Source organism: Promicromonospora xylanilytica (genome assembly GCF_054782895.1).
This window is the reverse complement of sequence record NZ_BAAGRP010000005.1, coordinates 1-57,671: the sequence shown is the minus strand read 5'-3', so window position 1 is coordinate 57,671 and position 57,671 is coordinate 1. Positions and strand designations below refer to the sequence as shown.

Here is a 57,671-nt window from a genome sequence, read left to right as displayed (position 1 = left end):
AGCGGATCGCGGACCAGCTCGGTGTGCACCCGGAGGCGTTGCGGACCTGGGTGGCGCGTGCGGAGCGGGACGAGGGGCTGCGGCCGGGCCCGACGACTGCTGAGGCTGCCCGGGTCGCGGAGCTGGAGCGGGAGGTGCGGGAGCTGCGGCGCGCGAACCAGATCCTGAAGTCCGCAGCAAGTTTCTTCGCGGCGGAGCTGGACCGTCCGTCGCGATGAAGGTCGAGTTCGTCGACCAGGAGAAGGTCACTCACGGTGTCCAGCCGGTCCTGCGGGCGCTCAAGGAGACGCCGGCCGAGATCGCACCGTCGACCTACTACGCCCACAAGAGCCGACCGGCCTCGGCCCGAGCAGTGCGTGACGCCGGCCTGATCGAGGTGATCGAGCAGGTCCACGAGAAGAACTATGGCGTCTACGGGGCTCGGAAGATCTGGCACGAGCTGAACCGGCAGGACGTGCGGGTGGCGCGGTGCACGGTCGAGCGGCTCATGCGCGAGGCCGGGTTGCGGGGTCTGCTGCGGGACAAGTCCCCACGGACGACCAGACCCGCGGCGGAGACCGGGCGGCCGGCTGACCTGGTCGAACGTGACTTCACCGCCACGAGGCCGAACCAGCTGTGGGTCGCGGACATCACCTATGTCCGCACTTCGGCCGGGTGGGTCTATGCGGCGTTCGTGCTGGACGTGTTCTCCCGGATGGTCGTCGGGTGGCAGGTCGCGACCAGTCTCTATACGGATCTGGCGTTGGACGCGTTGCAGATGGCGATCTGGCGTCGTCAGGGCGCCGGCGCGGACCTGGCCGGGCTGACGCATCACTCCGATCGCGGGGTCCAATATCGTGCGATCCGCTATGCCCAGCGGCTCGCGGAGGCCGACGCGGTCGCGTCGGTCGGCTCGAAGGGCGACTCGTATGACAACGCGATGGCCGAGGCGTTCAACTCGTTGTTCAAGGCCGAGCTCGTGCGTAACAAGGGACCCTGGCGCGGTCTGGACGATCTCGAGATCGCGACGGTGGAGTACATCGACTGGTACAACAACCGGCGTCTGCACGGCGAGCTCGGCCACATCCCACCGACCGAGTACGAGGCACTACACGCCGTGGCCAACTCGGTCACGGCAAGTCTGAAAACCAGCTAACCAACTCTCCACCAAACCCGGGGCTTGACAGGGTGTGTGAGCTCGCCGTCGAGATCAGTGAGGCCCAGCGCCGGGAGATCCTTGAGATGGACTGGCTGATCGACGACATCACTCGCAACGGCGTCGCGGCGACACCTGCAGAGGCGCAGGCCCGGGCGGTCCCGGACTTCTCGGAGCCGGCAGATCGTCAGTGCTCCACAGGCTGAGCCGAGATCTCGTCAGGCTGTCGGCACTCGTGCGCCAGCATCGCCTGGACTCTTGCAGTCAGCCGTTACTCCTCGAACTCGCGGCAGCTTCACACCTGCGGGAAGGNCAGTGTCGGCTTCTGCGCCTTCGCGGTGACCTGCTGCGCGTAGCTGCGGTAGCCATCCGTGAGGCACATCGGTTCGCCGAACTGCTCGGTGTACTCCTGGTTCAGACGAGCCAGGGCGACTGCCGCGTCGGCCCGGATCGGCGGGTAGCCGTTCCACAGATCGCACAGCTCGCTCTCTGGCACCTGACCGTTGAGTTCCGAGCCTGTCGCCTCACCATCACAGCCAGGCAGGACTGGCGGGGCCTCGACCTGCACGGGAGCGGCCTCGTCGGCGGGCATCGACGCGTCACGCGGGACGGTAATACCAGCACGAGGGGTTCCAAGTAGTGCACGCTGTTGGCTGCGCGATGCACCGCTCTGCCGATCAGGCACGGCGGGTGCTGCGCCCGATGACGGACCGGCGAACGCCAGCGCGGCGTCGACACCTCCTGGTTGGGCGCGCTCGTCAATCTCGGAACCGCCGACAGCGGCGACTGTGAACGACGTCGTGGTGGCCAGTGCGATCCCGAGACCAAGCGTCATCGGCCACCGTCCAATTGCGGGGGGCAGTGCACGGTTCGGTGAGGCCGCATGCCGGCCCTTTCTATGGCGTCCTCTGGTTTGTCGTGTCCGCGTCGCCGAGCCGGCGTTGATGTCCGCCGAGTTGATCGCACCCTGAACCGGCGTGCTGGGAAGGGCAGCGCTGAACGTCGGGGACGTCCGCGTCGCCTGAGCGGCAGGGGCAGCGGCCAAAGGCCCTGGGACGCCGGCCCCGGCTGCGGCCTCCGCGGTGGCACGCCCGGCGAAGGTGGTGACTTGCTCTGGACCGGTTCGGGCGACGTCGGACGACACGGGGCTGTCCGCCGCCCGATGACGACCGCGGCCGCTCACCGGCCGGTTCTGGGTGAAGCTTGGCTCCATGAAGTCTGGGACCTTTCGGATCGGAGTAGTACCACTGGCGCTGCCCGTTCTGACGGGCACGCTGACCGGCCGACCTCAGCTGAGATCGGCCGGTGCTGGTCTACGTCCGGTTGATCCCCAGGGCATACAGCGACGGCGCAGCCGCCGCTGCCAAGGCGGAAGCCACTCGATGGTCCTGGTACACGGGAGCGGGCGTCAGACGGATGGCCGTGAATTCTGGCGTTGCGGCCAAGACCGGGGATGGCAGCAGGATCGGGTCGGACTGCGCCGTGACGGTGTCGTGCCCGGAGCAGCCGGGAGTACCGTCGGCCTCGGGCTCGACGACGTCGGCCTGGCCCGTCGCCACGTCGTGTACGGCCAGAGCCCCACCGCCGCTCGAGTGCTCACCGCCGTGACCATGTCCCCCGTGAGCGTGTGCGGCGCCGCCCGGGTGCTGGTTCAGATGCATGCTGCACACCAGCTGCACGCCCGAGACGGCCAGCACAAGGAGCACGACTGCGGCCACGGCCGTCGCTCCATGCCGGGACCCTGCCAGGGGCGAGCGGAGGCGGCGTATCAGGATCATGGTGGGCCCTACTGTAACGGACGGGTAACGGCGTGGAACCACTGCCTCGGCCTGCGCGTAGGAGATCGCACCGTCCCGGACGGTAGCCATGCTGGTCAGACCGGATAGACCGCAGGGACGGCCTCCCTGGACATTGATGGGCAACCGGTGCGGCGCAGACCCTACAGAGCCGCCGCACAGCCGGTAACCCGGTCGAGACGGCCCGGACGTCGCATCATTACATGCTGATTCCGGGTTCAGACCGGGGTCCCGGACCGGTTCGATACCGGTCACAAGGTGCGTGGCCCATGGCCGCCTGTGCCGCCTCGCGTTCCCGGGTCCGGCGCGGTTCATTCGTTATCCTGCCTACCGGCTCAAGCCCCGTCACGCCGTACTTTTCGCGGTAGGCGGCCACGCTGACGATTCCGCGTGATGGTGCTCTCGAACAGGCCTCCGCCGTTGGCAGTCCGACCCGCTGGACCCATGCTGCACGGTCTCGAACCGCCGCCTGTGCGACCGCGACAGCGCGCGCCTCGATGAGACGGGCTCGTTCTTCCAGAGCTAGACGCTCGTCGACGGGCATAGGCCCGAGGGCAGGTGGGACCAGGCCGGCGATCAGTGGCGCCGAGCGACGCATGGGTCGCGTACGACGTTGGTTGTCGCTGGCGAGTCGGTTCAGGACGACAGCACAGGCGTCGTCGGCGTCCAGGAGGTTGCGCTGCCCGACGACTCGCTGGAGTGTGGCGCTCGGGTCGTGGCCCGCGGCTTCGGTGCGGCGGAGTTCGGCGCACAGGGACCAGAACGAATCACTCTCGATCGCGGTACGTGCCTCGTCGGGCATGAGCCTGCCGTCGGTGACGAACGTCCGCATGGCCAGATCGGCCCATCGGCCGCGTTGGGCGAGGCTGGCGATGGTGTCGTATTCGGCGGCCAGCTGTGCGATGCCGGTCCACTTGTCATGCTCGGCGGCACGCGTCTGGTGCGCGGACAGCTCGGCCCCGGAATGCTGGAGCACGCCGAACAGGATGCTGCGAGCCGTGGTCCTGTCGTCGACACGTGGGTTGTGGTCGGTGGTGGGCTCGTCCAGCGCGACGTATGCGATATTGGTGTCCCGTCCGCGGGTCATCGCGACGTAGAGGTTCTCGCGGGTGGTGGTACGCGTGACCAGGACGTGCGAGGAGTCCATGGTCAGGCCCTGGGCACGGTGAGCGGTCACCGCGTACCCGAGGTCGAGGTGCTCGGCGACGTAGCCGGCGGGCAAGCGCACGCTAGCGTCGTGCCCGTGGCCTTCGCGGCGGGCTTCGACTGATCCGTCGTGGTGGACTGCGGTGATCTGCCAGCGGTCGCCATTGCGGACGAAGCCGCCATCGTGCGAGTCGCTGGTGGTGGTCAGTGTGCGTTCATTGCGCCGGGTGATGACCAGGTCGCCCACCGAGGCACGGGTCCCGTCCGTGAGGGCGACGTCGCGGCTGGCGTTCGTGAACCCGGCCAGGATGCGGTCGGCGCGGGCTCGCTGGTTCAGGTCGTGCACCACGGTGGTGGCCTCGGCGACCAGCACGCTCGACTCCCCCGTCGCGGCTGACCGCTGCCAGGCGGCGTAGGCGGCGTCGATCATGTCCGTGGTGGTGCCCTCGGTGAGGCGGTCGTGGTCGTCGTAGGCGTCGATGACCGATGGGGCGCCCTCACGCAGCGCGAGTGAGGCGGCCTTCTCCCAGTCGTTGCGGAAGCGGTGCACTCCGGTCAGTGTCGGCGCGCCTTCGCCCACCCGCGTCGTGTTCTCGCCCGCGGCCGTGTTGCGGGCTTCGACGAGCATGCCGAACGCTCCCCCGGCGTCCACGGACTGCAGCTGAGCTGGGTCCCCCATCAGTAGCACCTTCGCGCCCGCCTGGGCGGCGGCGGTGGTGATGCGGTCCAGGTCCATGGTGCTGGCCAGGGAGGCTTCGTCCACAATCACGAGCTGCCCGTTGGTGAGGTCTGAATACCCGTGGTGGTGGGAGGTGAGCCATCGGGCAGTGGTCTCACACGGGATGCCGAGATCGTCGGCCAGGACCTTCGCGGCCGCGGCTGAGGGAGCCAGCCCGATCACCGACTCTGCCCCTCGGTGGTGGTGCCATGCGGTGAGCAGGGCGGACATCGCGGTCGTCTTCCCAGTCCCGGCGGGGCCCACCAGCACGTCCACCACCCGGCCCGACGTTGCGATCGACACCAACGCCGACGACTGCTCCACGGTGAGGTGGTCGCCGCGGTACCGATTCCGGACGGCGACCCGCAGCCCGCGCCGGCCAGCCACGGGGCCGGTGGTGTCCTGGGCGCGGGTCAGGAGACGGGTCTCGGCAGCCATGATCCGGGTATTGGAGTATGCGACGTGATGCCGAGGTCGCAGTGCGCTGGAGCCATCCGCCCGCAGCAGCATCTTGGGTGTGGGGGCGAGCTCTGGCGGCGTCAACGGCAAGGACCGGGCTTGGGCCGCTTCCACGACTCGTGACACAAGCTGTTCGCGTTCCTCGTGGGATGCGAGGCGAACGCCCATGGTCTGCCGGGTAGCCTCGGCCCACAGGTTCCAGAACGTCCACGTCGCGCGTTTCTGGGAGACGAGGTCGACCACCCGGGCGCCGAGCTTGTTGACGAGGTCCGTCGAGACGTCGTCGGCGCGGAAGGCGTGTCCGAGGCCGGAGGTGATCACGTCGTGCGCCCAAGCGGCGGCCTCTCCTACTTGGGTTGCGGCGCGGTGGTGCCATTCAGTGGTCAGGTCGGACAGGGACCGAATCTGCTTCTCGGGCCTCGTCTCCAACGTCGCCTGCGAGCGCAGCTTGTTGATCGTCTCGGGCGACGGGCGCCGCCCGTGTCGCGCTTCGTACTGAGCGATGAGTTGGTCGCTTCGGACGTCGATGTCCCGCGACCGGGAGGAGAACTCGCTGATCAGGTTCTCGGGGACGCCGGTGATCTCCCATGCCTTGGCGCGCCGCTCCCCTCGGTCGCGCTGGTCCCACCCGATCCCGAACGTGCCCGTCAGACGGTCCATCAGGACGGCGTTGTAGTGCTCCGACAGCGCGACCTGCGCCTTGTACATCGCCCGAGAATCCAGGGCCCGCCACTGTCCGTCGATCAGGGTGCGGACCTTGTTGGAGATCACCAGGTGGGTGTGCAGCTGCGGGTCGTGCGCCCGTGAGTCCCAATGGTCGTACGCGACAGCGGCTACCCCGACGACGTCTACCTGCGCGGTGCCGCCGTGTCCGATGCGGGTGGCGGCGATCTCCCGCTCGAAGAACTCCACCACCTCCGCCAACGCGGCATGGTGCGCTGCCAGGATCAGGGCCTGGTTCTGCCGGTCGGCCAGACCCCATAGCACCGAGACCGACTTCGGCACCGAGAACGTCAGATCGAAACCCGCCACCACCTTGCGATCGCTGGTCCCGGAGGCCTCCGGGAACGTCAATCCCAGCGGCTTCCCCGTCACCGGGTCCAGGCCCACACCGACCAGGCGCTTGAGGTGTTCCTCGGTCACCGTCTCGCCCGCCTTCAGCTTCCCGTCGCCGAACTCAGCGATCACCTTGCCGAGCCACCGGCCCGGAGGTGTACCGGCCTCGGTGTAGTACCGCAGCACCGCCGACGGCTCGGCCAGATCGCAGTCGCCGCGCACGACCGAGCGCAGCAGATACCCAACTCCGTCGCCTGCCGCGACCACGCTGATCGACACCGTCACACCAGTCAGGTGTGCGGCAGGTTCCAGGCCCGGCGCGATTATCGGACCGAACCCCGATAGGAATTCTGTAATCGCTATCAAGCAGCTCAATCTGCCATTGGTGCCAGAGGTGTGTGTGGGGTGCGTAGCGGGGCTGGTGCGGGCGATGGTGGCAGGCGGAATAGCTGATAAGTGTGACTTGAGTGGTTTCGGACGGTACGGGCAGGTCGAGTTGGTCGAGGCCGGAGATGGCGGGATGTTCGGGGTGGCCACGAGACGGCGTGAGACCGTTTGAGATGCCGCGATGGGTCCCCTCGCCCATCGCCCGCCTCCACTGACGTCACCCCGCGAATGTCCCCCCACCTGGCATCTCCGTAGCCAGCCCCGCGGGTCCCGGACTGTGACCCGAAGGCGACCGGACCGATGAACGACTCACGCCCTCACCGGTATGGGGGCAGGCCCGTGTCCTGGTTCACAGCGTGCCCTTGACGATTGCGGACCACAGCTGCACGATGGCGAGGCTGGTTCACCTCATTCGAGCATGGGAGCGAATATGCGTGCGCACTTCATCGGCAAGGACCCCGAGTCGCCTGACGTCAACTCCCCGACGCTGTTCGCGACGGACAGGACCGACCGCAAGACGTTCCTTGTCCAGGGTTGGAAGGTCACCGACCGGGCTGCGCTGACTGACGTCGGTGAGATCCCCGGACACGAGGACATCGTCGAGGTTCCGGTTGACATCCTGGAGATGTATCTGGCGCACAAGGAGCGGGAGGCGCAGTCCTGACTGCCGCGCAGGCCTCGTCCGGGCCGGACCTCGCCAAGCTGTTCGACAGTTTCGAGCACACCGCCTACCGTCTCGAGGTCCTTGACCGGTACAACACGCCCAGTCTCCGCGAACCCATGCGGCGCTACCTCGAGGAGGGGCACACCGACATGGGTTGGCTGGACGGCTGGCTGACCACCATCCGGGCGCGAACCGCCGAGGGCAAGCTCGTTCGACGCGTCCGGGTCGTGTCGCTCCCGCTGTCGGACTACAACCGGTTCGGCCTGTGGACCGCTGCGTTCAACAACGATGCGGGCGAGGACATCCGGTACCTGGCCCGCGACGACGCACAGGGCCTGCCGGAGTTCGACTACTGGCTGTTCGACTCCGCCACGGCGGCGCGGATGCACTTCGACGACGGCGTGGCGACCGGCGCCGAGCTCATCGAGGACCCGGCCCTGCTGGTCGACCTCAACTACCAGCGCGATGCCGCCTGGCACCGCGCCATGACGAGAGACGAATTTGCCGCGGAACACCTCGACCAATCCTGACATCCTCGCCGCGCGCAACGACCTGGGCGCGCGGCTGCGGGATCTACGGCGAGCTGCCGGCCTGACGGGTCAGCAGCTCGCTGGTTCCTTGTCGTGGGCGCAGCCGAAGATCTCCAAGATCGAGACCGGCCGACAGACCCCGAGCGACGACGACGTGCGGTCCTGGTGCCGGGCGACCGGCAGCGAGCGGATGGCCGAAGCGCTACTGGCCGACCTGCACACGCTCCAGACCCGCCACCGGGAGTGGCAGCGCGTCATGCGCGCGGGGCTGGCTGCCGAGCAGAGCGCGATGGGCCGCCAGGAGCAGGACACCCGGATCTTCCGGGCCTTCCAGCCGACCATCGTGCCCGGCCTGCTGCAGACGCCCGACTACGCACGCGGGATCATCGAACGGGTGAGCCGGACCACGGGTCAACGTATGGACGTTGACGAGGTCGTCGCCGCCCGCATGCAGCGCCAGAACATCCTGTACGACACATCGAAGAAGTTCCGCCTGGTCCTGACCGAGGCAGCTCTGCTGAACTACGTGTGCTCGCCCTCTGCGATGCCCGGGCAGATCGACAGACTGATCAACCTGGCCATGCTGCCCAACGTCAGGCTCGGGATCATTCCGTTCGACAAGTCTTACGTCATCGTCCCGACCCATGCGTTCTGGGTCTACGACGACCAGCTGGTCCTCGTCGAGACGGTCTCCGCGCAGCTGAACCTCGCCCAGCCGCAGGAGATCGAGCAGTACACGAAGGTCTTCGAAACCATGGCCCTCACTGCCGTCTACGACGACAAGGCCCGCGTCGCCCTGACCCGAATGGGGCACCAGATCGTGGCTCGCGAGAATACTTGAGAATATTCCTCGCGAGACCCGCAATGTGTGAATAACCTCCTCGGCATGACCTCAGCGACGCCGCGACGGACAGCCCGGCACATGGACCTCACCGAGCCGATGCTCGTCGCGTGCGACATCGATGGCACCCTGCTCCGTACCGGGCGGCCGCCGTCGGCCGCCGTGCAGGCCTCGGTCGCCGCGGTCCGCTCCGCAGGGCACCACGTCGTGCTCGCAACGGGGCGCTCCCTCGTCGGTGCTGTGCCCGTGGCCGCGCAGCTCGGGCTCGACGAAGCGTGGATCGTCGCCTCCAACGGTGCGGTCACCGCCCAACTGGACGGCGGCGAGTACGAGATCACCGACATGCACGTCGTCGAGGCCGAGCCGGTCGTCCGTCTCGCCGTCGATGAGATGCCAGCAATTCGGATCGCCACCGAGGTCGTCGGCGCCGGTTACAACGTCAACCTCCAGTTCCCCGACGGCGAGCTCAATGGCGCACAGCGCGAGGTCCAGGCGCTCGATGAGCTGTGGGCGGAGTCGACGCCGCGCCTGGCACTGCACGGTTATGCGGCGTTCGGTCTCGTGTCCGTGCTTCGCGCCATGGGCCTGACGGCGATTGCCACCCGGAGTGACTGGGTTGATGTCACGCCACCTGGCCTGTCGAAGGCGACCGCGCTCGAGAAGGTCCGCGTCGTCTTGGGGGTGGAGGACTTCGCGACGGTGGCCATCGGCGACGGTGAGAACGACCTGGAGATGTTCCGCTGGGCAGACCAGGCCATCGTCATGGGGCATGCCCCGGGACACGTGAAGGGTGCGGCGACCGCCGCCACGGGCACGATCGACGACGACGGTGCCGCCGTGGCCCTGCTGTCACTGCTGGACTGAGACCAGTGGCTCGACGTCACTCCGCGCCACCCGTGACGCTGACCTGAGCCCAGACGACGCGGCGGCCGTGGTGGCCCAGGACGTTGAGCTGACAGGCTTGGAAGCGCCGCTGCCTAAAATGGCAGGAACAAGAAGCAGCTCCTGCGAGCGGAAGCGAAGCTCTCACAGTCCGGGTGCGTCCACACCTCCGCCTTCTCGCCGTCGTGACGGGCCACCAGGCGAGGGCCAGTGTTCGGCATGCTGCTGCCGCTTGGGCTTGGTCCGACGGGGCGCATCCTTCGGGGTGGTCTCGAACGCGGTCGCGGGCCGAGTGAGGTCGGGCGGGGTCCAGCGGTCTTCGGCGTCGTCCTGGAGGTAGAACGGTGCGGCTCCCGGTTCGGGGACACCGATGGTCAGCACTCCGTGCACGTCGGGCCGGCCGTACGGGTCCTCGATGTATCCGGGCGGGGCCATGGCGGCGGCGCGCTCGGCGTGCGAGCGTTGATCGACGCTGACTGCGGTCCGGGTGTCACCGACCTTGGCCGCGAGCTGCTCGTAGGTACTGATCGCGTCCAAGGCCCATCGCGCGAGGTCGTACACCTCCATCCACAGCACGTTCATGAACTCGGCAGGCGCGGGCGCCCCGACGCTCTCAGCTCTGGCGGTCAACGTCCCGGCTTGCTCCTCCTCGTGGAGCATGGCCAGGAGCTGGAAGCGGGCTTCGAACCTGCCGTGAGCGGTGATGGCCGCCAGCCGGGCTTCGAGGACTCGGCCGTAGCCGCCGGTGAACCAGGCTGCGGCGGCTGGTGTTCGTTCGGTTCTGCCTGGAAGTAGCTGCGTGCTGGTGTTCTTCAGCACGCCCCGTCGGACAACACCGACAGGGGTGGGTGTGGAGGTCGGGACGGTGTTGATCTCCAGCGGGTACAGGATCTCGACCGGTGAGACTCCGAGCGCGGCAGCGAGCACGGTGACGTCTTGCAGGTAGATCTTCTCCCGGGGCCGGGTCTCCAGGTTCGCGATGCTCGCCCGCGCCATCGGGTAGCCCAGCGCGGTGGTCCGGTCGGCGACCTGCTGCGTCGACAACCCCCCGGCCAGGCGCATGGTGCGCAGCCTTTCCCCGATCCCTGCGGTCCAGGCGCTCGACCACGCATCGCCGCGGTCGTCAACACTGGGCTCCTGGCTGGATCGGTCGCCCGGGTCGGGAGGGCCCTCGGGCGCTGTCGGGTGTCGCATACGCACCAGGCTACCCATTGAGTGCACGATCACAACACTGGTTCGCATGTTGTGCAGGCCTTGCACATTTGCGGTTCCAGACCTACTGTGGTGCACATACCGTGGCCCGTCGATGCGTGCCATGGCTGGGACTGATGATGAGCGATGAAGCCACGGGCGCGGACCGGACGGCAGGGCCGGACCGCCACCCCGACTACCAGCCCGCCAAGGTTCTCTTGCGCCCCGACGACACCGCGGTACCTGGTCTCTCCGGTCGGAAGGTCGCGGGCCGCGGTGATGCTGCGTCGGAGTTCGCTACCCCGGAAGGACTCCGCGCTCTCCTCGACCATCTCGCCAAGGGCGGTGACCGGGCGTGGGCCACCAGCCCGGAGGCCGCCGAACTGCTGTTGTTCTGCGGCGACCGGTACGGGCACCTGGCGCGCAAGCTCCACCTCTCCGAGCACGACGCGGCCGTCGCGGCGTTCGAAGCCCTTCGCAACCGGGCCGTACGCCGGGCGGAGAATCCGTGGGCGGTGGTCACTACTGCGGTTGCCAGGACTCTGCGGGCCGAGGCTCGTGCCGATCAGCTCCTGTGCTCCCGGGACCGCGCCCGCCGCCTGATGGCCCGCACCAACCTGCCGCCTGCGATGCGTATCGGTGACCCGTCTGCGCCGACTGCGACGCCAGCGGGTGAGACTGCACCCTGGCTCGAACTCGCCCTGGCCACATCACGCTCGGACGTGGCCGCGGCCAATGATCTCGATCCGGCCGCGGCCTTGGTCGTGAGTCGGGTCCGTGCCGCGACCCGGACGACGGTCACGGTTCTCGTCGCGGTCGGGTGGCCGGATGACGTGGCCCGGCTCGGGCTGGAGCACATCACCACGGCCCTGACCACAGCGGGCGGTGTGACCGCTGCGCGGGAGCGGCTGCGCAAGGACCGCCAACCCATAGCAGCCCTGGACATCGACCGCCGCACCTGGACCCGTCTCGTCTCCGCTGTGCTTGGCACCCCGGCTCGCGACGGGCTTCTCCGCCGCCTCCTTGCTGGCGACACCGCACAACAGGTGATCGTGCAGGACGCGCACGACCTCACCCCACCACGAGACCTCGACCAGCGGGAGGCCGGACATGCCGCATGAAGACCTCAGCGACGGACTGCGACTGGACCGCGCTATCGACTCCATCACCGTCGGACCCCGCCACCGGCGCGACGTGGGAGACCTGCACACGCTGCGTGACTCGATCACCCGCGTCGGACTGCTGTGCCCCCTGACCGTGACTCCGGACGGTCAGCTTCTGTGCGGGTGGCGACGTCTCGAAGCCGTCCGGCAGCTCGGTTGGAAGACCGTACCGGTGTTCGTTCGCCGCGCCTCGGCCGGGCTGCGCGACGTGATCGCCGAACACGACGAGAACACGATCCGCGAGCCCTTGCCCCTTCAGACCGCCGAAGAGCTGTACCGCGAGTACAAAACTATCGAGACCGAACAAGCCGCCCAACGACAGCACGCCACCCGCTTCCACAGTCTCGAGCGCTCGAATGACGGAGGGATGAAGGACGGTGGCAAGGACAACAGCAACGGTCCCGCCGAATCGGCGGGACCGGCTCGTTCGGACGACCCCGTGCCCGTCCGGCACGGCGACGCACGCGCCAAGGCCGCCCAGATGGTCACCGGCACCAAGTCCTACACGCGCCTGGAACACACCGGACGGATCAAGGACACCCGCGAAGACCCCGACATGCCGACACACATCCGCGCCATGGCCGAGGCCGCCTGGCAGGACATCACGACCAAGAACGCGTCTCCCGAGAAGCAATGGACGCAGATCCGCGCGGCGATCGCCGAACACGACGCCTCCAGCGCCAATCCCCCAGCAGACGGCGACCGAAGCGATCACGTCGAGCTGGCTTCCACCGCACAGGCCGCGCTCACCCGACCACGACCACCGCGCGCCAAGACACGCGGTACGACGACACCGAGCGCGGCCCGGCCGCTGGCCGAGGTGGTCGCCGACCTCGACGAGTGGATCAACCACGTCGACGTCGATGCGCTCGCCGCACGCGGGAACAGCACCGACCTCGCGCGCCTGCACCGCACGACAGAGCGCCTCGACCACTTGTGTACCGGCGTCCATGCCGCCCAGCACAAGCATCACCCTGCGCTCCGGCGCAAGAAGCCAGCCGGAACACAGAGCCACACCGTCACCGATGAGCAGCCTCCACTCTGGTAGCCACCGGAGCTGCTCCGACGGGATACCTACCAGCCAGTACCAGGGTTTCCGGCGGCAACCAGCGCCGCATCCACAGGCGTTTCCCCTGCGCCTTTCTCGCGCCGCTTGAGTTCGCGCTCCCATGTCTCGTCGCCGATCTCCACCAGGGCCTGCAACACCTCTGACGTGTCAGGCGCCAGGCGCAGCCGCTCGATGTAGTGCCGGGCCGTGACCCCGGTGTCAATCTTATGCCCGAGCAGGGAAGCGGCATCGGCTGGGCTCATCCGACGCGCGACCTCGGTCGCGACCGTGGAACGCAGCTTGTGCGGGTGCACCTGCCCGGTCATTTTCGCGTTCTCCAGCGCCGATCGCAGGCTGCGGCGCATGTTGTGCGTGGTCTGCGGCCGGTCCACGTTCCGCCCGTCCTTGAACGTCCGCGACGGGAACACGGGCTTGTCCGCCTGGATGCTGGCAGGGCGGACCGACTCCAGGGATTCCACGGCAAACGGCGGGAGGATGATCGTGCGCCCGCCGGCGTCGGTCTTCGGTTCCTCCTGCCGAACGGTCCCCTGGCCCTTGATGTCCACGAGTGTGGCCTCGACCCTGACGGTGGGCAGCCCGTCGCTGGTCAGGTTCACCTCGCCCCATCGCAGCGCCATCACCTCCCCGATCCGCAGCCCGGTCCCGAGCATCACGTCCACAGCGGCAGGCAGGTGCCCGGTGGGCTTCGGCCCGGGCAACCCGCCACGCTGCTTCTCCCAGGCGCGGACCGCCCACCGCAGCTGGCCCACCGTCATCACGGTCAACGCCACCGGCCGAGGTGTCTTCGGCTTGGGCGTCTTGGCCTTGCGCACCGGGTTGTCCCGCAGCGCGTCGTGGACCACGGCGCGGTCGACGACGTCCGCGAACCGGCCGTGTGCCTGGATCGCGGTCGCCACCATGTCGTGCCCGCCCGCCTTACCGCGTCGGATGATGCCGTCGACCCACGTCTGGCAGATCGCCGGTGTCAGCTCGTTCAGCCGGTAGCGCCCCAGGTACGGGTTGACGTGGTTGCCCAACAGCCGCTCGTACTCGTCCACGGTCTGTGGCTTGACCGGCGGGTTCGGCCACTCCGACCGCTCCCGCAGCTCCTCGATCCACTGGCGGCACGCCAGACCCACCTTGCTGTTCGGCGCCAGCGTCGCCGAGCCACGCGCCGCTCCGATCCGCTCAGCGATCGCCTTCTGGAGCCTGGACAGTGCCGTGCCGTCGTTCTTCCCGACCCGGGTCACCTGCACCACGGAGTTGTCCAGCAGGCACACGCGGGCACGCGCCCGCACCTGCCCGTCCGGCGTCGGCGCGAACGAGATCTTCCCGTGCTCGCCGGGCTTGAGGTTCTCCCTGGGCACCGGTCACCACCCCGTCCCGCGCTGAGCATCCCCACGCCTGCGGGAAGCGGAACGGCCGCGGATCTCGTGCGCCTCGAGCCAGGCGCGCACGTCGGCTTCCTCGAACAGCACGTGCCGACCGATCTTGTAGGCCCGCGGCCCGGTCCCGTTCTTGCGCCACGACCGGACCGTCTCCGGCGAGGCATGCAACTTCTCGCACAGCTCCTCGACCGTCCACATCGGGGTACGGTCCAGGCGTCCGTCGTGCTCGTCGGGGCTCCCGGGGCGGCTCTCGTTCATACCCCATAGGAGTGAACGCGACACCAGCCCCACCGGGCGCCAGCAGTCCCTCGCGGTCGTCCCCGGTGGGTCAAACCGAGGCAGAAACCGAGGCAGCAGGGGTCTCATCAGTCAGCACCGTACTTTCCTGTCGGCGCCCTCCTGCACGAAGAAAGGCCGCTGACCTGGGCTAACGCCCTGTCAACGGCCTTTCCAATCGGTGGAGCTAGGGGGATTCGAACCCCCGACCTTCTCATTGCGAACGAGACGCGCTACCAACTGCGCCATAGCCCCTCGGACTGCAGAAGACTAGCACTTCACCGCCGGTGATCCGCAACTTGACCGGGTGTCGCGCGGGTCACGAACACGTGACCCGCGCGATCCCGACCAGCCTGGTCACCCCGCTGCCCGGCGTCGCGCCAGGATCTCCTCGAGCGGCTTGCCCAGGGTCTCGGACCTCATCCGGGGTGGCTCGCCGCGCAACAGCTCGTCCTCGACGACCGGCTCCGTCCCGGCCGGCACGGAGCCGGACACGGGGACCGACGGCGGCATCGTGGCCGGAGGCGTGGAGCCCTGACGACCGGTCGCGCTGGACGACGCGCCCGGCGTCGCCGTCGGGCCCTTGGGTGCGGTCGAGGAACCCGGGAGCGCCGCGGGCTGACGCTGCGGCGCGGCGGGCTTGGTCACGTAGGTGGGCAGCGGAACCGGCACGGGGTCCCAGGCACGTCCGCTCGGTACCTCGTCACGCTTCGCGGGCTCCTCGTCCTTCGGGGCAGGCTCCGCCTCCGTCGTGCCCTCGTCCGATGCCTCGGGCTGGACCTCGATGACCTTCGGCCTCGCCGGGCTGTCGAGGATCTCGTCGAGCACGTCCTTGCGGGCGACCCGTGGGATCGCCTGCGTCTCCGTACTCGAGCCGCGGGTCGCCAGGCCGGTGACCTGGGCACGGTTGCGCGGGGCGTAGGGACCACCGTTGGCGAGGGCGCGGGCCTGGGTGGCGCGCTGGCGTGCCGTGCGCACGGTGGCGTGCCACCTGGCGTCGGCGCGTCGTGCCGCCCGGGCCGCGCGGCGGCCCAGGAAGAGGACGAACAGCAGCATGGCCGAGGGCACGGCGGCCGCACCCCAGTGCAGCCGGTCGAACCCGACGAGCATCCAGGCGGCGACGCTGCACAGCAGCAGGAGCGCGGAGACGATGAGGCGACGTCGCGCACGCGCGGCACGCCGTGCACGCCGCTCGACCCGGCGGATGCGCTCCGCCGTGAGCGGCCGACCCCGGACCATGATCTGGAGCGGGTGCCCCTTCGGGGTCGGACGAGCGACGCGCGGCACGCCCTGGCCGGTCCCCCGCGGCTTGCCGTCAGTAACCATCGCCCCTCCTCTCCTGTCGGAACCACTCTTCGCGACGATGCGCAGTCCTACGGAAAACCGGTCCGTCACCCGCGAGTCCGCGAGCTCTGACCGATGGCGCACCAGGCTTGGCAGCCAGTAGCCCAGCCACAGGACGAACAGCGCGACGGCTGTCAGTCCTGCAGTCGATTCCACGACACGACGTTAGGCGAGCATCGCCACGCCCAGCCGCACCACGCACGGCGTGTCCCAGCGTCAGGGCGTGTCCCGAAGTCGCTGCCAGCGCGCCAGCAGCCCCTCGGGGACCTCTTCGCGCGTGATCGCGAAGGTGCGGTGGTCGCGCCACTGGCCCTGGATGTGCAGGAAGCGCTCGCGCACGCCCTCGTCCCTGAGGCCGAGCTTCTCGACCACACGCAGGCTCGGCTTGTTCTCGGGCCGGATGTTGATCTCGATGCGGTGCAGCCCGAGAAAGAAGGCGTAGTCGGTGGCCATGGCCACGCCCGTCGGGATGACGCCCCGCCCGGCCACGCTCTGGCTCACCCAGTACCCGATGCTCGCCGAGCACATCGAGCCCCACGTGATGGACGAGACCGTCAGCTGGCCCACGAGCGCGCCGTCGAGCTCCACGCCGAACGGGAGGGACGTCCCGGCGCGTGCCTGCGCCGAGAGGGAGCGCACGTACTCGCCGAACGTCGAGGCGATGTATCGGTTCGCACCGGGCGCCGTCGCCTCCCAGCGTTCCAGCCAGGCAGCGTTCTCAGCCCGGAGCCGGGCCCAGTCGCTCCCGTCCCGCCGCCGGAGCGGGCGCAGCACGACGGCGCCGGCCGGCGTGTCGTCACGCAGCGTCACCGGCCATGGCTTGGCCACCGTCCATCCCTTCACAAACTTTCCCGTCGCACCTTCCGGCGCGTCTGACTTGCTCGACGGCATCATCGTTCGCCCCCTGCCACGTCCCATGACGAATCCCGGCGTTGGAGAGGGTCTACCACGCTCGGTGGTCTGGGACCCGTCGAGCAGCCGCTCGGTCATGTTCTCGCCTTCTTCGTACGCTGTTCGTAACAATCTTGTCTCGGAGTCTTGGCACAATAGCGGTCATGAGCGGCATCTCTGTCCCGACGCCACAGCCGTACCCCGTCCTACCCGGGATGGAGACCGGTGACGCCAAGGAAGAGCTCCGCCGCGCGATCCGCGCGCAGCGCGGCCACCGATCCGCCCGGCAGCGGGCCCAGGCAGCCGAGTCCCTAGCGGACATCATCGAGTCAATTCCCGTGGTCCGCGACGCGGGATGCGTCGCGGCCTACGCGGCCCGCAGCGCCGAACCCGGCATGCTGCCGCTCCTGGACCGCCTCGCGGGGCGCGGCGTCCGGGTGCTGCTACCTGTGCTGGGTGCGGGCCTGGCCCGTGACTGGGCGGACTACACCGGCCCGGACGACCTCCTGGAGCGTGCGCCCGGCCGTCCGCCCGAGCCCGGCGGGCCGACGCTGGGCACCGACGCGACCAAGCTGGCCGACGTCGTCCTGGCGCCCGCCCTCGCCGTCGACACCCGCGGGGTCCGGCTCGGCCAGGGCGGCGGCTGGTACGACCGCGCCCTCACCTACCTGCGGCCCGGGGCGAACGTGATCGCCGTCGTCTTCCCCGAGGAGGTGTACGACGCCGCGAAGCACCCGCTGCCGCGCGAGGAGCACGACATCCTCGTGCACGGCGTCGCGACCACCACCGACTGGCACTGGCTCGGCGAGGCGTAGGCCCGACTCGCACGGACGTCCACCGGCCGGGCCCGTCGCGACCGGCAGGGGTCTCGACGGGCTCGGCCGACGGGCCGACCTCACGGGGTGAGGATCAGCTCGTCCTCCTGGGCGGCGGCTACCGCCTCGGCGCTGGAGGGCCAGGGGAAGGTCTCGCCCTTCGCCCAGGCGTCGAGCTGGTCGTCGTAGTGCTCCGACGCCGGATGCGCGGACGTGCCGGTCACGACCACCCAGGTGGAGGCGTCGAGGTCCGCAAGGTCCACGACCATCCGCATCGACGGGCCGCTCGTCACCTCGAAGCTGCCGCTGGCGGCGTCCCACGCCGTCGCGTTCACGATCGAGGACCCTCCCCCGACCTTGACGGGCAGCGGGTTCATGTACGCGGCGACCGGGGCCGGGATGCCGGACCCGCCGAGCACCAGGTGCTCCAGCCGGAGCTGGTGGAGCGTGCCCCACTCCCAGTCGCTGGTGTCCTTGCCGAGCTCGACGGTCAGGTCCTGGCGTGCGCTGACCAGCGCCTCCGTGAGCACCTGGTCGCGGCTCTCCACGACGGACACCGTGGACTTGTCGTCCCAGAACGCGTCGTTCGGGTTGTCGAGCATGCCCTGGATCACGGCCAGCCAGCGGCTGCCGCCGTCCGGCCACATGGACTCCGGCAGCTCGTCGTTGAAGGTGATCTCCAGGAGGTTGCGCCAGACGGCCGCGAAGTAAGCGGCGGCCGCTGAGTCCTCGTCCATGGAGTAGTCGTCCCAGTCGGCGAGGAGCGCCTGACCGTCGGAGTCGTAGCCGGCGGGGAGCGGGACCTTGAGCAGGACCGGCACCAGGGTGTCGGCGAACACGCTCCACTGGTCCATCTGGAAGTCCGACATGTCGCTCGCCGTGAGCTTGCTGCCCTGCGCGATCTTGTCGGTGAGCAGCGTACGGATGCGTTCCGACCGGTACCCGTAGTCCCAGTCCCTGGTGATGAACGGGCCGCTGCCACCGGGCAGCACCGCCTGGTTCGCGGCGACGACGAACCCTTCCTTGGGGTCGATGACGCCCGGCATCTGCTCCTTGGCCACGTACCCGGTCCAGTCGTAGCGGGCGTCCCAGCCGGGACGCGGCCACGTGCCGTCGGACTCCACCGCACCCGGCACGCTCGCCCGCACCGGGATCTTGCCGGGTGCCTGGTAGCCGATGTGCCCGTCGGTCGTGGCGAAGACGATGTTCTGCGCGGGGACCTCGAACTTCGCGGCCGCGGCCTTCATGTCCGCCGGGTTCTTCGCGCGGTTCATCTCGAACACGGCGTCCGCGGTGTGGCCCGGCTGGAGCGCGGTCCACTGCAGCGAGATCTCGTACTGTCCGAGCTGGGTGCCGGTCTCCGTCGGCGAGTTGCGCACCGCCTCCATGGTGGACTCGTCCATGACGGACGAGACGATCGGGCCGTGCACGGTCCGCCGGACCTCCAGGTCGACCGGGCTGCCGCCGTCGACGCGGATCACCTCGGTCTCCTTCTCCATCGGCACCCACTCGTCCGCGCCGCGCAGGTACGTGTCGTTGCGTACCCGCTCGATGAAGAAGTCCGTGACGTCGGCACCCATGTTCGTCAGGCCCCAGGCGATGTCAGCGTTGTGCCCGATGATCACGCCGGGGAAGCCGGAGAAGGAGAACCCGGACACGTCGAAGGGGCACTCGGGGCCCACCTGGTTGCAGTGCAGACCCACCTGCGCCCAGATGCCGGGCGCCGCGAGGTCGAGGTGCGGGTCGTTCGCCAGCAGCGGCTTGCCCGACTCCGTGTACTGGCCCGACACCGCCCACGAGTTCGAACCGGTGCCCTCGCCGCGGGCGATCTGCACCGGCACCGCGTCCAGCGCCTGCTGCGCGGACTCCAGCGCCTCGGCGAGCGCGGGGCTCTTGTACACGTCGCCGGTGCCCGACGACGTCTGGGTCGCCTGGGTCTGCTGCGTCGCCTGCGGCACGCCCGCCTCGGCGGGGTCGAGGATGGTCGCGTTGCCGGTGCCCGAGTAGGCCGGGAACAGCTCCGCGACACGTGACGCGTCGCCCAGCGTGCTGTACGCCAGCGCCCGGTCCAGCTCGTCGTCGTAGTTGCCGCGCAGGTCCCACGCCATCGCCTTGAGCCAGGCGAGCGAGTCGATCGGGTCCCACGGCTCCGGCTCGTTCACCTCGACGCTGACGTCGAGCACCGTGTACTCCACCGCCGTCTCCGCGGGGCTGCGGTCCGCGATGTAGGCGTTGACGCCGTCGGCGTACGCCTGGAGGTACTGCCGCGTCGTGTCGTCGAGGATGTTGAACTCCTCCTCCGCGACGTGCCGCCAGCCGAACGTGCGGATGACCTTGTCCGCCTGGATCGCGTCGGCGTTGTTGCCGACGAGCTCGGCAAGTCGGCCGGCGGTCACGTGGCGGCGGTAGTCCATCTCGAAGAAACGGTCCTGCGCGTGCACGTAGCCCTGCGCGCGGAACAGGTCATCGGCCGAGTCCGCGTAGATCTGCGGTACGCCCTGGGCGTCGCGGCTGACGCGGACGTCCGAGCTGAGCCCCTCGACCTGCACCTCCCCCGAGTGCTCCGGGAGCGGACGGCGCCCGGTGAGCCAGCCGAAGGTCGTCAGTGCGACCAGGATGAGCACCAGGACGACGGCCGTGCCGACGATGAACTGGCGGACACGAGTGGTACGAGTACGACGGGGCTTGATGCGTCGCGCACCGTCGGAAGTGGCAGTTTCGGCGGGCTCTAGGGGCTCGGCGGAAGTGGTCGCGGACACGCAGTGGAGACTACCGCCCGCCCCTGTGCTTGGGTGAACGCCCGCGAGTGAACACGCTCGGGAGATCTTGGGACTATCCCTCGCCGCTCGACCGTTACTATTGGCACTCGGAAACCCCGAGTGCCAGAGCCGGTTCCTGCGCGCGACGCCCCGCCCGGCCTGACGTCCAAGAGGAGTGCACGTGCCCACCTACGCGTACCGGTGTGCCGACTGCGGCCACGCGTTCGACATCCACCAGGAGTTCAGCGACTCGTCGCTGACCATCTGCCCCGAGTGCCAGGGCCGGCTGCGAAAGGTGTTCAGCTCCGTGGGTGTCACCTTCAAGGGCTCCGGTTTCTACCGCACGGACTCGCGCAGCACCTCGACCAACAGCACCATGAAGTCCGGCAAGAGCGAGTCCTCGCCGGGCTCGTCCGGCTCCTCCTCGGACAGCTCGTCGTCGGGCTCGTCCTCGTCGTCGAGCTCGTCCGGCTCCTCGTCGAGCGGGTCGTCCGGCTCCTCGTCGAGCGGGTCCAGCACGACCAAGGCCGCGTCGGCCTGACGACGGAGCCTGCCGCCACGCCCGTACCGTGACGTCGGCGGCGCGCGCCGACCCCCTCCACGAGTTCTCAGGGCTGCCAGCACGACCACAGGCGGTGCTTTTCCGACGTCGTGCACAGCCCTGCCCGACGGCGGGGCCGCCGGCCCGCGCGGCCGCATAGCGTCGCCGCCATGGGACTTCTCGACACGATCACCGAACCGGCCGCGCGCCACGGCTCGCCGCCGGGCGCGGCACACCGCACACCGCGGGACCGGCCGTACGGGACCACGAGGTCCCACGGGGCGCGCGCCGGACTCGCCGGCATGCTGCCCCGGCCCGGCCGCGCTCGGGGCCACGCCGGGGGCGCGTCCCGCTCCGCGGCCCTCCGCCGGCTCCGGCGGGTCGTCCGGCGGTGGCGGTTCGCCCTCGCTGCCGCTCTGTTCGGGCTGGCGGTCGCCCTGACGGTGCACGTCCTGCGCCCGCCACCGCCCCCGACGGTCGACGTCGCGGTGACCGTACGGCCGGTGTCCGCCGGCGCGGAGCTGACCCGCGACGACCTGGCGCTGCGCACGATCGCGACCGACCTCGTCCCGCCCGGCGCCCTCCACAGCGTGCGCGGCCTGCTGGGGCGCGCGGCGGTCGTAGCGCTACCGGCCGGTGCGCCGCTGCACGCCACGCTCGTGTCCGACGCGGGCGTCTCCGCCGCCGCCCCGAGCGGCACCGTCGTGGTGCCCGTCCGGCTGTCCGACGATGCCGTCGCCGCCCTGCTCCGCCCCGGCGACCGGGTCGACCTGCTGTCCGGGACCACATCGGGCACCGGGCCGGCCGGGGCACCCCAGTACCTCGCGCGCGGCGCACTGGTGCTTCCCGTGCCGGCCGGGCGCGAGCCGGAGGGCGCGGGCGGGCTGCTCGGCCCTGCCTCCGAGGCCGACCGGCCCGTGACCCTCGTCGCGGTGGACCCGGCGGACGCGCCGGAGCTGTCAGCGGTGTCCGGCTGGGGTTCGGTGACCGCGGTGTTGGTTCCATAGGGGTCGATTCAGGCACCGTGGTGGGGCATAGTGGGACAAACAGCGCCGCAATTCTGCCGAATGTCCGTTCGAGGTGCGGAATCTGCAAATGAACCGCAGAATCCTTGACCGGGCCGACCCTCGCGGCCCACGACCAACGCGAACAACTGCAGGGGATGACAATGCTCCAGGGCTTCAAGGAATTCATCACGCGCGGCAACGTGCTCGATCTCGCGGTCGCCGTCGTGATCGGCGGTGCGTTCTCTGCGGTGATCGACGGCCTCGTCAAGGGCTTCATCATGCCGCTCATCGGCTGGCTGGTCGGTGCGCCCGACTTCTCGCGGATCGCGTTCAGCGTCCCGAACTGGCGCGGAGAGTCCACCGAGTTCCCGATCGGGCTGTTCATCCAGGGCGTCATCATGTTCCTGCTGATCGCGGGAGCCGTCTACTTCTTCGTGATCGTCCCGATCAACAAGCTGCAGTCGCTGCGCAAGACCCCCGAGGAGGTTGTCGAGGAGGCAGCCGCCGAGGAGGTCGTGCTGCTCACCGAGATCCGCGACCTGCTGCGCGTCCAGTCGGGCACCACCGCCAACCCGAACTCCAACTAGGGGCCAGAGCCCCACGGATGGTCGGTAAAAGGTCAGGTGGTCGGCAGCCCGGGCTGCCGACCACCTGACCTTTTACCGACCATCTGCCGGACCACGTCCTCATCAGCCCCAGTGCGGCGGGACGTCGCGGCGGAGCTGTTCATCGTTCGAGTCGTGGCCCGCGTCGGAGGCGGCACCGTCCCCCCAGCCCGCCGGGCGCTCATCGGCGCTCACACCCAGCACGGCCTCGCGCTCGGTCCCGCGCCGCACGGCACGCCGCGGCCCTCGCCGCGCAAGGCCGCCGCCGTCCGGCCCGGCGGCAGTCATCGGTGAATCGGCCGACGACGCTGGGTCGGCTGACTGGTTCTCGGGCTCGTTCACCCCACCATTGTCGCCCCGCGGCCGACCGTGCCCGCTCACCTCGGCGACCGACCGGCCTCGTCCCGCACGACCGCGGCCCGAACCCTCAGTCGTCCAGCACCTGGGGAACCACCAGCTCCGCCGCCGGCGCCACACCGCCCTCGACACCCACCCGCGCGTCGCGCACGGACAGCACCACGCGGCGCACCCGCTCCGCCTCGGCGTCCGGGTCGAGGAACGCGGCCGCCGACCACACCTGCGCCACGACCCAGCCGAGCCGTTCGAGCCGCTCAGCGAGCTGCCGGTCGCGCACCCGGATGGAAGGCTCGGCCACGTAGGCGGCGTCGTCGGTGAGCACCGCGACCAGGAGCTCCCCCGGGAGGTCCGGATGCCCCACGGCGAGCGGGATCCGGTCGCCGCCGGGCAGCCCGTAGTCGGTCTCGACCACGAGGCCGGAGCGCCACAGCCGCTCCCCCAGGTCCACGACCAGGCGGTCGACGGACCGCGCCACGTCCACGCCGTTGCCGATCTCGACCTGGTCGGCGAGCCCCGAGCGTTCCTCGGCGAAGGACAGCACCTTGGCCAGCATCTGCGGGCCGGGTCCGCGCAGCCGCTCGGGGTCGAGGTCGGAGGCCGGGAAGCAGGACACCACGTGCAGCCGCTTGCGCGCGGCACCCAGCGAACCGAGCAGCATCGCGTCGCCGCCACCCTCGCCCAGCACACCGAACCGGTGCAGGACGCGGCCGTGCGGCGTCCGCCCGAACCCGAGGGTCAGCACGATCGTGTCCCGCGCCAGCCCGGCAACGCCCGTGACGTCGGCGACCACGACCGGCTCGGGCCGTGACCCGGCGAAGAAGGGCGCCAGGGCGGGGTTGGCCCGCACCTCGGCGAGCAGCCGCTCACGAATCCGGTCGGCGTGCGCGGCGGTGACGGTGACGATGCCGAAGGTCTCCTCCGGCCGCGTCATCGCGTGCTCGATGGCGAGGTCGACCACCCGTTCCACCTCGGCCGTCGTCGACTCGACGGTTCCGGAGACCGGGTCGGGCATCCCCGCGCCGTCCACGAGCGAGAAGTGCACCAGCGCCTCGGTACGCGGCATCGGCGCGGGCCGCATGATGCCCTCGTAGCCGTGCGCGGCCAGCAGCGCGGTGAGCTGCGGGTCCCGGCGGGCGGGCTCCGGCTGCAGCGTGACGCGCGGCAGCAGCCGCGCCAGGTCACGCACCGCGGTGCCCGACGCCGACCGGGGGTCGCCGACCACGACGATCTGCCGGCCACGAGCCAGCGCGGGTACGACGACCTCGACCGGCACGTGCTGCACGGCGTCGAGGATCACGAGGTCGGCGCTGCGCTCGGCGGGCAGCAGGTGCGGCACCATCGTCGGGGTCGAGACCCAGGTGGGCCGCAGCCGCCGCACGGTGGATCCGTGCGCGGACACGAGGTCGCGCATCGAGCTCAGCCCACCGTCGACGAGCGTGGAGTAGAGCGCCTCGGCGTCCTCCCGCTCGTCCCGCATGGCTCCGCCGAGGTGCGCCCGCACCGCGGCCCGCACCGGCGCCGACAGCGAGGCGACGTGCCGCCGGTCGAGCTCGCGGAACCGTCCGGCGAGGGCGTCGAGCCCCGCACCGTCCTGACCCGCCAGGTCCGGCTCCGTGGCCAGGATCTGCTCGAACACCGAGGACCACCACGACAGCTCGAGCTCCGGCCCGACGAGGTCGGCCTCCACGCGGCGCTCGGTGAGATCGTCGACCAGCTCGCCCAGCCCCGCCTTGCGCAGCCGGCGCAGCACGGCCGTCCGCTCGGGCAGCGGGATCAGCGCGTCCTGGGTCTCCGCGAGGGACGCGAGCCGCTGGACGAGGGCGAAGAGATCGAGGTCGAGGAGCCCGCCGCCCGCGTGCGACGAGCGCAGCACCGGCTCGAGCGCCTCGAGGTCGATACGGACCGCCTCGTAGGTCTCCTCCACGGCGGCCAGGCCCTCCGGCAGGGTGGGCCACCCGCCGCGCGGGCACTGCGCCTGCCACACCTCACGCTGACGCTGCACCTCGACGAGGGCCGTGTGCATGTCCGGCACGCGCACGCCGGGGCGCACCATCTCGCGGGCCCGCCGCTTCAGCCGGCGACGCGCGATCCAGCCCATCTCCACGCCCTGCTCGGCACGGGTGCGGCGCGAGGCCGTCGCCTGCACCATGTCGGCGGCGGTGCGCTCGAAGACCATCGGCTGGAACACGTCGAGCGTACCCCGCATGCCGCCGAGCATCGCGAGCTGCTCGCCCCACTGGTGCGCCGTCGACGCCTTGACCAGGCCGGTCACCCGCGCGACGTACTCGATCTGCTCACGCAGCTTCGGCAGGGTCTGCTCGACCAGGCGGTTGACCCTGGTGAGGGCCGACCGGGCGTCGTCGTCGGTCAGGATGTGCGCGCCGAACCAGGGGCTCGACGACGACTTCAGCGCGAACGCCCCCAGCTCGGCCGCTCGTTCGAGGTCCGCGGCGAGCTCCGCACGCCGTTCCTCGCCCAGCGAGAGCACCGACTCGGGGTCGAGGCGCACCCGGGTCGCCGGGGCGGGCCGCTCGGACGTGAGCCGGGCGAGCGCCTGCAGGGCGTCGTACGCCGAGACCCGCCACGGGTCCCGTACCCGGTGCAGCGCCCCGATGTAGCCGGCGAGCTGTGCCCGCGAGCCGATCAGTGCGTCGCGCACCCGCGCGACCTCGTCGGCGTCGATGCGCTCCTGCGCCGGCGCCATCGCCTCCAGCAGGCGCCGCGACGTCGAGGTCCGCCAGGTCGGGACCGGCGCGATGTCGAGCAGCAGCCCACCCAGGCCGAGCGACTCCAGCCGGGCGGCGAGCGCGTCGGCGGCCCGGCGGTGCCCCGGCACGTACAGCACGGACCGGCCGCTCGCGTTGGCCTCCGCGACGACGGCGGCGAGCGTGCCCGCGACGTCGGACCCGACAGGGCCGTCGACGAACAGGTGGCTGCCCGTGGCGAGCGCGTCCACGACGTGCCGCTGGTGCGGGTCGAGGTCACCGACACCGCGCTCGTGCGCCGGGTCGGCGTCACCCACCCGGGGCTCGGGGAGCTCCACCTTGCTCAGGCGCCGCACGGAGTCGTCCACGCCGCCGAGCGCCGAGACCACCTCGTGCCGTCCGAGGGCCGGGCGGAGCTCGTCGAGGTCGTCGACCAGCACCTGGCCCGGGTGTACGAACGTGCCCACCAGCACCCGCCGGTCCAGCTGGAACTCGCCCAGCACCGCCGACCCCAGGCTCGCCACACGGTCGAGCACGTCGGTGGGGTTGAAGCCCGCGAGCGTGAACGTCGCCTTGGCCAGCGCCGCCGGGTCGATCAGCGCGCCGTGAGCGCGCAGCGTGCGCGCCACCACCGGGTTGATCTCGGCGGTGGGATCGAGCGTGATGTCGTAGTCACCCTCGCCGTCGCTGCGCGGCGTGAGCATCACGGGCCGCAGCAGCACGGGAGCCCGGACCACGCGCGGCTCGTCGTCCGCGCTCTCCGAAGGCGGAGTGGCGCGGCCCGCAGGCATCGCCAGCGTCACGATGGGGACGGAGCCGGTGAGCGCCGGCGCGTCGGCAGGGCTGTCGTCCGAGCCCTGCTCAGGCGCGGGGGCAGCGCTCGCCGGGCCCAGCACCCGGGTGATGGCCTCCATGTCGTTCGGGTCGCCGCCGGGGGTCGGCCGCTCGGTCCACGTGGCGACACCGATCGCCAGATAGGTGGGCGACACCCCGTAACGCTGCGCGTGCTCGGCGGAGCGCGCGGCGACGGCCCGTGCCCGACGGCGGGCGGTCGGCAGCGCCCCGGCCTCGCGCACCAGGTTGGACAGCCGGGTGGGCCGGCCCGCGAAGAGCTGGGCGACCCCCGAGGGGTGAGCCGCGGACAGGTCGATGACGGCCTCGCCCAGCAGTCCGACGTCCGCGAGGGAGGATCCCCCGGCGAGCTGGACCAGCCCGGCGCGCCAGCGCGCGACCGACTCGGCCATCGGGTCCCGGACACCGTCCGGGGTGGACTCCGCGGCCTCCGGTGCGGCCAGCTCGGTGGCCGGGTCCACGGTCTCGTCCTTCAGCGCGGCCGAGAGCTCCTCGGACAGATCGGCCGAGCTCTCCGGGGCGGCTGCGGTCTGGCGGCGTGCAGCGTTCACACCAGCACGCTAACCGCGTGGCGTCCGCAAGGGCCGGACGCCACGCCGCGCGACACGCCGGGCGCCCGGAACGTCCGGGCGTGTCATACCCGTGGGCGGCCCGGGCGTCGGGTGACCCCGACCGTCCGTGACAGCGGCGTCGCCGCACGCCCCCGGGACATGCAAGAGCCCCTCCGGCAGGGGGTCCGAAGGGGCTTCGCAGACGGGCCTGAGCCCGACGGGGTATGACGGTGCGCACCGCGCAGGGGGCGGGCGATGCGCACCGTCTTGTGAGAGTCTGCACCTGTTCCCGGCGGACGTCAACACCGAGTCGGACGATCGTCCAAGTCCGGTCCGTGCGCGGGCGAAAACGTTATTGAAGACCGCTGTTTCACCTTCGACGCAACGCACCCTTCCGCGGCATTCCGCCGTTTCCGCAGATGTGCGCAGCCCACCGGCAGCGGGCCGCGCGTACCCCTCCCGGGCGCCCCGGGGCGACGTCTGACGTCATGGAGATCACCCGCTCGCCGTCCCGCAGCCCCGGTACGAAAAAGCCTCGACACGGTCCATAGACTCGAAGATTTGTGACCACACTCGTCGAGGCAGTCTTCCCGCGCAGGCTCGGTCGGTCGTTCCGCTGGCTCGTCACGTCGTCCTGGACCAGCAACATCGGCGACGGCATAGCTCTCGCCGCGGGCCCCCTGCTGGTCGCGTCCCAGACCGACAGCGCGTTCCTCGTCGCACTCGCCGCACTGCTCCAGCGGCTGCCGTGGCTCCTGCTCGGCCTCTGGGCCGGCGCGCTGGCCGACCGCCTGGACCGCCGCCGCATGGTGATGGTCGCCAACGGGCTGCGCGTCGCGGTGATCGCCGCGCTGTGCACGTTCATCGTCACGGACGTCGTGAACGTCGTCCTCGTCCTCGCGGTCATGTTCGCCCTGGGCGTGGCCGAGGTGTTCGCCGACGCCGCGAGCCAGACGCTCCTGCCGATGGTGACCCCCAAGGCAGACCTCGCGATCGGCCAGGCACGGCTCATGGCGGGCTTCGTGACGGCGAACCAGCTCGCCGGGCCCCCGCTCGGGGCGTTCCTGTTCGCGGCCGGCACGGCCTGGCCGTTCGCCGTCCAGGCGGTCACCGCGACCCTGGCGATCCTGCTGGTCTCGCGGATCGCGGTGACCCGCGTCCCCGTGCGCGAGACGCGCACACACATCCGCCAGGACATCGCCGAGGGCCTGCGCTGGGTGTGGCGCACCCCTGCCGTGCGGACGCTGATGCTCACGACCCTCACGTTCAACGTGACCTATGCGGCACCGATGGGCGTGCTCGTGCTCTACGCGACGGAGCACCTGGGCATGACCACCCCGCAGTTCGGCCTGCTGACCACCGCGACCGCCGTGGGCGGCCTCCTCAGCACCGTCGTCTTCGACAGGCTCCAGAAGCGTGTCGCGTTCGCCACGCTGATGCGCGTCGTCCTGACGTGCGAGGTGCTCTGGCACCTGGCCCTCGCGCTCAACACGACGGCGTGGGGCGCGTTCGTCGCGATGTTCTGCTTCGGCGTCTACGCGTTCGTCTGGGGTGCCATCTCCAACGCCGTCCGCCAGCGTGCCACCCCGCTCGAGCTGCAGGGACGGGTGGGTTCGCTCAACATGGTGAGCGTCTTCGGCGGGATCGTGCTGGGCAACGCGCTCGGCGGCTTCATCGCCGAGCACTGGGGGCTGACCGCGCCCTTCTGGTTCGGGTTCGTCGGTGCGGGGATCACGCTGGCCCTGATCTGGAGGGCCCTGGGAACCATCGCCCACGCCGGAGAGCCGGAGTAGTCCGGGACGGCCCGGTCACGCCTCAGCGGGGCTTGACGACCGGGATCGAGCCGGTCTCCGTGAACTCCCTCATCCGCTTGCCCACCGTCGACCGGCTGACGCCGACCTCCTCCGCGATCTCCCGGTACGTGCGGCCCTTGGTCCGCAGGTCGATCATCCGCTCGGCGTCCTGCGTGCCGAGCTGTGTGTTCCGGCGCGGCTTGCGCCGCGGAGGCAGTGCCTCCCGGACGTTCTCGGTGGCGCGGACCGCCGCCTCGGCCGGCTCCGCGACGGGCGCGGCGGTCTGCTCCGGCGGCTCGCCGTCGGGCAGCGGCGCGCGCTCGCTCACCTCCTGCCGTGGGGTCCCCAGAGCGGCACTGACCCGTGCGGGACGGCGCCCCGCGTCGCCGTCGAGCACGCCCTCCCCGAACCGGTCCTCGCCGAACCCGTCCTCGCCGATCCCCTCCTGGTCGAACGCCTCGCCGTCGAACACGCCTCCGGCCCGGTCCCGCGGAGCCGGCCGGTCGGCGGCGAACTCGGCGGCCACCGCGTCGGCGGCCCTGCTCTCGTACTCGGGAGCACCGACCCGAGCGCCGGCCAGGACGCCGCTGCGGGTGTCGTAGGCCCGCCCGTCCATGAGCTCGTCGTCGACGAGGATGCCGGTCAGCCGCTGCCGGTCGGCGAGGTGCAGGCGGGCGACGTCCGCCGTGCCGTCACCGACGGCGGCGAGCGCCTCGCACCAGGCGGCGACCTGGGCCCGCATCTCCCGGGGCGGGACGGTGCGCAGCGCCACGGAACGCGCCCGGCGGCGGGCGGCCTCGGCCCGTGCGAGCCGGCGCCGCGCCGCCCGTGAGCCGTCGCTCAGGCTCTGTGCCCGGAACAGGTCCTCGGTGGAGAGGAAGAGGGCGTGCATGCGCGCGGACTGACGCATCGCCGACCAGGACGTACCGGTGGCGAGGTGGCGGTCGCCGATCAGCGCGAGGTGCCACATCAGGGCGGCGAGCAGCGGCACGACGAACCGGAACACGACGGCGCCGAGCGGGTGGTCGATGTAGGCCTCGTGCCAGGCGGCGAACACGCCGGAGGCCGACGAGAGGGCCCAGGTCAGAGCGAGCAGGGTGCCGCCCGGCCGGTTGTCCCGTGCGGCCTCGCGGGCCAGGAGGGCGACGGTGACGAGCGAGAGCTCGAAGACGCCGGCGGTCGCGTAGGCGGTGCCCTGGTTCATGGCGAGGACGTCGATGCCGAACTGGACCATCGCCAGGTACGCGGACCCGGTGGAGATGAGGGCGACGGATATCGCACCGGTGAGGACCAGTCTGCGAGAACGGCGCGTCGGGACGGTCGATACGGGGAACGTCCGGTCGGCGGATGCCACGGGGTCTCTCCTTGTTCGCGGGCTGTCGGGTGACTGCGTCTGCAACAGTGGGGTAGCCAAGGGCTCGGGCGACCACGAAGATATCGGACAAGTGTGACAACCCGGTATCGTCCGCCGCTCTGCTGCACCCCGCGGCCGGCCGGTGCACCATGGACACGCACGGCGACCTGCGAGAGCGTCGCAGGCACACGGAAGGGACACCATGACGGAGCTGTACAGCGGGCAGACGGAGGAGCCGGGTCCACGCCGCGCACCTGTCCCGCGCACCTGGGTCTGGGTCGGTGGCATCGTCGCCGCCGCTCTGCTCGGGACCGCCCTCTGGGCCGGTGTGCGCCCGGGCGACGAGCCCGGTGCGGCGGCGGTCGTCGTCACCGCGCCGAGCCCGTCGCCGTCGGCCACCCCGTCCCCGCCGGAGCCGAAGCCGACACCGGCGAGCTATTCCCTGCCCGACCTGCCCCGGCCGGACATCGACGCGATCCTGCCCCGCGGCCTGCCGCGGGCCGACGTCGACGACCTCGAGGGCCTGCCCGGCTCCGTCGCCGAGCCCACGCGGCCACACGTACCGGTCTGGACGCGCCCCGACGTGACCGTCGCGCCGGTGCTCGCCCTCGAGTCGGAGTACTACGACGCCGACGCCCGGTGGCTGGTGCTGGAGCGCCGGTCCGGGTGGGTCAAGGTGCTCATCCCGTACGGGCGCGGCGCGCTGCCGTCGGACGACCCCGAGAAGGTCAACGGTTCCGCGGGCTGGCTCCGTGCCGGCGACGTGGAGCTGAAGCGGGAGAAGCGGTCGGTGGTGGTCGACCTGTCGGACCGCACGGTGACGGTCCGGCACGCCGACGGCACCAGCGACCAGCTCGCCGCCGGCGTCGGCGCGTCCGCCACACCGACACCGCAGGGGTTGAGCCAGGTCTTCACCGTGACGGAGGCGGTGAACACCGGCCTGTCCGTGTTCCTGTCGTTGCAGAGCGAGACCCTGGACGGGTTCTACGGCACCGACTACGCGGCCACCGCGCTCCACGTGGGCGTCGGCCAGGGCCAGGCGGTGAGCAACGGCTGCATCCGGCTCACGAGCGCGGACTTCGAGCGGCTCGCCGACCTGGACCCTGGCGTTCCCGTGCTGGTCAAGGCCTGACGGCCGGCCCGGCCGGGCACTCCTCCTGGGCCGCCATGCGGAAGCACCCCACGAAGTGCCCGGGCGCGTGCTCGACGAGCCCGAGCCCGTCGGGCACGCCGTCCGCCGACTCGGCCTCGTCGCCCAGCGACCGGCCCTGCGCCGCGATGTCCTCGTGGTACAGGCACCGGGCGGCCAGGCGGCGGGTGCGCTCGGCCTCCTGGGCCTCGACCTCCTCCCACGTCCGGTCCAGGTGCGGTACCGAGGCGAGCAGGTCACGGGTGTAAGGGTGCAGCGGGTCGTCGAAGACGGCGTTCGTCTCGCCGCTCTCCACCACGCGCCCCTTGTAGAGGATGACCACGCGGTCGGACACGTAGTTGCCGAGCGAGAGGTCGTGCGTCACGAACAGGATGCCCAGGCCACGCCCCTTGAGCTCGCCCAGCAGGTTGAGCACGTCGATGCGGGTGGAGGCGTCGAGCATGGAGATGATCTCGTCGGCGACCAGCAGCTCGATGTCGAGCAGCAGGGCGCGCGCGATGAGCAGGCGCTGGAGCTGCCCGCCCGAGAGCTGGTGCGGGAACTTGCCGAGGATGTCGCCGGGCTCCAGCGTGACGGCGGCCAGCGCGTCCTCCAGCTTCTCCCGCCAGCTCGCGGAGGAGACCTTGGGGAAGTAGGAGTGCCGCAGGGTCTCGAACGTCCGGTCCACCTTGTAGATGGGGTTGAACGAGCTGAACGGGTCCTGGAACACCCCCTGGACCTTGCGGTAGTACTCGCGCCGCCCCCGGAAGCCGAGCTTGGTGACGTCGCGCCCGTCGAACGTGATGGTGCCGCCCGTCGAGCTGAGCAGGTGGAGCACCATCTTCCCGATGGTCGACTTGCCGCTGCCGGACTCGCCGATGAGCGACACGACCTCGCCCCGCCGCACGTCGAGGCTGACCCGCCGCACGGCGTGCAGGTCGGAGGTGCCGAAGGTGCCCGTCCGGTAGACCTTGTCGAGCTGGTTGAGGCTCAGCATCAGCTCACCGCCCAGCACGCGACGTGGTGCCCCTCGGCCACTTCCCGGAACGGCGGCGCCTCGGCGCACTTGTCGTGCGCCAGGGGGCAACGGTCGCGGAACCGGCAGCCGGCCGGCGGCTCCAGGAGCGACGGCGGCCGCCCCTCGATCCCCTCGAGCTGCTGCTCCTCGTACCGGTCACCGACCTTGGGCAGCGCCCCGATGAGCATCTTGGTGTAGGGGTGCAGCGGCTGGTTGATGATGGTCTTGGCCGGTGCCTTCTCGGCGAGGTGGCCCGCGTACATGACCAGGATGGTGTCGGCCACCTGGAACAGCACGGAGATGTCGTGCGTGATGACGATCATCGACGACGCGATCCCGTGGTCGCGGAACTCGACGAGCGCCCGGGCCACCGCCTTCTGCGACGAGACGTCGAGCGCTGACGTCACCTCGTCGCCGATCAGCAGCGAGGGGTTCAGCAGGGTGGACAGCACGAGCACCACGCGCTGCTTCATGCCCCCGGACAGCTCGATCGGGTAGCGCTTCAGCACGTCGGTCTCGAGCCCGACGAGCCCGAGGCGCCGCTCGAGCTCCGGCAGCACCTCGGCGTACCGGACGCCGTGCGCCGCGAGCAGGTCGCGGATCATCCGGCCGATCTTGCGGGTGGGATTCATCGCGGACATCGCGTACTGCGGGATGAGCGACACCTCGCGGTAGCGGTAGCGGCGCATGGCGGCGTCGTCGGCCAGCGGCAGCTCGTCGCCGTCCAGGACCACCGTGCCGCCCACGTGCCGCATGCGGGTGTCGAGGCGGATCAGGGCCTTGCCGAGCGTGGTCTTGCCGCACCCGGACTCGCCGGCGATACCCATGATCTCGCCGTCCGCCACCTCGAAGGTGACGCCGTCGAGGGCCTTGACGTCACCGCGCAGGGTGCGGTACCAGACCTTGAGGTCGTTCACGGCCAGGGCCATGTCACATCTCCCGCAGCTTGGGGTTGAAGACCTCGTCGAGGCCGACGTTCATGATGTAGAGGGAGCCCACGATGAGCGTGATCCCCAGACCTGGCGGGACGAACCACCACCACAGCCCCAGATGGAGCGCGCTCCACTGCACGGCCTGGTTCATCATCAGGCCGAGCGACATGGCGTTGGTGGGTCCGAGCCCGATGAAGTCGAGCGACGCCGCCGTGAGGATGGAACCGCCGAACAGCAGCACGAACGTCATGAAGAGGTACGAGTACATGTTGGGCGCCACCTCGCGCCGCAGGATGGTACCCACTCCCACACCCGACAGCCTGGCCAGGTCGATGAAGTCGCGCGAGCGCAGCGACAGGGTCTGCGCGCGGACGGCCCTGGCCACCCAGGGCCAGCTGAACACCCCGATGTACAGCGCCTGCATCGGGACGCTGCGGACGCCCAGGTAGGCGTTGATGATGATGAGCACCACGAAGCCCGGGATCACGAGCACGACGTTGGTGAGCATGTTCAGCAGCTCGTCCACCAGGCCACCGCGGTAGCCCGCGACGAACCCGATGGTCATGCCGATCACGGCGGCGACACCGCCGCCGAGCAGGCCGACGAGGAACGTGGACCGCAGGCCCGCGACGAACTGCGCGAAGATGTCCTGCCCGAACGTGGTGGTCCCGAACGGGAAGTCCGCCGACGGCGGCGCCATGGGTGGCCCCGCGTAGTCCATCGGCGCGTACCGCAGGAACGCGGGACCGATCAGGCCGAGCAGCAGGAACCCGAGCACCACGACCGCGCCGATCAGCACCTTGGGGTTGCGCAGCGCGAAGTACAGCGTCTCGCGTGTGTCTCCCCCGGGCCTGCGGGCCGACGGCGCCGGGCCGGCCGCCCCGGGCGACTCGGCCCCCTCGGTCCCCGGTGCCGCCGCAGGTTGTGTCGCCGTCATGCCCTTCTCCTTCCGCCCGGGTCCGCGGCTCCGCTCCGGCTCATGCGGTCGCCCCCGTCAGTCCGGTCCGCGTGCGGGGGTCCACCAGCACGTAGACGATGTCGATCACGAAGTTGGCCACGAGCACGCCGATCACGACGAACAGCAGGGTGCCCTGGAGCAGGAAGAAGTCCTGGTTCTGGATGGCCGAGAGCACGAGCTTGCCGAGCCCCGGGTACGCGAACACGATCTCGGTCACGAGGGCGCCGCCCAGGATGGTGCCTAGCTGCAGCGCCAGGCCCGTGATCTGCGGCAGCATCGCGTTACGGAACGCGTACCGCCGGATGAGCCGCTTCGGCGCACCGAGTGCGGCGAGGTAGTTCGAGTAGTCCGACTCGAGCTCGTAGATGATCAGGTTCCGCATGCCGATCGCCCAGCCGCCGAGCGCGACGAGGAAGAGCGAGAGGAACGGCAGCACCCAGTGCTGCAGCAGGTCGAGCGCGAACGACCACGACCACTGCGGCACCAGCCCGAAGTCGTAGCCGCCTGCCACGGGGAACCAGCCGAGCGCCACGCCGAGGCCCCAGGCGAGCAGGATCGCCAGCCACATGTAGGGCATCGCCGTGACCAGGTAGCCCACGGGCAGGGCCACGTTGTCGAGCCACCGGCTGCGCGCCGCCATCGCGCCCACGCTGTTCCCCACCACGAAGCTGAGCAGGATGGCGGGGACCATGATGCCCAGCGTGTACGGGACGGCGGCGAGCACCACCTCGCTCACCGGCGCGGGGAACAGCCACACGCTGGTGCCGAGGTCGCCGCGGAACAGCGCTGCCCAGTAGTTCAGGTACTGCTGCCAGACCGGCAGGTCGAGCCCGAACGTGCGCTCGTAGTAGTCGGTCATCGACGCGATCGTCTCAGGGTGCTGCACGGCGGCGCGCGCCACCATCCGCTGGACCGGATCCCCCGGCATGAGCCGGGGGATCAGCCAGTTCAGCGTCACCGCGACGACGAAGGTCAGGCCGTAGACCAACGTCTTGCGAGCGAGATAGCCACCCATACGTCAGGAGGCCGGCTCGAGGGCGAGCAGCGTGTTCAGGCCGCCCAGCTGCACGTAGTTGTTCCACATCACCGGGAAGTACGCGTCCTCGCGCCCCTCCTTGGGCCAGTTGGTCCACTGCGACTCGTTGTACTGGGCCCACGCGCCGTTGTACCAGAGCGGGATGGCCGGCAGCTCGGTCATGAACTTCTCCTGGACCTGCGACAGGGTCTCGGTGAACTCCGGCGACCCGCTCTCGGTGCGCGAGAGGTCCTCCACCAGGTTCCAGGCTTCCTTGTTCTCGTACCGGCCGAAGTTGCCCGCCAGCATCTGCTCCTGGATGGGCTGGTAGAACGCGTAGTTGTAGTACGTCCAGGGGGTGTTGCTGATGCCCGCGTTGCCGTTGATCAGCAGGTCGAAGTCGCCGGTGGCCCGCGCGTCGTCGACGGCGCCCGCGTCGGGGAAGTCGGCGGTGACCTTGATACCGGCCGCCGAGGCGTCCTCGGCGATCACCCGCGCGGCCTCCATCCAGTCGGTCCAGCCCGCCGGGACGATCAGCTTGAGGTCGATCTTCTCGCCGTCGGGCGTCTCGACGAACCCGTCGCCGTCGGTGTCCTCGTAGCCGGCGTCGGCCAGGATCGACGTGGCCTCCTCGGCGTCGAAGGTGAAGCCGTGCTCCGCGGCGACGTCCTCGTCGTAGTACTCCTCGAACGCGGGCACCAGACCCGAGGGGTGTGCCTTCGACACCAGGCCGCCGTACGCGTTGCTGACGATCTTGTCGACGTCGATCGAGTGCGCCAGCGCCTGCCGGAAGTCGACGTCGTCCATCGGTGCCCGCGTCTGGTTCGGGATCAGGTTCGCCGACGCCGCCGCCAGCATGTACGGCTCGCCGTCGTAGTAGGTGCTGACCTGGCCGGAGTCGGCCAGCGTGTTGACGCCGGGCAGGAAGTTGTTGCTCAGGTCGAGGCTGCCCGACAGCATCAGGCCGAGCGCCACCTCGTTGGACGTGTTCACGACGTCGACGATGTACTTCATCGGCATCTCCAGGCCGAGCTCGCTCTTGGCCCACCAGTCGTCGTTGCGCTCCCAGACCATCCGGTCCTGCCCGACGGCGGAGAACTTGAACGCTCCGGAACCGATCGGGTCCTCGTTCGGGTTGGAGAGCAGCTCCTCGTCGGACCACTCGCTCATGATGTGCTCCGGCAGCACCATGTTGCTGTAGAGCCAGTTGTCCCACTCCTGGTAGCGGGGGTCCGAGAAGGTGAACTCGACGGTCGTGTCACCGGTGGCCTCGACCTTGTCCAGCCAGGTCCACAAGTTGCTCCACGGAACGGCGTCGACCTTGCCGAGCTCGGCCGTGAAGACCACGTCGTCCGCGTCGAGCGTCTCGCCGTCCTGCCAGGTGAGGCCCTCGCGCAGCGTGAGCTCGTACGTCTTGTCGCCGGTCCACTCCCCGCCCTCGGCGAGCCACGGCGTCAGCTCGAGCGTGATCGGGTCGAACTGGAACAGCGGCTCGTAGAGCAGGCCGCGCGCGCCCGTGGCGTGCCCAGCACCCGAGATCGGGTTCCACGACGACGGCGGGCCCCACTGGGTTCCGCTCGTGAACAGCGTCTCCTCGCGGGGGTACTCACCGACGAGCTCGGTCGCCGCGTCCATGCCCTCGGCGGACGCGTACGGGTTGGCGGCCGGCGTGGGTGCGCTCCCACCGCCGCCGGAGCAGCCGGCGAGCAACACGCCCGCTACCGCGGCTGTCGCCAGGGCGGCTGCGCCCCGGGACCTGGTCTGTCGAAGGAACATCGTCGATCCTTTCGTCCACCCCCGCACGGCCGTCGTGCGGACCCGGTGCCACGTCGCGCCAGGTTGCTGAGCATCGTTCTGCCCTTTGCCGGACGCGTCAAGGTTTGGCAGGGAAGTTGCCAAAATGTGACGTCCGCCTGGCCGAGCGCTTCGCGCGCGAGGCCAGGCGGACGTTAGGCTGTGTGCGCTGGTCCCGGGTGCAACCGGGATCGGACGCTCCGCTCCTCACCAGGAGAGGCGTGAGCGCCTGTAGCTCAGTGGATAGAGCACCGCTCTCCTAAAGCGGGTGTCGGCAGTTCGAGTCTGCCCAGGCGCACCTACGGTGCGGTGAGCACCGTGGCCCGGCGGCCGGTGCCCCCCGACCGCTCGCCCCCGCGGACCACCATGGCGACAGCCATGACGACGGCTCCCACCAGGGTCACCGCGGCGCCGGCCCAGAGGGGCGACGTGTAGCCGAGACCCGCGGCCAGGGTCAGTCCACCCACCCAGGCACCCAGCGCGTTCCCGACGTTGAACGCCGCGATGTTCGCGCCGGACGCGAGCGTCGGCGCAGCCGCCGCGTGCCGCATGACCCGCATCTGCAGCCCCGGCACCGTCGCGAACCCGACCACGCCCATCAGGACCAGGCTGACCAGCGTCGCCACCGGGCTGGCGGCGGTCAGAGCGAAGACCGCCAGCACCACGGTGAGCAGCACCAGCAGGGTGAGCAGCGTGGCCCCGAGGTTCCGGTCGGCGGCCTTGCCGCCCGCCAGGTTGCCCACGAAGAGCCCCGCGCCGAACAGCATCAGCAACCACGGCACCGTCGAGCTCGCGAACCCGCTCACCTCGGTGAGGGTGAACGCGATGTAGGTGAACGCACCGAACATGCCGCCGTAGCCCAGCACGGTGACCGCGACAGACAGCCAGACCTGCGGCGCCCGGAACGCCGCGAGCTCGCCCCGCAGGCCCGGTCCGGTCTGCCCGCTGGGCCCTGCGACGGCGTCGGGCAGCCCTACCCGCGCGGGGACCAGGAGCGCGATGCCGACGAACGCGAGCACGCCGATCCCGGTGATCGCCCAGAACGTCGAGCGCCAGCCCGCGGCCTGGCCGAGGAGCGTCCCGAACGGCACGCCCAGCACGTTGGCGACGGTCAGCCCGGCGAACATGATCGAGATGGCGGCCGCACGACGCTCCTGGGCCACCAGGTCGGCGGCGACCACCGCGCCGATACCGAAGAAGGCACCGTGGCACAGGGCCGCGACGACCCGGCCGACCATCATCAGCTCGTAGGTCGGGGCGATCGCCGACACCAGGTTGCCCGCGATGAACAGGATCATCAGTCCGAGCAGCGCCCGCTTGCGGTCGATCCGCGTGAGCGCGGCGGTGAGGCCCACCGCACCCACGGCTACCGACAGGGCGTAACCGGAGATGAGGTATCCGGCGACGGTCTCCGAGACCGCGAAGTCCGCGGCCACCTCGGGCAGCAGACCCATGATGACGAACTCGGTGAGGCCGATCCCGAAGCCTCCGATGGCGAGTGCCCACAGGGCGACAGGCATGACGTTTCTCCTTGGCAGGACGGGGCACGGCTCGCGGGACGCGGAGAGTGCCTGTGCGGGGGCGACGCGTGCTTACGCGGCCTCTCGGCGTACGCACTTAGTTGCACACGCCTCATGAATAGTTGCACGCGCGCACTAGTTGCACAAGCGGTATGGTTGTTCCAGCGATCACGGAGGAGGGCCCATGGGAATCGCCGACGACGCCGTCGAGATCCGTGCCCAGGGCTGGCGAACGCTCGCCGCACTGCACGGGATGATCGATACCGCGCTCGAACGCGCGCTGCAGGCCGGGCACGGCCTGTCCGTCGTGGAGTACACGGTGCTGGACGCGCTGTCCCGGCAGGACGGGTGGCACATGCGCATGCAGCAGCTCGGCCGCGCGACCGCACTCTCCCCGAGCGCCACGACACGCCTGGTCAACCGCCTGGAGGACCGCGGGCTGCTCACGCGGGTGCTCTGCACGGACGACCGCCGCGGGATCTACACCGAGCTCACTCAGGTCGGGGAGAAGCTGCTGCGCACGGCCCGGCCCACGCACGATCGCACACTGCGGGAGGCCCTGCGGGAGGCGGAGGGTGTGCCGGAGCTCGCCTCACTGGTCGGCGCGCTCGGGAGCGTGGCCGCCGCGGGCGCGTCCGCCTGACCGAGCTCCCTCCCCGACGCGTCAGGCCCGCAGGTCACCGGGTGACCTGCGGGCCTGAGCCGCGAGACGACGCGATCAGAGGATCGCGCGGAGGAACTCCTTGGTCCGCTCGTGGGTCGGCGACGTGAAGATCGTGTCGGGGTCGGCTTCCTCGATGATCTTTCCACCGTCGAACATCAGCACCCGGTTGGAGACCTCGCGGGCGAACTGCATCTCGTGCGTGACGATCAGCATGGTGATGTCCGTGGTCTCCGCGATGTTGCGGAGCACGCCGAGCACGTCGGCCACGAGCTCCGGGTCCAGTGCCGACGTCACCTCGTCGAGCAGCAGGATCTCCGGCTCCATGGCCAGCGCCCGCGCGATCGCGACGCGCTGCTGCTGCCCGCCGGACAGCTGCATGGTACGGGCGTCGCGCTTGTCGGCCAGCCCCACCTTCTCGAGCAGGGCCTCGGCGCTGGCGACCGCCTCGGCCTTGGGCTTCCCGAGCACGTGGATCGGGGCCTCGATGATGTTCTCCAGCACCGTCATGTTGGGGAACAGGTTGAACTGCTGGAACACCATCCCGACGCGACGCCGCACCAGGCTGCGCCGCTTCTCCGGGATGGCCACGCGCTTGCCGCCACGCATCTCGTGCGTGTAGCAGTCGCCGTCGACGTAGATGAGGCCGTCGTTCGCCTCCTCCAGCGTCATGAGCAGGCGCAGGATGGTCGTCTTGCCGGAACCGGACGGACCGATCAGGGTGACCCGGTCGCCCTTGGCGACCGAGAAGTCCAGTCCGTCGAGAACGACGTTGTCGCCGAAGCGCTTGCCGACTCCCTGGAACTGGATGGCAGGGGTGATGTCGTTCTCAGGCAAGGCGGTTCTCCAATCGGCGGACGAGCAGCGAGGTCGGGTAGCTCACCAGCAGGAAGAGCAGGCCGGCCATCGTGATCGCCTCCATGTAGCGGAAGGTATCGGCGCCGTACTGCTGCGCGGCCGTGTACATCTCGACCACCGCGATGGCGAACAGGAACGGCGTCTCCTTGAACATGGAGACCGCGTAGTTCCCCAGGCCCGGCAGCGTGTTACGGATCGCCTGCGGCAGCACGACGGCGCTCCAGGTACGCGAGCGCGGCAGGTCGAGGGCGATGGCCGCCTCCCACTGGCCCTTCGGCACCGCGTCGATGCCCGCGCGGTACACCTCGGACATGTACGTGGCGTAGTGGACGCCGAGCACGACACAACCGATGGCCAGCGACGGGAACTGCGTGAACAGCAGGTTCGCGAAGACGAGCTGCACCAGCAGCGGTGTCGAGCGGATGAACTCGACCAGGAACCCGATCGGGAAGGTGATGACGCGCAGCTTCGACCGGCGGACGATGGCGACGAGCAGCCCGAGGATCGAGGCGATGATCATGCCGACCACGGTCGCGAGGACGGTGATCTGCAGACCTTCGAGCAGCTCGGGGAGTACCGCCGCGGCGTGCTCCCAGCTCCATGCTGTGGTCTCGGTCATGCTCGGTCACCTCCCTTCGGTGCCGTCGAGGCAGGCGTTCCGGCACCGACGTCGGCCGTGGTCTGCACGGGCGCCAGCCGGAGCACCTCACGCAGCGACGGACCTGCACCCAGCCGGTTCTTCGCCCGCACCTCGAGGGCGTTCATGGCCAGCGTGAGCAGGTAGGCGACCACGAAGTAGCAGAGCAGGCCGATCGTGAACGAGAAGATCGTGTCCGACGTCCGCTGGCGCAGCTCGCCGGTGAAGAAGTTGAGGTCGTGCAGCGAGATGTACGCCGCCAGCGCGGACCCCTTGACGAGCTGGATCAGCAGGTTGGTGAACATCGGGATCATCAGCGGCCAGGCCTGGGGCAGGATCACCCGGCGCATGCGGTGCACGGGGTTCAGGTCGAGGGCGATGGCCGCCTCCCACTGCCCCTTGGCGACCGAGTTGATCGAGCCGCGCACGACCTCGGAGGCATAGGCACCGTAGTTGAGCCCGAGCGCGAGAATGCCGCATGCCAGCGGATCCAGCTCGACGTAGAACGGCGGCAGCGGCAGCACGTAGTACAGCCAGAAGATCTGCACCACGAGCGACGTGCCGCGGAAGAACTCGACCACCACCCGGGACGGCACGCGGGCCCACCTCGTGTGGGCCCGCGAGCCGAAGCCCAGGGTGAACGCGACGATCAGTGCGAGCACCGCACCGCCGAGGGTCAGCTCGAGCGTGACAAGTACTCCTTCGCCGAGCAGCGGGAGCAGATCGACGAGTTGTTGAAAGTTGTCCGACACGCGCCCGGTCAGCCGTCCAGGCCGAGCTCCGGAGCCAGCTCCTTGGCCAGCGACTCGAGGTCACCCTCGCAGAGCTTCTCGGTGGTCAGGCCCTCCACGGGACGCTCGGCCTCGGTGAAGCCGAACGGCTCCACGATCTCGAGCCAGCGCTCCTCGTCGGCGACGATCTTCGCGAGCTCCTCGTTGTAGGCGTCGCGCAGCTCCTCCTCGCCCTGCGGGAAGACCTCCGCGCCCGCGCCGATCTGCGGCACGCCGTCGATCACGGCCACGAACGAGTCCGTGACCTCGACCGGGGCGTCAGTCTTCTCCTCGAGGGTCCGCAACGAGATACCCGTCAGGGCCAGCGCGTCCGCACGACCGGACGTGACGGCGTCCAGGCCGTCCTGGGCGTCACCGACCTCGATCTTCTCGATCTCGAGCTCGTCGGCGTAACCGGACTCGATGGCGCCGCTGAGCACGGCGAGCTTGACGCCGGCGTCCTTGGCGGACTGCATGTCGGTCAGCTTGTCAGGGTTGCCCTCCGGGACCATGAACGCGGTCGTGTACATGATCTCAGGGTCCGAGAACAGGGCCTGCTCACAGCGCTCGGGCAGGATGGACATCCCGGCGCTGACGGTGTCGTACCGGCCGGCGGTCAGGCCGGGGATGAGCGAGTTCCACTCGGTCTGGACGCCCTCGACGTTGTCGACGCCGAGCGCACCGAAGATCTCGCGGTCCAGAGCGATGGTGGCGCCGGTGAGGTCGCCGCCGTCCTCGTAGCTGTAGGGCTCCTCGCCGTTGAACGCGACAGTGACGGTGCCGTCTTCCTGGAGCTGCTCGAGCGTGCTGGCGCCGTCTTCGCCGCCCTGGTTCGGAGCCGTCGACGAGCACGCGGCCAGTGCAACGAGGGTGAGTGCTGACCCTGCTGCGAACACGGCTCGGCGGAGCGGTCGGACGCTTGATGTAGACATGGTTCCCTTCACGCCACCCGGCGGTCTTGGCAAAGCCTGGGTGGGCTGGAGTTCACGGACGATTTGCAACCGTAGCGCGGTGCCGACGCTCAGACAATCCAGCGTTCGACATTATGATTGTCTACAATCTACAAGTTCAACCGGCCGGCGTCACCCCCGGACATCGTCGGCGTCACACAGCTGTCTGCGCACCGGGGATGATGTGGTCATCGACGTGCGCTCACGGAAGGAGCACCGATGTCCCACCCGTCGCGGGCCACGCTGACGACCGCCCCGTCCTTCTCCCGGGTGACACGCCCGTCAACCGTGGACCTGATCCAGACGGAGCTGCGCAACGCCGTCTACGCGGGGGTGCTCGCCGTCGGCTCGCCGATCCGGGAGGTCGAGGTCGCCACCCAGCTCGGAGTGAGCCGCGGCCCGCTGCGCGAGGCGGCCCAGCGCCTGGTCCAGGAAGGTCTGCTCGTCGCGACGCCGGGCCGTGGGATGCGCGTGGCGACGATCGGCCCGGAGCGCCTCCCCGCCCTCTACGAGGCACGCAAGTCGGTGGAGGTCACCGCGGCCCGGCTGCTCGTCCGGTCCGGCGACGACGCCGCGGTCGCCGGCGTCCGCCGGGCGCACGACGAGCTCGTCGCCGCGAACAGCACGGGGGACGCCCGCCGGGTCGGCGGCGCCGACCTCAACCTGCACTGGACGCTCGTCGCCGCGGCGGGCAACCCCTGGCTCACCCGCTGGATGACCACCCTCATCGTCGAGGTGCGGATGGCCACGTTCACGGTGAGCGACGAGTACGTGGTGCGCAAGGACACGGCCGACGCGCACGCCCTGATCGTGGAGCGCCTGGAGGCCCGGGACGAGGAAGGGCTGGTGGACGCCATCACGCGGATGCTCGAGGGCGCCGTCGACCGGCTCCTGGGCCGGGAGGACGACGGCGTCGAGACGTTCGAGGAGCCGGCCGACGCCCCAGCGATCACGCTCGGCCCGATCGACGCGCCGGACGAGGCGTAACCGGATCCGGGTCAGGCGTCGGTCGCGATGATCGGTTTGGTCTCCTTCTCGCCCTCAGGCTGCTGCGTCTGCACCCGCATCCCCGCCACGGGCACGCGGATGCTGACGAACCGCTCGCCGCGCAGACCTCGCCACAGAGCGAACATCGCGGCGAACATGAGGATGAAGATGGGTAGCCCCATCACCGTGATGACCTGCCGCAACGCCTCCAGACCGGCATCGCCCGCCAGCACGATCAGGGAGGCCGCGACAGCCCCTTCCGAGACTCCCCAGAAGACCCGCTGCCGCACGGGGCCCGAGTCCTCGGTGCCGGTGCACAGCATGTCGACCACCAGCGACGCGGAGTCGGACGAGGTGGCGAAGAAGATCGCGACGATCACGACGACGAAGCCGGAGATGATCGTGGTCAGCGCGCCGCCACCGAGCAGCTGGTCGAAGAACGTGAACATCGCGGTGGCCACGTTCTCGTTCACGGCGTCCGTGATCGCGTGCGGGCCGTCGGCGTCCATCCCGATGCCGTCCAGCTCCATCGCCGTCCAGCCGAAGATGGCGAACCAGATCAGGGTGAACACCGTGGGAGCCACCAGCACCCCGCCGACGAACTCGCGAATGGTGCGACCCCGCGAGATGCGCGCAAGGAAGATGCCCATGAACGGTGCCCACGTGACGGTCCACGCCCAGTAGAAGACCGTCCAACCGGCCTGCCAACCCCAGCCGGCCTCGCTGGTGAACTGGGCGAGAGCGTCGTTCCAGAACGCCAGCCGCACCAGGTCCTGCAGGTAGACGCCGAAGGTCTCGATGATCTCGCGGAACAGGAACAGCGTCGACCCGGCGAACAGCACGAAGACCATCAGTCCGACGGCCATGCCGATATTGACGTTGGACAGAGTCTTCACGCCCTTGTCCAGGCCGACGACGATGGACGTCACCGCGATCGCCGTCAGGATCGCGATGATGATCACCTTGGGGACCACCGCGTCCGGGATCGTGGTGAGCACCGCCAGGCCGCTGTTGATCTGTTGCGTACCCAGCCCGATCGACACCGAGACGCCGAAGAGCGTGCCGAGGATGGCGAAGATGTCGATCGTCTTGCCGATCGGCCCATGGATGCGGTCCTTGAGGAACGGGTAGAAGACCGAGCTGACTCGCAGCGGCAGCTTGTGCCGGTAGATGAAATAGCCGAAGGCCAGCCCTGGCAGGGTGAAGATCGCCCAGGTGTGCAGGCCCAGGTGGTAGATCGAGATGCCCATCGCATCGGTGGCGGCCTGGGCGGAGAACGGCTCGGCACCGAGCGGAGGAGCGGAGAAATGGGTGATCGGCTCCGCGACGCCCCAGAACATCAGCACCGTGCCGATACCACCGGCGAAGAGCATGGTGAACCACGAGACATTCGAGTACCGCGGGCGCTCGTCGTCGTCACCCAGTCGGATATTGCCGTACTTGCTGACCGCGAGATAGATCAGGAACAGCACCCACACCGTGACGCCGAGGATGAAGAACCAGCCGAGCGACTCGGTCACCCAGGCGCGGCCGGCGGAGAAGAACTCGTTGATCCGCACCGGAAAGATCAGCAGCAGAGCCAGGAAGACGACCATCAGGCCCGCCGCCACGAAGAAGATCACCGGGTCCGTCTTGAGCCCTAATCGGCGGGCGAGTGAATCCAGCACAGAGAACGCCTCCTCGCGGGGGAAACTGGGCGGATTCCCATTGGCCCGATATCCCCACTCGTACCGAACCAATGGGCAGGCATGTTGCCAATGATTCGCCCTGCCGTCTATCCCAGAGGAATATGTCCTCCCGCCGGGCGATCATCCGCGACGCGGGTCAGACCCAGGCGGCGGGGGCGGCGAGAACGGCCCGCAGCACCTCGCGCGCCCCGCCCGTCAGCGCCGCGTGCGGCCCCGCCTGCGCGGCCCGGACGTCCAGGTCGACGAACGGTGCGGCCAGCACGCGGTCGGCCAGCACCGCCTCGACGTCGGCGCGGAGCCACGGCAGCAGCTCGGTGTACGCGCCGCCCAGCACGATGGTGGCGACGTCGAGCAGGTTGACGAAGTCGGCGAGCGCCGAGCCGAGGGCACGGCCGGCGGGCAGGGTGGCATGGGCGCCGGCGGCGTCCGCCTCGGCCAGGTGGGCGACGAGCGCGGCCAGCGGCGAGTCCGGCGGCAGACCCGCCGTGCGCATCATCGCCTCCTTGCCCGCGTACTGCTCCAGGCAGCCGAAGGCGCCGCAGGAGCAGCGCGGCCCGGCGGGGTCGACCACGACGTGGCCGATCTCGCCGTTCCAGCCCCGCTCCCCCAGGAACAGCTCGCGGTCGACGACGATGGCCGCGCCGATGCCGACGTCGCCCGACACGAAGATGAAGGAGTCCGGCGCCGCGACGTCGGAGCCGCCGGCCAGCTCCGCGAGCGCGGCGAGCTTGGCCTCGTTGGCGATGCGCACCTCCGTGTCGCCCAGCCCGAGGAGCTGGACCGGGTCGAGGGACGACCAGCCGAGGTTGGGTGCCACCTCGAGCAGACCGGTGCGCGGGTCCACCAGGCCGGGTAGCGCGAGCCGGGCGCCGGCGACCGTCATGCCGGACGCCGTGACGCCGTCGGTCACCTCGCGTGCGAGGTCGCCGAGGCGGCGCAGCACGACGGCCGGGTCGCTGTCGTGGAGCGCGCCGGGGACCACGTGCTCCGCGACGACCTCGCCGGTGAGGTCGAGCACCCGGGCGCCCAGGTAGTCCACGTTCACCTCGAGCCCGAGCCCTACGACGGAGCGTGGGGCGGGGACCAGCGGTACGGCGGGCCGGCCGGCGCGTCCGCCGGTGACGGCGGGCAGCTCGCGGACGAGCCCCGCGGCCACGAGCTGGTCCACCAGCGTCGAGACGGTGGCCCGGGCCAGGCCGGTCGCGGCGGCGACGCCGGCGCGCGACAGTGGTTCCGGCACCTCGAACACGGCGCGCGCGACCAGCTCGAGGTTGCGTTCGCGCAGGGTGTGCTGGCGGGCGGCGGCGGAGCCCGCCCGCGTCGTGGTGTCGCGTGCGGTCCCGGCGGTGGTCACGTCTTGACTGTAGCCGAGTCGCGGGCAATAGTTCATCCGTACAACAAATGCGGCGCCGCATGTCGGGCCGCCCTCGACGAGGAGACCCCGTGAGCGACATCAATTACTCGTTCGGCCTGTGGACCGTCGGCTGGAACGCCGTCGACCCGTTCGGCACGGCATCGCGTCCCGAGCTCGACCCTGCCGAGTCCATCCGCAAGCTCGCGGACCTGGGCGCGTGGGGCTTCACGTTCCACGACAACGACGTCTACCCCTTCGGTTCGGACGACGCCGAGCGTCAGAAGCACATCGACTCCGTCAAGCAGGCTGCCGCCGACACCGGCCTGGTCTGCGAGATGGTCACGACCAACACCTTCACGCACCCCGTCTTCAAGGACGGCGCGTTCACCTCCAACAGCCGCGACGTGCGCCGCTTCGGCCTGCGCAAGGTGCTGCGGAACGTGGACCTGGCCGCGGACATGGGCGCCGAGACCTTCGTCATGTGGGGTGGCCGCGAGGGTACCGAGTACGACAACTCGAAGGACCTCAACGCCGCGCACGCGCGCTACGCGGAGGGCATCGACACCGTCGCCTCGTACATCAAGGAGAAGGGCTACGGGCTCAAGATCGCCCTGGAGCCCAAGCCGAACGAGCCCCGCGGCGACATCTTCCTGCCGACGATCGGCCACGCCATCGCGCTGATCGACTCGCTCGACAACGCCGACATCGTGGGCCTGAACCCGGAGACCGGGCACGAGCAGATGGCCGGCCTCAACTACACGCACGGCATCGCGCTCGCCCTGCACGTCGGCAAGCTGTTCCACATCGACCTGAACGGCCAGCACGGCCCGAAGTACGACCAGGACCTCGTGTTCGGTCACGGTGACCTGCTGTCGGCGTTCTTCACGGTCGACCTGCTGGAGAACGGGTTCCCGAACGGCGGCCCCCGCTACGAGGGCCCCCGCCACTTCGACTACAAGCCCTCGCGTACCGAGTACCTCGACGGCGTGTGGGAGTCGGCCAAGGCCAACATGGCCACGTACGACATGCTCGCGGCCAAGGCCAAGGCCTACCGCGAGGACCCGGAGGTCCAGGCCGCGTTCGAGCACGCCGGGATCTTCGAGCTCGGCCGGTCGACCCTCGCGGAGGGCGAGTCGTTCGACTCCTTCCTCGCCGAGGCCGACCCCGACGTCGACGCCCTGGCCGAGCGGGACTACGGCCTGGTCCGCCTCCACCAGCTGGCCCTGAACCACCTGATCGGCTGACGCACCCGCACCTTGTCAGCACCTCGCGCATGTGTCAGACGTACAGGTCACCCGGGTGATCTGTACGTCTGACGCATGCCTGGGTTTCTGACAGGTGGGCGCCGTCGCCGACTCGACGCGATAGCGTTTCCGTCGTCTCTCCCCCACTTTCCTGGAGCATCGATGCCCCTCGTCGCCGGCGTGGACACGTCCACGCAGTCCTGCAAGATCGTCGTGCGCGACGCCGAGACCGGATCGCTCGTGCGCACCGGTTCCGCCAAGCATCCTGAGGGCACCGAGGTCGACCCGCGGCACTGGTGGGACGCCTTCCAGGAGGCCGCCGCCGCCGCGGGCGGCCTGGCCGACGTCGCAGCGCTCGCCGTGGGCGGTCAGCAGCACGGCATGGTCACGCTCGACGTCGACGGCAACGTCATCCGGCCCGCGCTGCTGTGGAACGACAACCGCTCCGCGCCGTCGGCCGAGGACCTGATCACGGAGCTGGGCGACGGCGACCGCGCGGCGGGCGCCCAGGCCTGGGCCGACGCCGTCGGCTCCGTGCTGGTCGCGTCCCTCACGATTACCAAGCTGCGCTGGCTGCGCGACAACGAGCCGGAGAACGCGGCCAAGGTGGCCGCGGTCGCCCTGCCGCACGACTGGCTGTCCTGGCGCATCGCCGGCTACGGGCCGGCCGGTGACCCGACGGCACCCCTCGGACCGCAGCTGGACAAGCTCTTCACCGACCGTTCGGACGCCTCCGGCACCGGCTACTACGACGCCTCCACCGGCGAGTACCGTCCTGACCTGCTGGAACGGGCCCTCGGACGCACGGACGTCGTGCTCCCGCGCGTGGTCGGCGCGGCCGAGGCCGGCGCCACGGCGCACCCGACCGTGGCCGGCGGAGCCACCGCCACGTCGACGGGCTCGAACGGATGCCTCGTCGGCCCGGGCGCCGGGGACAACGCGGGCGCCTCCATCGGGCTCGGCATGACGCCGGGCGACATCGCCATCTCGATCGGCACGTCCGGGGTGGTCTCCGCCGTCGCCCCGCAGCGCACCGCGGACGGCTCCGGCGCGATCAACGGCTTCGCCGACGCGACCGGCAACGCGCTCATGCTCGCGGTGACGCTCAACGCGGCCCGCGTCCTGGACGCGGCGCGCGAGGTGCTCGACGTCGACTTCGACGGCCTGGCCGACCTCGCCCTGCAGGCCCCTCCCGGGTCCGACGGCCTCGTGCTCGTCCCGTACCTCGAGGGCGAGCGCACGCCCAACCGACCGGACGCCACCGGCACCCTGCACGGCATCCGCCTCGCGACGTCGACGCGCGCCCACCTGGCCCGCGCCTACATCGAGGGCATGCTGTGCGGGCTCGCCGACGGCCTCGACGCGCTACGCGCGCAGGGCGTCGCCGTGGAGCGCGTGATGCTGATCGGCGGCGCGGCGCAGTCGCCGGCGGTGCAGCAGATCGCCCCCCAGATCTTCGGGTTGCCGATCAGCATCCCCGAGCCCGGCGAGTACGTGGCCGACGGCGCCGCCCGCCAGGCCGCCTGGACGCTCGCCAGCGCGGCCGACCCTGCCGCCGAGGCGCCCGCGTGGTCCACCACGATCGCCACCACGCTCGCCGCCGACCCGAAGCCCGTGATCCGCGAGCAGTACGCCGCGGTGCGCGACCTGGCCTGACCAGGGACCGGTGCCGCACACCCTCGCGCGCGACCTCGTCGCCGCGCTCGCCCGCCGGGCGAGCGCGCTCGACATCGCGCTGCACACCGTCCAGGTGAGCGTGCGCGGCGAGACGGTCGTGCACACCACCGGCGCCGTCGGCCTCGACACGCCGCAGCGCATGTACTCGATCTCCAAGACCCTCACGGGACTGGCGGTCGGCCTGCTCGCGGACGAGGGGGCGCTGAGCCTGGACGACCCGGTCATGCGGCACTTCCCCGAGATGCGTCCGGTGCACCCCTGGCTGGAGGCGACGACGGTCCGGCATCTGCTCGCCATGCGCGGACCGCACCGGGCCACGACGTACCGGCTCGCCGCGAGCGACTGGCTGGAGTCGTACTTCCGGGTGCCGCCGACGCATCCGCCCGGAACGGTCTTCACCTATGACACCGGTGGTTCGTACGTGCTGGCGGCGCTCGTCGAACGACTCGCCGGCACCTCGCTCACCGGTTACCTGCGCCCCGGGCTCCTCGACCCGCTGGGGATCGCCGGCCTGCGGTTCCGCACCGGACCGGAGGGCATCGAGCACGGCGGTTCCGGTCTCGTGTGCACCCCGCGCGACCTCCTGCGCCTGGCCCGTCTCCTGGGCGCCGACGGCGTGCACGACGGCGTCCGGCTGCTGCCCGCCGGCTACCTGCGTGCCGCGACGCGCCCACAGGCCGATACCGCCCAGCAGACCTGGGGCGCCGAGCTGCGCGGCGGGTACGGCTACCAGCTGTGGCTGCCTCAGCGGGGCGGCCTGCTGCTGTTCGGCCTCGGCGGCCAGATCGTGTACTGCGACCCCGTCCGCGACCTCGCTGTCGTCGTCACGGCGGACGCCCAGGCGTGCGCGAGCGGGGACCAGCGCCTCCTCGACGACGTGCTGGACCGGCTGGTCGAACCGCTCGCCGCCCGGCTGGACGGCGGCCCGCCGGACGGCGCTCCGGGCGGCGGCAGTCCGGGCGGCGGCCCGCCGGTCGGGGCCACCACCGACCCCGCCTCCTGCGCCGTCGAGCTCACCTGGCCGGCGCCGCGGCACGATCCCGCGCACGCCCGAATCCTGAGCGAGCACTACGTGAACGTCGCGGACGGGACAGGACCCGCGGAGCTCGTCCTGGCGCTGGACGACGTCGGCGGCCTGCTGCGTGCCGTGGGCGGCCCCGCCACGACCGGCGGCCGGGACGTGCCGCTGCGGTTCGGCGGACCGGTCCGCACCCGGACCGACGACCGGGCCTCCGTCGTCGTGACCGCCGGATGGACGGGCCCCGACACGCTGGACGTGCGGTGCGCGCTGGTCGGGGACGACCTGACCACCTGGCGTGCCCGGCTGGCGTGGGCCCCGGACGGCACCCTGGCCGTGCAGGCACAGGTGTTCGGCGAGTCCGCCGACCCGGGCTGGACCTTCCACGCGGCCTACCGGCCAGCACTCGGCGCCCCCGCCGGACCGCTACCGGTCCCCCGGGCGGGGGAGGCGATTCACCTGGTCAGGGGATCCTGATCGGCCGGCCCGGCGGAACGCTCGAGACATGGAAACCTCGACAAGAACCCCTGGCACCGCCCTGACCCGCGCCGGCGGCATCCTGATGATCCTGATCGCCGTCGTGCACGTCGTCTTCACCAGCAGCCCCTTCTGGCCGGGCTGGCTCGCCGGAGACCTGCGGAACCACACCGCGAGCCCCGAGTCGGTGGCGTACTTCTGGGCGCAGCCGGGCGGTTTCGCCGTGACCGTGCTGCTCCTGGGCCTCCTCGCTGTCCGGGCCGCGAACCGGCGCGAGCGGCTGCCGTCGTACGTCGGCTGGGGCCTGCTCGGGTGGGTGGCGCTCTGCGTCGTTCTCCTGGGCCCCGCGAGCGGGTTCAGTCTCGCGCTGCTCCCCGCGCTGCTGCTGGTCGCGGCCGACGTGCGTCACCGCACGGCGCGCTCAGGGGCACCGGCGACCGCGCAGGCCCTGCGGTAGGTCACGCCCTGCGGTAGGTGAGGTGCCGGAACCGGAGGCCTGACGACGACGTGGTCCACCCGGTCTGCGCGGTGACCGTCCACTCGGGGCCGATCTCTGGGGCGAACACATCGCCCTCGACCTCCGTGTTCACCTCGGTCACCAGCAGCACGTCGGCGACGGGGAGCGCCTCGCCGTAGATCTGGGAGCCGCCGATCACCCAGACCTCGTCGCCGCCGGGTGCGTTCGCGGCGGCGTCGAACGCCTCGGTGAGCGTCCCCGCCGGTACGGCCCCGGTGCCCGGCACGCCCGACGGACCCCGCGACGAGACGACGACGTTGGTGCGGCCGGGCAGCGGGCGCTTGGGCAGCGACTCCCAGGTGAGCCGTCCCATCACCACGGGGTGACCCGCCGTGGTGCGCTTGAAGTGGACGAAGTCCTCGGGGACGCGCCAGGGGATGTCGCCCCCGGCGCCGATGACCGGTCGTCCGGCGCCGTCGCGTGCCTGTGCCCAGATGAGTCCGATCATCAGACGGCGATCGGGGCCTTGATGGCGGGGTGCGAGACGTACCCGAGTACCTCGACGTCCTCGAACTCGTAGTCGAAGACCGACTCGCGCGGGGCGAGGCGCAGCGAGGGGTAGGGGTACGGGTCGCGTGCGAGCTGCGTCTCGACCTGTTCCACGTGGTTGTCGTAGATGTGGCAGTCACCGCCGGTCCACACGAACTCGCCCACCTCGAGCCCGGTCTGCGCGGCGATCATGTGGGTGAGCAGCGCGTAGGAGGCGATGTTGAACGGCACGCCGAGGAACAGGTCCGCCGACCGCTGGTACAGCTGGCAGCTGAGCTTGCCGTCGGCCACGTAGAACTGGAACAGGGCGTGACACGGGGGCAGCGCCATGTCGTCCACCTCGGCGGGGTTCCACGCCGTCACGATGTGCCGGCGTGAGTCCGGGTTGGTGCGGATCTGCTCGATCACCTTGGCGATCTGGTCCACGTGCCCGCCGTCGGGCGTGGGCCAGGAGCGCCACTGGACGCCGTAGACCGGGCCGAGCTCCCCCGACTCGTCGGCCCAGTCGTCCCAGATCTTCACGCCGCGCTCCTGCAGCCAGCGCACGTTGGAATCGCCGCGCAGGAACCACAGCAGCTCGTAGACGACCGACTTGAGGTGCACCTTCTTGGTCGTGACCAGGGGAAATCCCTCGGCCAGGTCGTACCGGATCTGCCGCCCGAACACGCTGCGCGTCCCGGTGCCGGTCCGGTCGCCCTTGCGGGTCCCGTTCGCCAGCACGTCGCGCAGCAGGTCCTCGTACGGGGTGTCGATCTCGGTCATGCGGCCAGCCTACGTCGAGCGTGCGGGTCTCCCGCGGTGGCGGCCGGTGTCAGGACTGCTTCGACCGCAGCTCCTTGAGCCGGGCGCCGCGCCGGCGGTACAGCACGCCCATCGTCACGATCGTCAGCGCCACGACACCGCCGATCACCGCGCCCCACGCCGTCCCGCCGCGGAACGCCGGCCCGTCGACGTCGAGGATCCGCTCGCCGGCGTGCGCCGCCGCCGAGGTGCCGAGCACGATCCCGAGCGTCAGCAGGTTCGGCACGGCGAGCACCACGGCGAGCGCGAGGAACGCGCTGCGCACCTGCCACGACCTCCTCGTGAGGACCGCCTGGGCCAGCAGCAGCACAGGAACCAGCGTGAAGACCGCGCCGGTCAGCAGCCCCCACCACGCGCCGGCCGCGAACGAGCCGTCCACCGCGTTACCGATCACCTGGGCCCACCAGCGCGGCAGAAAGGCGTCGAGGAACAGGTAGATCAGCCACACGACCACGATCACCGCGACCACGCCGACCAGGCGCTTCACGATGTCGCGCCAGTCCGGCCGCCACCGGGCGCCGGCAGGCGTGGGCCCGCCCGACGCCGGACCGGTCGCCTCAGCCTTGTCGTTCGGGTTCTGCGCCATGACCACGATCGTCGCAGCGCGGAGCGCACCCTGCGCGGTGAACGGCGCGGTGAACGGCGCGGTGCGCGGGAACGTCGCGGGTCTCGTTCGCGTTGTGCACTAGTCCGACCGGGACGCGCTGTACGGCGCTCCGTGACCATGTCGGTGACCAGTGGAAGGATGACCCTCATGACGGAGCAGACCACCACCCCGGGCGCCACGAGCGCCGCAAGCACGGCGACCCCCTCGCCGACGGACCCGCTCTGGGTGGAGCGCAACGGCATCCGCACGTACACGGGCTTCTCGGCCCGCGGTGCCCGGGTCGAGATCGGCCCGGTCGAGGCCGGCGCGGTGTTCACACCGGGTGAGCTGCTCAAGGTCGCTCTCGCCGCGTGCGCGGGAATGAGCAGCGACAAGGCGTTCGCGCGCCGTCTGGGCGACGACTACCGGACCACCATCCGGGTCGAGGACCCGAAGGACGTGGCCGAGGACCGGTACCCGGTCCTGACGGAGAAGTTCGAGATCGACCTGTCCACCCTCGACGACGAGGACCGGGCGAAGCTCCTCACGATCGCGCAGCGGTCGATCGACAAGGCCTGCACGGTGGGCCGTACGCTCAAGGTGGGTGCCCAGATCCCGGACGCACAGTTCGAGCAGCCGACGGAGGGCTGACATGGCCGATGACAAGCAGAAGCTGACGGCGCCGGAGTCCAACGGCCGGTCGTCGACGGGCGACGCCGTGCTCAAGCCGGACAACTCGGTGGAGGTCACGCCGGCGGACTGGCTCAACTACAAGCCGCAGAGCCCGCTCGACCACCTGGTCGGCCGGGCGGTGACCATCCCGTCGGCGACCATCCACAAGCATGTGGACAAGGTGCGCGCGCGCAATCCTGACGCCGGCCCCGCCGAGGTCATCAAGCTCCTGGAGAAGGAGTACCTGCGGGTCATCCAGACCACGGGCAGCGCGGTGGGTGCGGCGGCCGCCATCCCGGCGGTCGGTACCGCGGCGAGCATCGCGCTGTCCACGAGTGACGTGGCGACGTTCTTCGCCTCGTCGGCGGCGTTCTCCCTCGCTGTGGCCGACGTGCACGGCATCGACGTCCAGGACGTCCCGCGCCGTCGGGCGCTGCTCCTGGCCACCGTGCTCGGTGACAAGGGTGCGCAGGATGTCGAGAACGCCATCGGCGGCTCGGGTGTCGCATGGGGCAAGGTGCTGCTCACGAGCATGCCGCGCACCACGCTGCACCGAGTGAACAAAGCGCTCACGCACCGGTTCATCCAGAAGCAGATCGCCAAGCAGGGCGGCCTGATGCTGGGCCGCATCCTGCCGTTCGGCGTCGGGGCCGTGGTCGGCTGGGTCGGCGCGCGCGCCCTCGGCCACACGGTGATCGCGCAGTCCCGGCTCGCGTTCGGCACGCCGCCCGCGCAGTTCCCCCGCGTCATCGAGCAGCAGCCGGAGAAGTAGCCAGCAGTAACCCTGGGCCGCGGCGGGCAGCGCATATCGCACACCTGCTCGGCGCGATCACGGGTCCCGACCTAGGCTGCACGTCATGGCGGACACGACGCACGGCGCACTCGCCCCGACGTACCACCCACTGCCGATCACGATCGCACGGGCGCAGGGTACGCATGTGTGGGACACGGACGGCAACGAGTTCCTCGACTTCCTGTCGGGGTACTCGGCGCTGAACTTCGGGCACCTGCACCAAGGCCTGGTGGCCGCGGCGCTGACGCAGCTGCGTCAGGTCTCGCTCACCTCGCGCGCGTTCGACAACGACCGGCTGGAGGAGTTCGCGCAGCGGCTCGTCGAGGTGGTCGGGCCGCTGACCACCGGCGGCGAGGACAGCCTCGTGGTTCCCATGAACACCGGCGCCGAAGCCGTCGAGACGGCGATCAAGGCGGTCCGCAAGTGGGGCTACGACGTGCGCGGCGTGCCGGAGGACCAGGCGACGGTGATCGTCGCGGGCGGCAACTTCCACGGCCGCACCACCACGCTCGTCGGCCTCTCGGACAACCCGGCCGCACGCGACGGGTTCGGTCCCTTCGCCCCCGGGTTCCGGCAGGTGCCGTTCGGTGACCTGGACGCGGTCGCCGACGCCGTCGACGACACCACGGTGGCGGTCCTCATGGAGCCGGTGCAGGGCGAGGCGGGCGTGCTGGTGCCGCCGGACGAGTTCTGGCCCGGTCTGCGCGAGCTCACCGCTGAGCGGGACATCGCCCTCGTCGCCGACGAGATCCAGTCGGGCCTTGGCCGCACCGGCACCACGCTCGCGTGCGAGCTCTGGGACGTCCGCCCGGACCTGGCCTGTCTCGGCAAGGCACTGGGCGGCGGGATCGTGCCGGTGTCCGCGGTCATCGGCAAGCCGGAGATCCTCGGTGTGCTGACCCCCGGCACGCACGGCTCGACGTTCGGCGGCAACCCGCTGGCGTGCGCTGTCGCTGTCGCGGCGCTCGACCTGCTCTCGACGGGGCAGTATCAGGCGCGGGCAGCGGAGTCGGGCAAGGTGCTCGCGGAGCGGCTCGACGCGCTCGTGGGACAGGGCCTGCTGGCCGAGGCCCGCACCGTGGGTCTGTGGGCGGGCATCGACCTGGCCCCTGAGCTCGGCACGGGTCGGGAACTGTGCGAGGCGCTGCTCGAGCGGGGCGTCCTCGCGAAGGACGCCCGTGACGAGACGGTCCGCCTGTCGCCGCCCCTGTCGATCGTCCAGCCCGAGCTGGAGATGGCCCTGGACATCCTCGAGGAGTCCCTGGTGGCGCTCCGCGACGCCGAGCCGGTGGCCCGGGCGGAGGAGACGGACGAGACGACTACGGAAGCGACGGACGAGACGGCGGAGGAGTCGACCGACGGCGCGGACGAGCGCCCCGAACTGTCACCGACCGCCGGCTGAGCGTAGGCTTCCAGGGGTGACCACTACGACGTCGTCCCACACCACCGCAACGCTCCCGGCCCTTCACGAGCTGCAGCAGGCCTACGCAGACCTTCAGGCCAAGGGCCTGAAGCTGGACCTGACGCGCGGCAAGCCGTCGGCCGAGCAGCTCGACCTCGCCGAGCCCATGCTCGCCCTGCCCGGGGTCGGCGTGCACGCCGACGATGCGGGCACGGACGCGCGCAACTACGGCGGCCTGGACGGAGGCCCGGCGATCCGACGCATCTTCGCCGAGCTGCTCGACGTGCCGGTGGAGCAGCTCCTCGCAGGGGGAAACGCCTCGCTCACCGCCATGCACGACGTCGTCTCGTTCGCCGAGCTGTTCGGGTTCCCGGAGTCCCCGAAGCCGTGGGCGCGCGAGGAGAAGGTGCGCTGGATCTGCCCGGTGCCCGGCTACGACCGGCACTTCACGATCTGCGAGCGGCTCGGCATCGAGATGGTCCCGGTGCCGATGACGCCGGACGGGCCGGACGCCGAGGCCGTGGCGGCGCTCGTCGCGGCGGATCCCACCATCAAGGGGATGTGGGTGGTTCCCACCTACTCGAACCCGGACGGCTCCGTCATCACCGAGGACGTCGCCCGGGCGCTGGTCTCGATGCCCGCCGCCGCGCCGGACTTCCGGATCATGTGGGACAACGCGTACGCGGTGCACCACCTGACCGACGACGAGGTGACCAGCCCGAACGCCATCGCGCTTGCCGCCGAGGCAGGGCACCCGGACCGGGTGATCCTGTTCGCGTCCACGTCCAAGATCACGTTCGCCGGCGCCGGCGTCGCGTTCCTCGGCAGCTCGCCGGCCAACATCGCCTGGTACAAGAAGCACCTGTCGGCGGCGTCGATCGGCCCGGACAAGCTCAACCACCTGCGCCACGCGATGTTCTTCGGCTCCGCCGAGGGCGTGCGCGAGCACATGCGCAAGCACCGCGCGATCCTGGCGCCGAAGTTCGAGGCCGTGGTGGAGATCCTGACCGAGCGCCTCGGCGGGTACGGCGTCGCGTCGTGGAACGAGCCCAAGGGCGGCTACTTCGTCTCCCTCGACGTCGCGCCCGGTACGGCGTCCCGTGTGGTGCAGCTCGCCAAGGAGGCGGGCATCGCCCTCACGCCCGCTGGTGCCACCTACCCATACGGCAAGGACCCGGAGAACAAGAACGTCCGCCTCGCGCCGTCGATGCCCCCGCTGGACGAGATCCGTACGGCGATGGACGGCGTGGCCACCTGCGTGCTGCTGGCCGCGGCAGAAGCCCACGCCGCGAAGTAACCCCGCCGACCCCGCCGAGGTAGTCGTCTGGCGAGGTAGTCGTCTGGCGAGGTAGTCACTCAGCGCAAGCCGGGTGACTACCTCGCTGCATGACTAGGCGGATTCAATCGGTGGTCGCAACACCGGTTGTGTCGGCTGACAGTAGCTTGCTCATTGCTTCGTAGGGTGTGTGC

At 70.5% G+C, this 57,671-nt stretch carries 49 protein-coding genes, 2 tRNA genes and 2 pseudogenes (1 of these 53 running past the window's edge); 25 read left to right on the top strand and 28 right to left on the bottom strand.

Annotated elements, in window-relative coordinates; all coding sequences use genetic code 11:
* Window positions 1-1,135, top strand: a pseudogene (locus ACYVK7_RS07145) (IS3 family transposase); it begins 100 nt to the left of the window's first position.
* A gap of 32 nt (window positions 1,136-1,167) precedes the next feature.
* Complete coding sequence (locus ACYVK7_RS07140; protein WP_460886991.1) at window positions 1,168-1,341, top strand: hypothetical protein; 174 nt, start codon at window positions 1,168-1,170, stop codon at window positions 1,339-1,341.
* Between the two features lie 1,107 nt (window positions 1,342-2,448).
* Here the strand turns inward: ACYVK7_RS07140 and ACYVK7_RS07135 are convergent.
* Window positions 2,449-2,853: a hypothetical protein gene (locus ACYVK7_RS07135; protein WP_460886990.1), complete on the bottom strand. Its 405-nt coding sequence runs from the start codon at window positions 2,851-2,853 to the stop codon at window positions 2,449-2,451.
* Window positions 2,854-3,130: 277 nt separating this feature from the next.
* Complete coding sequence (mobF, locus tag ACYVK7_RS07130; protein ID WP_460886989.1) at window positions 3,131-6,589, bottom strand: MobF family relaxase; 3,459 nt, start codon at window positions 6,587-6,589, stop codon at window positions 3,131-3,133.
* Between the two features lie 538 nt (window positions 6,590-7,127).
* Here mobF and ACYVK7_RS07125 point away from each other — a divergent pair.
* From ACYVK7_RS07125 to ACYVK7_RS07110, 4 genes are read left to right on the top strand one after another with little or no spacing between them, the layout of a single operon-like run.
* Complete coding sequence (locus ACYVK7_RS07125; RefSeq protein WP_460886988.1) at window positions 7,128-7,361, top strand: hypothetical protein; 234 nt, start codon at window positions 7,128-7,130, stop codon at window positions 7,359-7,361.
* The gene (locus ACYVK7_RS07120) at window positions 7,358-7,891 is read left to right on the top strand and encodes a DUF6879 family protein (RefSeq protein WP_460886994.1); all 534 of its coding nucleotides are present in this window, start codon (window positions 7,358-7,360) and stop codon (window positions 7,889-7,891) included. The genes ACYVK7_RS07125 and ACYVK7_RS07120 overlap by 4 nt, the downstream gene beginning before the upstream one ends.
* Window positions 7,863-8,732 carry a helix-turn-helix domain-containing protein gene (locus ACYVK7_RS07115; RefSeq protein ID WP_460886987.1) on the top strand — a complete coding sequence of 290 codons (870 nt, stop codon included), beginning with the start codon at window positions 7,863-7,865 and terminating at the stop codon, window positions 8,730-8,732. Before ACYVK7_RS07120 ends, ACYVK7_RS07115 begins: the two co-directional genes overlap by 29 nt.
* 45 nt (window positions 8,733-8,777) lie before the next feature.
* Window positions 8,778-9,596, top strand: a complete 819-nt coding sequence (locus ACYVK7_RS07110) for an HAD family hydrolase (protein ID WP_460886986.1) — start codon at window positions 8,778-8,780, stop codon at window positions 9,594-9,596.
* Window positions 9,597-9,758: 162 nt separating this feature from the next.
* Here ACYVK7_RS07110 and ACYVK7_RS07105 read toward each other — a convergent pair whose 3' ends face one another.
* On the bottom strand, window positions 9,759-10,808 hold the full coding sequence (locus ACYVK7_RS07105) for a helix-turn-helix domain-containing protein (RefSeq protein ID WP_460886985.1): 1,050 nt from the start codon (window positions 10,806-10,808) through the stop codon (window positions 9,759-9,761).
* Window positions 10,809-10,876: 68 nt separating this feature from the next.
* On the opposite strand from ACYVK7_RS07105, the gene ACYVK7_RS07100 reads away from it, so the two are divergent.
* Entirely contained in the window at window positions 10,877-11,926 is a 1,050-nt protein-coding gene (locus ACYVK7_RS07100; protein ID WP_460886984.1) for a hypothetical protein, read from the top strand.
* The gene (locus tag ACYVK7_RS07095) at window positions 11,916-13,016 is read left to right on the top strand and encodes a ParB N-terminal domain-containing protein (RefSeq protein ID WP_460886983.1); all 1,101 of its coding nucleotides are present in this window, start codon (window positions 11,916-11,918) and stop codon (window positions 13,014-13,016) included. Before ACYVK7_RS07100 ends, ACYVK7_RS07095 begins: the two co-directional genes overlap by 11 nt.
* Window positions 13,017-13,042: 26 nt before the next feature.
* Here the strand turns inward: ACYVK7_RS07095 and ACYVK7_RS07090 are convergent, their stop codons facing one another.
* From ACYVK7_RS07090 to ACYVK7_RS07070, 5 genes are all read right to left on the bottom strand, one after another.
* Window positions 13,043-14,275: a tyrosine-type recombinase/integrase gene (locus ACYVK7_RS07090; protein WP_460886982.1), complete on the bottom strand. Its 1,233-nt coding sequence runs from the start codon at window positions 14,273-14,275 to the stop codon at window positions 13,043-13,045.
* A 111-nt stretch (window positions 14,276-14,386) separates the two neighbouring features.
* Window positions 14,387-14,662, bottom strand: a complete 276-nt coding sequence (locus ACYVK7_RS07085) for a helix-turn-helix domain-containing protein (RefSeq protein ID WP_460886981.1) — start codon at window positions 14,660-14,662, stop codon at window positions 14,387-14,389.
* Between the two features lie 200 nt (window positions 14,663-14,862).
* Window positions 14,863-14,935 (bottom strand) — tRNA-Ala (locus ACYVK7_RS07080).
* A 102-nt stretch (window positions 14,936-15,037) separates the two neighbouring features.
* A complete protein-coding gene (locus tag ACYVK7_RS07075) occupies window positions 15,038-16,006 on the bottom strand; it encodes a hypothetical protein (protein ID WP_460886980.1) in 969 nt (322 codons plus the stop codon).
* Between the two features lie 234 nt (window positions 16,007-16,240).
* Window positions 16,241-16,852, bottom strand: a complete 612-nt coding sequence (locus ACYVK7_RS07070; RefSeq protein ID WP_460886979.1) for a GNAT family N-acetyltransferase — start codon at window positions 16,850-16,852, stop codon at window positions 16,241-16,243.
* A 227-nt stretch (window positions 16,853-17,079) separates the two neighbouring features.
* On the opposite strand from ACYVK7_RS07070, the gene ACYVK7_RS07065 reads away from it, so the two are divergent.
* Window positions 17,080-17,730: a 5-formyltetrahydrofolate cyclo-ligase gene (locus ACYVK7_RS07065; RefSeq protein ID WP_460886978.1), complete on the top strand. Its 651-nt coding sequence runs from the start codon at window positions 17,080-17,082 to the stop codon at window positions 17,728-17,730.
* An 80-nt stretch (window positions 17,731-17,810) separates the two neighbouring features.
* Here the strand turns inward: ACYVK7_RS07065 and ACYVK7_RS07060 are convergent, their stop codons facing one another.
* On the bottom strand, window positions 17,811-20,354 hold the full coding sequence (locus ACYVK7_RS07060; RefSeq protein ID WP_460886993.1) for a penicillin acylase family protein: 2,544 nt from the start codon (window positions 20,352-20,354) through the stop codon (window positions 17,811-17,813).
* Between the two features lie 310 nt (window positions 20,355-20,664).
* Here ACYVK7_RS07060 and ACYVK7_RS07055 point away from each other — a divergent pair.
* Window positions 20,665-20,811, top strand: a pseudogene (locus tag ACYVK7_RS07055) (FmdB family zinc ribbon protein); the annotation flags it as partial.
* Window positions 20,812-20,825: 14 nt separating this feature from the next.
* Here the strand turns inward: ACYVK7_RS07055 and ACYVK7_RS07050 are convergent.
* Entirely contained in the window at window positions 20,826-21,008 is a 183-nt protein-coding gene (locus tag ACYVK7_RS07050; protein WP_460886995.1) for a hypothetical protein, read from the bottom strand.
* Window positions 21,009-21,200: 192 nt separating this feature from the next.
* Between ACYVK7_RS07050 and ACYVK7_RS07045 the strand changes: the two genes are divergently transcribed.
* A complete protein-coding gene (locus ACYVK7_RS07045) occupies window positions 21,201-22,037 on the top strand; it encodes an SAF domain-containing protein (RefSeq protein ID WP_460886977.1) in 837 nt (278 codons plus the stop codon).
* Between the two features lie 155 nt (window positions 22,038-22,192).
* On the top strand, window positions 22,193-22,624 hold the full coding sequence (gene mscL, locus ACYVK7_RS07040; RefSeq protein WP_460886976.1) for a large conductance mechanosensitive channel protein MscL: 432 nt from the start codon (window positions 22,193-22,195) through the stop codon (window positions 22,622-22,624).
* Window positions 22,625-22,726: 102 nt separating this feature from the next.
* Here the strand turns inward: mscL and ACYVK7_RS07035 are convergent, their stop codons facing one another.
* Together ACYVK7_RS07035 and ACYVK7_RS07030 are read right to left on the bottom strand one after the other, a co-directional pair.
* Window positions 22,727-22,984, bottom strand: a complete 258-nt coding sequence (locus ACYVK7_RS07035; RefSeq protein ID WP_460886975.1) for a hypothetical protein — start codon at window positions 22,982-22,984, stop codon at window positions 22,727-22,729.
* Between the two features lie 85 nt (window positions 22,985-23,069).
* Window positions 23,070-27,107, bottom strand: coding sequence for a hypothetical protein (locus tag ACYVK7_RS07030; RefSeq protein ID WP_460886974.1), 4,038 nt, complete (start codon window positions 27,105-27,107; stop codon window positions 23,070-23,072).
* A gap of 563 nt (window positions 27,108-27,670) precedes the next feature.
* Between ACYVK7_RS07030 and ACYVK7_RS07025 the strand changes: the two genes are divergently transcribed.
* Entirely contained in the window at window positions 27,671-28,900 is a 1,230-nt protein-coding gene (locus ACYVK7_RS07025) for an MFS transporter (protein ID WP_460886973.1), read from the top strand.
* Window positions 28,901-28,922: 22 nt separating this feature from the next.
* On the opposite strand, the gene ACYVK7_RS07020 is transcribed toward ACYVK7_RS07025, so the two are convergent.
* Window positions 28,923-30,254 (bottom strand): winged helix-turn-helix domain-containing protein, encoded by a 1,332-nt coding sequence (locus ACYVK7_RS07020; RefSeq protein ID WP_460886972.1) that lies wholly within the window; start codon window positions 30,252-30,254, stop codon window positions 28,923-28,925.
* Between the two features lie 202 nt (window positions 30,255-30,456).
* Here ACYVK7_RS07020 and ACYVK7_RS07015 point away from each other — a divergent pair, with 202 nt between their 5' ends.
* Window positions 30,457-31,386: a L,D-transpeptidase gene (locus ACYVK7_RS07015; protein ID WP_460886971.1), complete on the top strand. Its 930-nt coding sequence runs from the start codon at window positions 30,457-30,459 to the stop codon at window positions 31,384-31,386.
* Here the strand turns inward: ACYVK7_RS07015 and ACYVK7_RS07010 are convergent.
* The 5 genes from ACYVK7_RS07010 to ACYVK7_RS06990 are packed head-to-tail and all read right to left on the bottom strand — an operon-like array spanning window position 31,376 to window position 37,082.
* A complete protein-coding gene (locus tag ACYVK7_RS07010) occupies window positions 31,376-32,380 on the bottom strand; it encodes an ABC transporter ATP-binding protein (protein WP_460886970.1) in 1,005 nt (334 codons plus the stop codon). The two genes, ACYVK7_RS07015 and ACYVK7_RS07010, sit on opposite strands and share 11 nt — an antisense overlap.
* A complete protein-coding gene (locus ACYVK7_RS07005) occupies window positions 32,380-33,330 on the bottom strand; it encodes an ABC transporter ATP-binding protein (RefSeq protein ID WP_460886969.1) in 951 nt (316 codons plus the stop codon). The genes ACYVK7_RS07010 and ACYVK7_RS07005 overlap by 1 nt, the downstream gene beginning before the upstream one ends.
* Window position 33,331: 1 nt before the next feature.
* Window positions 33,332-34,270: an ABC transporter permease gene (locus ACYVK7_RS07000; protein ID WP_460886968.1), complete on the bottom strand. Its 939-nt coding sequence runs from the start codon at window positions 34,268-34,270 to the stop codon at window positions 33,332-33,334.
* A 40-nt stretch (window positions 34,271-34,310) separates the two neighbouring features.
* Entirely contained in the window at window positions 34,311-35,306 is a 996-nt protein-coding gene (locus ACYVK7_RS06995) for an ABC transporter permease (protein WP_460886967.1), read from the bottom strand.
* A gap of 3 nt (window positions 35,307-35,309) precedes the next feature.
* On the bottom strand, window positions 35,310-37,082 hold the full coding sequence (locus tag ACYVK7_RS06990) for an ABC transporter substrate-binding protein (protein ID WP_460886966.1): 1,773 nt from the start codon (window positions 37,080-37,082) through the stop codon (window positions 35,310-35,312).
* A gap of 243 nt (window positions 37,083-37,325) precedes the next feature.
* Between ACYVK7_RS06990 and ACYVK7_RS06985 the strand changes: the two genes are divergently transcribed.
* Window positions 37,326-37,398 (top strand) — tRNA-Arg (locus tag ACYVK7_RS06985).
* A gap of 1 nt (window position 37,399) precedes the next feature.
* Here the strand turns inward: ACYVK7_RS06985 and ACYVK7_RS06980 are convergent.
* Window positions 37,400-38,620 carry an MFS transporter gene (locus tag ACYVK7_RS06980; protein ID WP_460886965.1) on the bottom strand — a complete coding sequence of 407 codons (1,221 nt, stop codon included), beginning with the start codon at window positions 38,618-38,620 and terminating at the stop codon, window positions 37,400-37,402.
* 184 nt (window positions 38,621-38,804) lie between these two features.
* Between ACYVK7_RS06980 and ACYVK7_RS06975 the strand changes: the two genes are divergently transcribed.
* Complete coding sequence (locus ACYVK7_RS06975) at window positions 38,805-39,263, top strand: MarR family winged helix-turn-helix transcriptional regulator (protein WP_460886964.1); 459 nt, start codon at window positions 38,805-38,807, stop codon at window positions 39,261-39,263.
* Window positions 39,264-39,338: 75 nt separating this feature from the next.
* Here the strand turns inward: ACYVK7_RS06975 and ehuA are convergent, their stop codons facing one another.
* From ehuA to ehuB, 4 genes are read right to left on the bottom strand one after another with little or no spacing between them, the layout of a single operon-like run.
* The gene (ehuA, locus tag ACYVK7_RS06970; protein ID WP_460886963.1) at window positions 39,339-40,118 is read right to left on the bottom strand and encodes an ectoine/hydroxyectoine ABC transporter ATP-binding protein EhuA; all 780 of its coding nucleotides are present in this window, start codon (window positions 40,116-40,118) and stop codon (window positions 39,339-39,341) included.
* On the bottom strand, window positions 40,111-40,758 hold the full coding sequence (ehuD, locus tag ACYVK7_RS06965) for an ectoine/hydroxyectoine ABC transporter permease subunit EhuD (protein ID WP_460886962.1): 648 nt from the start codon (window positions 40,756-40,758) through the stop codon (window positions 40,111-40,113). The genes ehuA and ehuD overlap by 8 nt, the downstream gene beginning before the upstream one ends.
* Window positions 40,755-41,528, bottom strand: a complete 774-nt coding sequence (gene ehuC, locus ACYVK7_RS06960; RefSeq protein WP_460886961.1) for an ectoine/hydroxyectoine ABC transporter permease subunit EhuC — start codon at window positions 41,526-41,528, stop codon at window positions 40,755-40,757. The genes ehuD and ehuC overlap by 4 nt, the downstream gene beginning before the upstream one ends.
* Window positions 41,529-41,536: 8 nt before the next feature.
* Window positions 41,537-42,478, bottom strand: a complete 942-nt coding sequence (ehuB, locus tag ACYVK7_RS06955) for an ectoine/hydroxyectoine ABC transporter substrate-binding protein EhuB (protein ID WP_460886960.1) — start codon at window positions 42,476-42,478, stop codon at window positions 41,537-41,539.
* 237 nt (window positions 42,479-42,715) lie between these two features.
* Between ehuB and ACYVK7_RS06950 the strand changes: the two genes are divergently transcribed.
* Window positions 42,716-43,483: a GntR family transcriptional regulator gene (locus tag ACYVK7_RS06950; RefSeq protein WP_460886959.1), complete on the top strand. Its 768-nt coding sequence runs from the start codon at window positions 42,716-42,718 to the stop codon at window positions 43,481-43,483.
* Window positions 43,484-43,494: 11 nt separating this feature from the next.
* On the opposite strand, the gene ACYVK7_RS06945 is transcribed toward ACYVK7_RS06950, so the two are convergent.
* Both ACYVK7_RS06945 and ACYVK7_RS06940 read right to left on the bottom strand, forming a co-directional pair.
* Window positions 43,495-45,150 (bottom strand): BCCT family transporter, encoded by a 1,656-nt coding sequence (locus ACYVK7_RS06945; RefSeq protein ID WP_460886958.1) that lies wholly within the window; start codon window positions 45,148-45,150, stop codon window positions 43,495-43,497.
* 157 nt (window positions 45,151-45,307) lie between these two features.
* On the bottom strand, window positions 45,308-46,525 hold the full coding sequence (locus ACYVK7_RS06940; protein WP_460886957.1) for an ROK family transcriptional regulator: 1,218 nt from the start codon (window positions 46,523-46,525) through the stop codon (window positions 45,308-45,310).
* Between the two features lie 89 nt (window positions 46,526-46,614).
* Here ACYVK7_RS06940 and xylA point away from each other — a divergent pair, with 89 nt between their 5' ends.
* From xylA to ACYVK7_RS06920, 4 genes are all read left to right on the top strand, one after another.
* Entirely contained in the window at window positions 46,615-47,769 is a 1,155-nt protein-coding gene (gene xylA, locus ACYVK7_RS06935; protein ID WP_460886956.1) for a xylose isomerase, read from the top strand.
* Between the two features lie 162 nt (window positions 47,770-47,931).
* On the top strand, window positions 47,932-49,425 hold the full coding sequence (gene xylB, locus ACYVK7_RS06930; protein WP_460886955.1) for a xylulokinase: 1,494 nt from the start codon (window positions 47,932-47,934) through the stop codon (window positions 49,423-49,425).
* A 10-nt stretch (window positions 49,426-49,435) separates the two neighbouring features.
* A complete protein-coding gene (locus ACYVK7_RS06925) occupies window positions 49,436-50,941 on the top strand; it encodes a serine hydrolase domain-containing protein (protein WP_460886954.1) in 1,506 nt (501 codons plus the stop codon).
* Between the two features lie 28 nt (window positions 50,942-50,969).
* Window positions 50,970-51,398, top strand: coding sequence for a DUF6463 family protein (locus tag ACYVK7_RS06920; RefSeq protein WP_460886953.1), 429 nt, complete (start codon window positions 50,970-50,972; stop codon window positions 51,396-51,398).
* A gap of 1 nt (window position 51,399) precedes the next feature.
* Here the strand turns inward: ACYVK7_RS06920 and ACYVK7_RS06915 are convergent, their stop codons facing one another.
* From ACYVK7_RS06915 to ACYVK7_RS06905, 3 genes are read right to left on the bottom strand one after another with little or no spacing between them, the layout of a single operon-like run.
* Entirely contained in the window at window positions 51,400-51,906 is a 507-nt protein-coding gene (locus ACYVK7_RS06915) for a dihydrofolate reductase (protein ID WP_460886952.1), read from the bottom strand.
* Window positions 51,906-52,709 carry a thymidylate synthase gene (locus ACYVK7_RS06910; RefSeq protein WP_460886951.1) on the bottom strand — a complete coding sequence of 268 codons (804 nt, stop codon included), beginning with the start codon at window positions 52,707-52,709 and terminating at the stop codon, window positions 51,906-51,908. The genes ACYVK7_RS06915 and ACYVK7_RS06910 overlap by 1 nt, the downstream gene beginning before the upstream one ends.
* A 49-nt stretch (window positions 52,710-52,758) precedes the next feature.
* Window positions 52,759-53,334, bottom strand: a complete 576-nt coding sequence (locus ACYVK7_RS06905) for a hypothetical protein (RefSeq protein ID WP_460886950.1) — start codon at window positions 53,332-53,334, stop codon at window positions 52,759-52,761.
* 168 nt (window positions 53,335-53,502) lie between these two features.
* On the opposite strand from ACYVK7_RS06905, the gene ACYVK7_RS06900 reads away from it, so the two are divergent.
* The 4 genes from ACYVK7_RS06900 (at window position 53,503) to ACYVK7_RS06885 (ending at window position 57,498) form a co-directional block, all read left to right on the top strand.
* Window positions 53,503-53,985: an OsmC family protein gene (locus tag ACYVK7_RS06900; protein ID WP_460886949.1), complete on the top strand. Its 483-nt coding sequence runs from the start codon at window positions 53,503-53,505 to the stop codon at window positions 53,983-53,985.
* 1 nt (window position 53,986) lies between these two features.
* The gene (locus ACYVK7_RS06895; RefSeq protein ID WP_460886948.1) at window positions 53,987-54,778 is read left to right on the top strand and encodes a hypothetical protein; all 792 of its coding nucleotides are present in this window, start codon (window positions 53,987-53,989) and stop codon (window positions 54,776-54,778) included.
* 85 nt (window positions 54,779-54,863) lie between these two features.
* Window positions 54,864-56,201 (top strand): ornithine--oxo-acid transaminase, encoded by a 1,338-nt coding sequence (rocD, locus tag ACYVK7_RS06890; protein ID WP_460886947.1) that lies wholly within the window; start codon window positions 54,864-54,866, stop codon window positions 56,199-56,201.
* Between the two features lie 16 nt (window positions 56,202-56,217).
* Window positions 56,218-57,498: an aminotransferase class I/II-fold pyridoxal phosphate-dependent enzyme gene (locus ACYVK7_RS06885; protein ID WP_460886946.1), complete on the top strand. Its 1,281-nt coding sequence runs from the start codon at window positions 56,218-56,220 to the stop codon at window positions 57,496-57,498.
* The last annotated feature ends 173 nt before the right edge of the window (window positions 57,499-57,671 follow it).

Bases quoted from the DNA above. Each gene is read 5' to 3' on its own strand.
- ACYVK7_RS06980 (WP_460886965.1), bottom strand. From the start codon at position 38,620: ATGCCTGTCGCCCTGTGGGCACTCGCCATCGGAGGCTTCGGGATCGGC.
- ACYVK7_RS06990 (WP_460886966.1), bottom strand. From the start codon at position 37,082: ATGTTCCTTCGACAGACCAGGTCCCGGGGCGCAGCCGCCCTGGCGACA.
- rocD (WP_460886947.1), top strand. From the start codon at position 54,864: ATGGCGGACACGACGCACGGCGCACTCGCCCCGACGTACCACCCACTG.
- ACYVK7_RS06915 (WP_460886952.1), bottom strand. From the start codon at position 51,906: ATGATCGGACTCATCTGGGCACAGGCACGCGACGGCGCCGGACGACCG.
- ACYVK7_RS06910 (WP_460886951.1), bottom strand. From the start codon at position 52,709: ATGACCGAGATCGACACCCCGTACGAGGACCTGCTGCGCGACGTGCTG.
- ACYVK7_RS06995 (WP_460886967.1), bottom strand. From the start codon at position 35,306: ATGGGTGGCTATCTCGCTCGCAAGACGTTGGTCTACGGCCTGACCTTC.
- ACYVK7_RS07075 (WP_460886980.1), bottom strand. From the start codon at position 16,006: ATGGTTACTGACGGCAAGCCGCGGGGGACCGGCCAGGGCGTGCCGCGC.
- ACYVK7_RS06900 (WP_460886949.1), top strand. From the start codon at position 53,503: ATGACGGAGCAGACCACCACCCCGGGCGCCACGAGCGCCGCAAGCACG.
- ACYVK7_RS06950 (WP_460886959.1), top strand. From the start codon at position 42,716: ATGTCCCACCCGTCGCGGGCCACGCTGACGACCGCCCCGTCCTTCTCC.
- ACYVK7_RS07125 (WP_460886988.1), top strand. From the start codon at position 7,128: ATGCGTGCGCACTTCATCGGCAAGGACCCCGAGTCGCCTGACGTCAAC.
- ehuB (WP_460886960.1), bottom strand. From the start codon at position 42,478: ATGTCTACATCAAGCGTCCGACCGCTCCGCCGAGCCGTGTTCGCAGCA.
- ACYVK7_RS07005 (WP_460886969.1), bottom strand. From the start codon at position 33,330: ATGGCCCTGGCCGTGAACGACCTCAAGGTCTGGTACCGCACCCTGCGC.
- ACYVK7_RS07105 (WP_460886985.1), bottom strand. From the start codon at position 10,808: ATGCGACACCCGACAGCGCCCGAGGGCCCTCCCGACCCGGGCGACCGA.
- ACYVK7_RS07085 (WP_460886981.1), bottom strand. From the start codon at position 14,662: ATGAACGAGAGCCGCCCCGGGAGCCCCGACGAGCACGACGGACGCCTG.
- ACYVK7_RS07015 (WP_460886971.1), top strand. From the start codon at position 30,457: ATGACGGAGCTGTACAGCGGGCAGACGGAGGAGCCGGGTCCACGCCGC.
- ACYVK7_RS06905 (WP_460886950.1), bottom strand. From the start codon at position 53,334: ATGGCGCAGAACCCGAACGACAAGGCTGAGGCGACCGGTCCGGCGTCG.
- ACYVK7_RS07095 (WP_460886983.1), top strand. From the start codon at position 11,916: ATGCCGCATGAAGACCTCAGCGACGGACTGCGACTGGACCGCGCTATC.
- ACYVK7_RS06895 (WP_460886948.1), top strand. From the start codon at position 53,987: ATGGCCGATGACAAGCAGAAGCTGACGGCGCCGGAGTCCAACGGCCGG.
- ACYVK7_RS06920 (WP_460886953.1), top strand. From the start codon at position 50,970: ATGGAAACCTCGACAAGAACCCCTGGCACCGCCCTGACCCGCGCCGGC.
- xylB (WP_460886955.1), top strand. From the start codon at position 47,932: ATGCCCCTCGTCGCCGGCGTGGACACGTCCACGCAGTCCTGCAAGATC.
- ACYVK7_RS07065 (WP_460886978.1), top strand. From the start codon at position 17,080: ATGAGCGGCATCTCTGTCCCGACGCCACAGCCGTACCCCGTCCTACCC.
- ACYVK7_RS07000 (WP_460886968.1), bottom strand. From the start codon at position 34,270: ATGACGGCGACACAACCTGCGGCGGCACCGGGGACCGAGGGGGCCGAG.
- ehuD (WP_460886962.1), bottom strand. From the start codon at position 40,758: ATGACCGAGACCACAGCATGGAGCTGGGAGCACGCCGCGGCGGTACTC.
- ACYVK7_RS07045 (WP_460886977.1), top strand. From the start codon at position 21,201: ATGGGACTTCTCGACACGATCACCGAACCGGCCGCGCGCCACGGCTCG.
- ACYVK7_RS06975 (WP_460886964.1), top strand. From the start codon at position 38,805: ATGGGAATCGCCGACGACGCCGTCGAGATCCGTGCCCAGGGCTGGCGA.
- mscL (WP_460886976.1), top strand. From the start codon at position 22,193: ATGACAATGCTCCAGGGCTTCAAGGAATTCATCACGCGCGGCAACGTG.
- ACYVK7_RS07010 (WP_460886970.1), bottom strand. From the start codon at position 32,380: ATGCTGAGCCTCAACCAGCTCGACAAGGTCTACCGGACGGGCACCTTC.
- ACYVK7_RS07110 (WP_460886986.1), top strand. From the start codon at position 8,778: ATGACCTCAGCGACGCCGCGACGGACAGCCCGGCACATGGACCTCACC.